Origin of the sequence: Bradyrhizobium sp. 142 (assembly GCF_023074015.1) — a bacterium.
Classification (GTDB): Bacteria; Pseudomonadota; Alphaproteobacteria; order Rhizobiales; family Xanthobacteraceae; genus Bradyrhizobium.
Map to the genome: position 1 here is coordinate 1 of NZ_JADPKQ010000030.1, position 54061 is coordinate 54061.

At 61.2% G+C, this 54061-nt stretch carries 49 protein-coding genes and 4 pseudogenes; 16 read left to right on the top strand and 37 right to left on the bottom strand.

From position 1 onward, the window contains the following. A pseudogene (locus IVA82_RS02570) lies at positions 1-252 on the top strand (hypothetical protein); the annotation flags it as partial. Between the two features lie 295 nt (positions 253-547). On the opposite strand, the pseudogene IVA82_RS02575 reads toward IVA82_RS02570, so the two are convergent. The 6 genes and pseudogenes from IVA82_RS02575 to IVA82_RS02600 form a co-directional block, all read right to left on the bottom strand. Further along, positions 548-1846: pseudogene (locus IVA82_RS02575) on the bottom strand (IS1182 family transposase). A 130-nt stretch (positions 1847-1976) separates the two neighbouring features. Beyond that, entirely contained in the window at positions 1977-2960 is a 984-nt protein-coding gene (locus IVA82_RS02580) for an ABC transporter substrate-binding protein (RefSeq protein WP_247383060.1), read from the bottom strand. Between the two features lie 757 nt (positions 2961-3717). Further along, positions 3718-4212 carry a quercetin 2,3-dioxygenase gene (locus IVA82_RS02585; protein ID WP_247383061.1) on the bottom strand — a complete coding sequence of 165 codons (495 nt, stop codon included), beginning with the start codon at positions 4210-4212 and terminating at the stop codon, positions 3718-3720. Positions 4213-4698: 486 nt separating this feature from the next. Then, positions 4699-5253, bottom strand: coding sequence for a hypothetical protein (locus IVA82_RS02590; protein WP_247383062.1), 555 nt, complete (start codon positions 5251-5253; stop codon positions 4699-4701). Beyond that, positions 5223-5846, bottom strand: coding sequence for a MarR family transcriptional regulator (locus tag IVA82_RS02595; RefSeq protein ID WP_247383063.1), 624 nt, complete (start codon positions 5844-5846; stop codon positions 5223-5225). Before IVA82_RS02595 ends, IVA82_RS02590 begins: the two co-directional genes overlap by 31 nt. 19 nt (positions 5847-5865) lie before the next feature. Continuing rightward, complete coding sequence (locus tag IVA82_RS02600; protein WP_247383064.1) at positions 5866-6723, bottom strand: fumarylacetoacetate hydrolase family protein; 858 nt, start codon at positions 6721-6723, stop codon at positions 5866-5868. 213 nt (positions 6724-6936) lie between these two features. Here IVA82_RS02600 and IVA82_RS02605 point away from each other — a divergent pair, with 213 nt between their 5' ends. Together IVA82_RS02605 and IVA82_RS02610 are read left to right on the top strand one after the other, a co-directional pair. Continuing rightward, a complete protein-coding gene (locus IVA82_RS02605) occupies positions 6937-8253 on the top strand; it encodes an MFS transporter (protein WP_247383065.1) in 1317 nt (438 codons plus the stop codon). A gap of 18 nt (positions 8254-8271) precedes the next feature. Next, on the top strand, positions 8272-8823 hold the full coding sequence (locus IVA82_RS02610) for a nuclear transport factor 2 family protein (RefSeq protein WP_247383066.1): 552 nt from the start codon (positions 8272-8274) through the stop codon (positions 8821-8823). A gap of 26 nt (positions 8824-8849) precedes the next feature. Here the strand turns inward: IVA82_RS02610 and IVA82_RS02615 are convergent, their stop codons facing one another. The 7 genes from IVA82_RS02615 to IVA82_RS02645 form a co-directional block, all read right to left on the bottom strand. Next, a complete protein-coding gene (locus IVA82_RS02615) occupies positions 8850-9305 on the bottom strand; it encodes a zinc ribbon domain-containing protein (protein WP_247383068.1) in 456 nt (151 codons plus the stop codon). Next, complete coding sequence (locus IVA82_RS02620) at positions 9302-10498, bottom strand: acetyl-CoA acetyltransferase (protein WP_247383069.1); 1197 nt, start codon at positions 10496-10498, stop codon at positions 9302-9304. The genes IVA82_RS02615 and IVA82_RS02620 overlap by 4 nt, the downstream gene beginning before the upstream one ends. After that, on the bottom strand, positions 10495-11787 hold the full coding sequence (locus IVA82_RS02625) for a CoA transferase (RefSeq protein ID WP_247383070.1): 1293 nt from the start codon (positions 11785-11787) through the stop codon (positions 10495-10497). The genes IVA82_RS02620 and IVA82_RS02625 overlap by 4 nt, the downstream gene beginning before the upstream one ends. A gap of 60 nt (positions 11788-11847) precedes the next feature. Continuing rightward, positions 11848-12987 (bottom strand): ABC transporter substrate-binding protein, encoded by a 1140-nt coding sequence (locus IVA82_RS02630; RefSeq protein WP_247383071.1) that lies wholly within the window; start codon positions 12985-12987, stop codon positions 11848-11850. 114 nt (positions 12988-13101) lie between these two features. Further along, positions 13102-14064, bottom strand: coding sequence for a PDR/VanB family oxidoreductase (locus tag IVA82_RS02635; RefSeq protein ID WP_247383072.1), 963 nt, complete (start codon positions 14062-14064; stop codon positions 13102-13104). 54 nt (positions 14065-14118) lie between these two features. Further along, on the bottom strand, positions 14119-15438 hold the full coding sequence (locus tag IVA82_RS02640) for a Rieske 2Fe-2S domain-containing protein (protein ID WP_247383073.1): 1320 nt from the start codon (positions 15436-15438) through the stop codon (positions 14119-14121). Positions 15439-15474: 36 nt separating this feature from the next. After that, a complete protein-coding gene (locus tag IVA82_RS02645) occupies positions 15475-15786 on the bottom strand; it encodes a hypothetical protein (protein ID WP_247383074.1) in 312 nt (103 codons plus the stop codon). A gap of 290 nt (positions 15787-16076) precedes the next feature. Between IVA82_RS02645 and IVA82_RS02650 the strand changes: the two genes are divergently transcribed. Then, positions 16077-16484, top strand: coding sequence for a MarR family transcriptional regulator (locus tag IVA82_RS02650; protein ID WP_247383075.1), 408 nt, complete (start codon positions 16077-16079; stop codon positions 16482-16484). Between the two features lie 84 nt (positions 16485-16568). On the opposite strand, the gene IVA82_RS02655 is transcribed toward IVA82_RS02650, so the two are convergent. The 7 genes and pseudogenes from IVA82_RS02655 to IVA82_RS02685 all read right to left on the bottom strand — a co-directional run bounded on the left by IVA82_RS02655 (position 16569) and on the right by IVA82_RS02685 (position 24176). Beyond that, the gene (locus IVA82_RS02655; RefSeq protein WP_247493154.1) at positions 16569-17804 is read right to left on the bottom strand and encodes a cytochrome P450; all 1236 of its coding nucleotides are present in this window, start codon (positions 17802-17804) and stop codon (positions 16569-16571) included. A 25-nt stretch (positions 17805-17829) separates the two neighbouring features. Further along, positions 17830-18495 carry a zinc-binding dehydrogenase gene (locus IVA82_RS48875; RefSeq protein WP_247383124.1) on the bottom strand — a complete coding sequence of 222 codons (666 nt, stop codon included), beginning with the start codon at positions 18493-18495 and terminating at the stop codon, positions 17830-17832. Positions 18496-18672: 177 nt separating this feature from the next. Then, positions 18673-18972: pseudogene (locus tag IVA82_RS48880) on the bottom strand (alcohol dehydrogenase catalytic domain-containing protein); the annotation flags it as partial. 5 nt (positions 18973-18977) lie between these two features. Continuing rightward, the gene (locus IVA82_RS02670) at positions 18978-20183 is read right to left on the bottom strand and encodes a CoA transferase (protein WP_247383079.1); all 1206 of its coding nucleotides are present in this window, start codon (positions 20181-20183) and stop codon (positions 18978-18980) included. A 10-nt stretch (positions 20184-20193) separates the two neighbouring features. Beyond that, the gene (locus IVA82_RS02675; RefSeq protein ID WP_247383080.1) at positions 20194-22434 is read right to left on the bottom strand and encodes an acyl-CoA dehydrogenase; all 2241 of its coding nucleotides are present in this window, start codon (positions 22432-22434) and stop codon (positions 20194-20196) included. Positions 22435-22441: 7 nt separating this feature from the next. Continuing rightward, on the bottom strand, positions 22442-23251 hold the full coding sequence (locus tag IVA82_RS02680; protein ID WP_247383082.1) for an enoyl-CoA hydratase-related protein: 810 nt from the start codon (positions 23249-23251) through the stop codon (positions 22442-22444). Between the two features lie 55 nt (positions 23252-23306). Beyond that, on the bottom strand, positions 23307-24176 hold the full coding sequence (locus IVA82_RS02685) for a GntR family transcriptional regulator (RefSeq protein WP_247383085.1): 870 nt from the start codon (positions 24174-24176) through the stop codon (positions 23307-23309). Positions 24177-24259: 83 nt separating this feature from the next. Between IVA82_RS02685 and IVA82_RS02690 the strand changes: the two genes are divergently transcribed. Together IVA82_RS02690 and IVA82_RS02695 are read left to right on the top strand one after the other, a co-directional pair. Beyond that, on the top strand, positions 24260-25399 hold the full coding sequence (locus IVA82_RS02690) for an acyl-CoA dehydrogenase family protein (protein ID WP_247383086.1): 1140 nt from the start codon (positions 24260-24262) through the stop codon (positions 25397-25399). Positions 25400-25456: 57 nt separating this feature from the next. Continuing rightward, positions 25457-26650 carry an ABC transporter substrate-binding protein gene (locus tag IVA82_RS02695; protein WP_247383125.1) on the top strand — a complete coding sequence of 398 codons (1194 nt, stop codon included), beginning with the start codon at positions 25457-25459 and terminating at the stop codon, positions 26648-26650. Here the strand turns inward: IVA82_RS02695 and IVA82_RS02700 are convergent. From IVA82_RS02700 to IVA82_RS02735, 8 genes are all read right to left on the bottom strand, one after another. Beyond that, positions 26647-27231, bottom strand: a complete 585-nt coding sequence (locus IVA82_RS02700; protein ID WP_247383088.1) for a histidine phosphatase family protein — start codon at positions 27229-27231, stop codon at positions 26647-26649. The genes IVA82_RS02695 and IVA82_RS02700 overlap by 4 nt on opposite strands. 57 nt (positions 27232-27288) lie before the next feature. Next, positions 27289-28443, bottom strand: a complete 1155-nt coding sequence (locus tag IVA82_RS02705; RefSeq protein WP_346658698.1) for a CaiB/BaiF CoA-transferase family protein — start codon at positions 28441-28443, stop codon at positions 27289-27291. A 71-nt stretch (positions 28444-28514) separates the two neighbouring features. Next, positions 28515-29180, bottom strand: a complete 666-nt coding sequence (locus IVA82_RS02710) for a nitroreductase (protein ID WP_247383090.1) — start codon at positions 29178-29180, stop codon at positions 28515-28517. 17 nt (positions 29181-29197) lie between these two features. Continuing rightward, the gene (locus tag IVA82_RS02715; protein WP_247383092.1) at positions 29198-30238 is read right to left on the bottom strand and encodes a phosphotransferase family protein; all 1041 of its coding nucleotides are present in this window, start codon (positions 30236-30238) and stop codon (positions 29198-29200) included. A gap of 5 nt (positions 30239-30243) precedes the next feature. Further along, entirely contained in the window at positions 30244-31488 is a 1245-nt protein-coding gene (locus tag IVA82_RS02720; RefSeq protein WP_247383093.1) for an acyl-CoA dehydrogenase family protein, read from the bottom strand. A 41-nt stretch (positions 31489-31529) separates the two neighbouring features. After that, positions 31530-32315 carry an SDR family NAD(P)-dependent oxidoreductase gene (locus tag IVA82_RS02725; RefSeq protein ID WP_247383095.1) on the bottom strand — a complete coding sequence of 262 codons (786 nt, stop codon included), beginning with the start codon at positions 32313-32315 and terminating at the stop codon, positions 31530-31532. Between the two features lie 10 nt (positions 32316-32325). Next, positions 32326-33087, bottom strand: a complete 762-nt coding sequence (locus IVA82_RS02730) for an SDR family oxidoreductase (protein WP_247383097.1) — start codon at positions 33085-33087, stop codon at positions 32326-32328. Continuing rightward, positions 33084-34742: an AMP-binding protein gene (locus tag IVA82_RS02735; RefSeq protein WP_247383098.1), complete on the bottom strand. Its 1659-nt coding sequence runs from the start codon at positions 34740-34742 to the stop codon at positions 33084-33086. Before IVA82_RS02735 ends, IVA82_RS02730 begins: the two co-directional genes overlap by 4 nt. A 180-nt stretch (positions 34743-34922) precedes the next feature. On the opposite strand from IVA82_RS02735, the gene IVA82_RS02740 reads away from it, so the two are divergent. Beyond that, on the top strand, positions 34923-35963 hold the full coding sequence (locus IVA82_RS02740) for a zinc-binding dehydrogenase (protein ID WP_247383100.1): 1041 nt from the start codon (positions 34923-34925) through the stop codon (positions 35961-35963). A 52-nt stretch (positions 35964-36015) separates the two neighbouring features. Here IVA82_RS02740 and IVA82_RS02745 read toward each other — a convergent pair whose 3' ends face one another. Genes IVA82_RS02745 through IVA82_RS02765 form a run of 5 tightly spaced genes read right to left on the bottom strand, consistent with a single transcriptional unit; the run spans position 36016 to position 40548 of the window. Further along, positions 36016-37233, bottom strand: coding sequence for an ABC transporter substrate-binding protein (locus tag IVA82_RS02745; protein ID WP_247383101.1), 1218 nt, complete (start codon positions 37231-37233; stop codon positions 36016-36018). 34 nt (positions 37234-37267) lie between these two features. After that, complete coding sequence (locus IVA82_RS02750) at positions 37268-37912, bottom strand: ATP-binding cassette domain-containing protein (RefSeq protein WP_247383102.1); 645 nt, start codon at positions 37910-37912, stop codon at positions 37268-37270. A 47-nt stretch (positions 37913-37959) separates the two neighbouring features. Next, positions 37960-38658 carry an ATP-binding cassette domain-containing protein gene (locus IVA82_RS02755; RefSeq protein WP_247383103.1) on the bottom strand — a complete coding sequence of 233 codons (699 nt, stop codon included), beginning with the start codon at positions 38656-38658 and terminating at the stop codon, positions 37960-37962. Position 38659: 1 nt separating this feature from the next. Next, positions 38660-39694, bottom strand: coding sequence for a branched-chain amino acid ABC transporter permease (locus IVA82_RS02760; RefSeq protein WP_247383104.1), 1035 nt, complete (start codon positions 39692-39694; stop codon positions 38660-38662). After that, positions 39691-40548, bottom strand: a complete 858-nt coding sequence (locus IVA82_RS02765) for a branched-chain amino acid ABC transporter permease (RefSeq protein ID WP_247383105.1) — start codon at positions 40546-40548, stop codon at positions 39691-39693. The genes IVA82_RS02760 and IVA82_RS02765 overlap by 4 nt, the downstream gene beginning before the upstream one ends. Before the next feature lie 591 nt (positions 40549-41139). Between IVA82_RS02765 and IVA82_RS02770 the strand changes: the two genes are divergently transcribed. Then, complete coding sequence (locus IVA82_RS02770) at positions 41140-41805, top strand: MaoC/PaaZ C-terminal domain-containing protein (protein WP_247383106.1); 666 nt, start codon at positions 41140-41142, stop codon at positions 41803-41805. A 22-nt stretch (positions 41806-41827) separates the two neighbouring features. Here the strand turns inward: IVA82_RS02770 and IVA82_RS02775 are convergent, their stop codons facing one another. Then, entirely contained in the window at positions 41828-43000 is a 1173-nt protein-coding gene (locus tag IVA82_RS02775; RefSeq protein ID WP_247383107.1) for a phosphotransferase, read from the bottom strand. Positions 43001-43261: 261 nt separating this feature from the next. On the opposite strand from IVA82_RS02775, the gene IVA82_RS02780 reads away from it, so the two are divergent. From IVA82_RS02780 to IVA82_RS02790, 3 genes are all read left to right on the top strand, one after another. Next, positions 43262-44458, top strand: coding sequence for an ABC transporter substrate-binding protein (locus tag IVA82_RS02780; protein ID WP_247383108.1), 1197 nt, complete (start codon positions 43262-43264; stop codon positions 44456-44458). Between the two features lie 76 nt (positions 44459-44534). Beyond that, positions 44535-45692 carry a thiolase domain-containing protein gene (locus IVA82_RS02785; protein ID WP_247383110.1) on the top strand — a complete coding sequence of 386 codons (1158 nt, stop codon included), beginning with the start codon at positions 44535-44537 and terminating at the stop codon, positions 45690-45692. After that, positions 45692-46081, top strand: coding sequence for an OB-fold domain-containing protein (locus tag IVA82_RS02790; protein WP_247383112.1), 390 nt, complete (start codon positions 45692-45694; stop codon positions 46079-46081). The genes IVA82_RS02785 and IVA82_RS02790 overlap by 1 nt, the downstream gene beginning before the upstream one ends. A gap of 39 nt (positions 46082-46120) precedes the next feature. Here the strand turns inward: IVA82_RS02790 and IVA82_RS02795 are convergent, their stop codons facing one another. Both IVA82_RS02795 and IVA82_RS02800 read right to left on the bottom strand, forming a co-directional pair. Beyond that, positions 46121-47311, bottom strand: a complete 1191-nt coding sequence (locus IVA82_RS02795) for a CoA transferase (protein WP_247383113.1) — start codon at positions 47309-47311, stop codon at positions 46121-46123. A 26-nt stretch (positions 47312-47337) separates the two neighbouring features. Next, entirely contained in the window at positions 47338-48636 is a 1299-nt protein-coding gene (locus IVA82_RS02800; RefSeq protein WP_247383115.1) for an enoyl-CoA hydratase-related protein, read from the bottom strand. Between the two features lie 125 nt (positions 48637-48761). Between IVA82_RS02800 and IVA82_RS02805 the strand changes: the two genes are divergently transcribed. The 5 genes from IVA82_RS02805 to IVA82_RS02825 all read left to right on the top strand — a co-directional run bounded on the left by IVA82_RS02805 (position 48762) and on the right by IVA82_RS02825 (position 53734). Further along, positions 48762-49943, top strand: a complete 1182-nt coding sequence (locus IVA82_RS02805) for an acyl-CoA dehydrogenase family protein (protein ID WP_247493155.1) — start codon at positions 48762-48764, stop codon at positions 49941-49943. Positions 49944-50011: 68 nt separating this feature from the next. Beyond that, positions 50012-50770 carry an SDR family oxidoreductase gene (locus IVA82_RS02810; protein WP_247383119.1) on the top strand — a complete coding sequence of 253 codons (759 nt, stop codon included), beginning with the start codon at positions 50012-50014 and terminating at the stop codon, positions 50768-50770. Positions 50771-50799: 29 nt separating this feature from the next. After that, a complete protein-coding gene (locus tag IVA82_RS02815) occupies positions 50800-51591 on the top strand; it encodes an enoyl-CoA hydratase-related protein (protein WP_247383121.1) in 792 nt (263 codons plus the stop codon). Between the two features lie 43 nt (positions 51592-51634). Next, complete coding sequence (locus tag IVA82_RS02820) at positions 51635-52564, top strand: 3-keto-5-aminohexanoate cleavage protein (RefSeq protein ID WP_247383122.1); 930 nt, start codon at positions 51635-51637, stop codon at positions 52562-52564. A 24-nt stretch (positions 52565-52588) separates the two neighbouring features. After that, a complete protein-coding gene (locus IVA82_RS02825; protein WP_247383123.1) occupies positions 52589-53734 on the top strand; it encodes an acyl-CoA dehydrogenase family protein in 1146 nt (381 codons plus the stop codon). Between the two features lie 186 nt (positions 53735-53920). Here the strand turns inward: IVA82_RS02825 and IVA82_RS02830 are convergent. Further along, positions 53921-54061: pseudogene (locus IVA82_RS02830) on the bottom strand (IS701 family transposase); the annotation flags it as partial.

Below are 54061 nucleotides of genomic sequence, written 5' to 3' on the forward strand. Positions count from 1 at the left end.
GCCACAAACCCCGTGATTATCGGCTGGTATCGGCACGAACACCCCAGCACGGCAGTAAGGATACCCGACGGATACGAGCCAGAACCGGCACTGCGCTGGGGTGTTTCAGTTGGGCTTCGCCGAGCGGACGATGCGCTGCTTGCAGCCGTGGATGCTGCGGTGTCACAAGTGGTCGAGCAGCGGATACCAGCGCAGATCTACGCGAAGTATGGCATTACCTATCTACCCCCTTCCGGCGCAGGTCTCCAGTAAGGATGCAAAGCCTGGTGCGACTGACACTACGACCACGGCTCTATGCACGGTGCAAGCAAGGCTAGCTGCCTTGATGTTAAGGCGTCTGCTCACGGACAGGAAGCCGCACTATGCTACTGAACAGTTCTTCCGCTTCTGGCCGATGTTGTTGCAGAAGTCGGCGGGCTCGGCGGTCTCAGTCGGAGCTGAGTTCTGAAAAATGGAGAGCTTGCGATGTCTCGCCGCCTGCCCGCAATGGGTGGGCGGCGACGCTAACGGCTGACGCAACCAACGCAACCAACGCAACGGACGCCACTTACGCGACGCATGGCCCGGCCATGTCGGGCGGGTGTAGCGCCAGCTTGGCGAGACGACGAAGGTTTTGAGCGATTGCAGCAAGCGTAAACTCGAATTGCGCACCGGCCGGACCACGCAGTCTCAGGCGGCTGAGCCGCAGAATGCGCTTAAGGTGGGCAAACAGCATCTCAACCTTCTTGCGATCCCGCCGGGTCTGCTCGTACGCACTCGTACGCAGCAGTCTTGGCGATCGCGCGGGCACATCGCGCGTCGCCTCGTGCTCGTGGCGCGTGACCTTCCGGCTCGGTGATTTTGGACAGCATTTCGATTTGAGCGGGCTTTCGCGCGGGAAGTCATCGGCTTCGGCAACGTCACCGTGATGTCGGCTTCCTCGCAGGCCTTGATCTATTCTCCATCGTAATAGCCGCGGTCTGCCACCACTTCGTCTCGACCGCCATCTCGTCGCGAGCCTGCCTGGACATGTTAGCGAGTTCGTGGCGATCGGTGCCCATGTTGGTCACTTCGTGAGCCACGAGAGATGATGCTGCGTATCAACTGCGATCTGCACGTTATAGCCAACGATCCCGGTGTCCTTGCCACTCGTCGCCATCGAACGCGCGTCGGGATCGGTCAGCGAAATCTGCTTGTCCTCGCTCTTCATCATCTCCACATTGATCGTGTTGAGCCGGACGACCTCCTCCTTGAGTTTCTCGATCTTGCCGTTCAACCGCTCGACCTTCGCCTCCGGCACCGCGTCGCCATGCCGGTCGGCGGTCTCAAGCTGAGAGAGATAGCGGGCGATGCTCTCATCGATACGCTCCAGACGCCTCTTCATCTTGGCCTCTGTGAAGTTCTTGTCCCGTGCATTGACGGCCTTGAATTTTGATCCGTCGATGGCGACGCTCGCGGCACTGAACAGCTCAAGCTTTCGGCACAACGCGACGAACTCGCGACAGACCTCACGAATGGCCTTGCCATTGTCCTTGCGGAAGTCAGCGATCGTCTTGAAATCCGGTGCCAGCTGGCCGGTCAACCAGATCATCTCGATATTGCGCTGGCATTCCCGCTCCAAGCGTCGGCTCGACGGAACCCGATTAAGGTAGCCGTAGATGTAAAGCTTGAGCATCGTACCCGGGTGATAGCTGGGTCGGCCCGTGTCGAATGGTTGGACGCCGATGAATCCGAGCTTGCCGAGATCGAGACTCTCGACGAACACGTCGACCGCTCGCACTGGATTATCCACGGTCACATAGTCATCGGGCGATGCCGGAAACAGCATGCTCTGCCCGCGATCCACCCCTTCAACAAAGCGCTTCATTGGACGTCCCCGCAAGTGCAGGGAATCCTACCGCGCGAATCACCGGAAACAGAACGTTTTCACACGGCCTGGGCCAAAGACGGAAATCACGCGATCATTCGATTCGCATGCACCGCAGCAACTAGCTTTCTTATTCGATCACCTCGTCGGCACGTGCGAGCAGTGCGGTCGGCGCTTCGAGGCCGAGCGCCTTGGCAGTCTTGAGGTTGATCACGAGATCAAGCCTCGTGGGTTGTTCGACAGGCAAGTCACCCGGATTTGCGCCGTTGAGGATCTTCTTCACAAAATAGGTTGCTCTCATGTTGAGCTGGCGTTGGGATGGGCCATAACCAGCCAGGCCCGCGAATTGGGCGTATTCCGGAATGGAGGCAAAGCTTGGAAGTTTCTGCGCGAGCGCAGAGGCGGCGATGCGGTCCATCTGATCCAGGGTTCCTGAATCCGCGACGACTAGGAGCGCGTCGGGGCGCCGCGCCGCAATGGAAGCGAAGGCATGATCCAACGCCGCGGGTGACCTCAGTTCGACGGGCACCACCGTGATCCCGCTGTCGCCCGCAATGGCTCGGAGCTTGTCGACATACACCGGGTTCGATGGATTGGCCGGATTGAACAATGCGGCCATCGCCTTGCAGTTCGGAACAAGCTCGCGCTGGATTTCGAGCATCTTGGGCGTGATGTCCTGGTTCAAGGTCGCCATACCCGTCGTCACGCCCCCTGGCCGCGAGAGGCTGGCGACCAGTCCGCTTCCGACGGGATCGTTAATGGCAATCATGACAACAGGCACTGGCGGTATCAGTTTCTGCGCCGCGCGAACCGAAGCGATGGTGGCGACAAGAATGATCCGCACACCGGCCTGGGCGAGTTCACGTGCCATCTCGGGAAACTGCTGATAGTTGCCGGCCGCAAAGCGCGTCTCGAGCAAATAGTCCGTGCCGTCCATCAATCCATTGTCACGCAACCCCTGCCTGATGGCATCGACTTGGGCGGCACTGTTAGCTGATGTCGCCGTCCCGCTGGCCAGAAATCCGATACGGATGGGTTCCTTCTGCGCACCTGCCGTCAGCGGCCACCCGGCCGCGACGCCGCCAACCAGACCGAGAAATTCCCGCCGCTTCATGCCAGTCCCCCAGAAAGCGACAGCTTATCGGCTCAAACCGCCAAGCGGTAGGGGCCGCCTCTCTCTCGTTAAATGCCGGCGGCCGATGTCGCAGATGGGTCATAAGGCGAAAATGCCGGACTTATTTGCGTAGATCTGCTTCACCCCGAGAAGCGGCATTTATGAGTACACGCCCTAGTCTAGCTAGGGACCGATGAAATTGAGGTCCACGCCGTATTGGCCGATTACATATTCCGACCTGGCTGTCCCCAGTGCCACATGCTCAGATAAGATCGCGTACCAGGGCGTCTTGTTGATCGCGAACTCGAATGCTTCGAACGACTGCGGCTGCAGTCTGAGTGCGTGATCGACGAAGTCTCGACGACGCCTCAGAGCCACCGAAGCGACAAGAGCGCGGCCGATTTGGCAATCGTCCCGCGGGGACAGCCGATGGCAAGACCAAGGATTCGAATGCCAATCGCTGGCCATTCGCGACGCAAGGACTCGCTAACACAGACGCAGGATTCAGGCTTGGTTGTACGGTGGTTGTATGAAAATCGAGAAAGACGGAAAAAACTTCGCTTGGCAAGCTCACAAGCAGTTGTTTTTGAAAGCAAAAGATCGATGGAGTGAAGGGAATCGAACCCTCGTATTCAGCTTGGAAGTCGGGAAATACTGCAGTGTTTTCAGCGGCCATTCTGACATTTTCGGCGTTTTGGCCCATTGAGATCGTTACAGAATTCCTCTTTGTCAGAATGGCGATAACCGTATCATCTAATTAGTCGTCGGCTGCGACGCGCTCGATACCGTACTTCGGCGCCGCCGCGGCCATGCGGGCGATTTCGGCCGCATCGACCGGCGGCGCGGGCCCGTCGTCGGTCGCGGGCTGACCGGACTCGCGGAAGAAATCCTCGATCCCGCTCGGCGTGAAGCCCAGGAGAATCCGGCTCGGGGTCGCTGCGGTGTTGCGGAAGTGGTGCGGCGTGCCGCGCGGGCCGAACGCGAGCCCGCCGGGCTCGACGGCGTGCACCTTGTCGCCGATGTGGATTTCGAAGGTCCCGTCGAGCACGTACCAGAACTCGTCCTCGCGGGTGTGGACGTGCGGCGGAGGTCCGCCGCCGGGGGCGGTCAGGCATTCCACCACCGTATAGCTTTTGCCGGTGCTTGCAGCGGTCGCCTTGAGCGTCAACGTATCGGCTACGAACCAGATCCGCTCGCCTTCGCCTCCGGGCATGGCAAAGCCCTTGGTGATGATTTTGTCAGTGTTGTTCATGGCGCGGATCCTGTCCCCTCATTTACATGCTTGATGCAATCAAGCTGCCCTGCGCGGGAACTGCGCCATCGAGCTCAAGGACAGGTTTCCAACCATTCAAGTCAAGATCTGCGACGCTGAGGCGAAGCAAGCCGAATTCGCCCGGTGAGATGATGATCGCGGCGATCCGCGCCGCAGACGCCTCGCGACAAGCAAGAAGGCACCCGCAAGAGCGTGGGGATAGCGACGTCCTCGCAGGAGCGGGACGGCACGCGGGACCGAGTGCAGCGACGAGACCGGTTAACGGCGGCACCCGGGACAGGGGCAGTGATAGCGATCGCCGAAGGCGAGCCCCTTTACCCCCGGCGAGGCGCTCAATACATCTTGTGCGAAGGATTGTGACCCGAAGGGCCGAGACAGATTGGCTCGGTAAGCGCAGCGCATAGAGCCTGGCCCGCTTCGCGGGCACGCCCTCTATCAAAGCGGCGCCCCCTCACCGGCTTTCCTTTAAGCCACTTCGCTACGGAAGTAACGAAATGCCCTCATCAACGGCTCATCTGACAGGCCGAATAGGATGCTGTCGATGTCCGCTTGATGAGAATAGTTCTGCCAAGTCGGCACAACGATAGTGTCGCCACGACTCCACTTGAAGGTCGTCGTGCCTACGACGGTCTGACCAGTCCCCTCCATCACGACAAAAATACGGTTGGCGGTTGAGCGCTGGGCCCTCCCCTTAAAACCCGCCCGCAATTTTTCGACCGTCAATCCCATCATGGAACAGACGAGCGTCTTCGTTGTCGCGAAATTGTTTCCCGGGAACGGATTTCGAAGAATAAGATTGCGGCGTTCCGCATGGGCCACGTCGATCAGGTCACCGGCCGCGGCGAGAGCATTTTTTACGTCTTGATAGCTCCAGTGATGAGGCCGATAGCTCGACCGCGGTTCTCTCCAGAACAATGGCTGATCGCGCGACACCCAGCCCGGGGTTACGTCTAAGCGCTCGGCCTCGACATACAGATCATCCAGCGTCTTCATTGAGTTTTTTTGCGCGACCTGACCCATGGTAACCCTCCCAAGATAGTTGCTTGATTTGCGTCCGGGCTCTGCTCTGTACTCGCGGCCATCGTGTCTGCCTCGGCTAGGATTTGAAGGCATTTCACGAATACCGGCCGCAGGTAGTCAGGCAACGGCGCAAGGAGCGCCTGCTGAGCAGCGGAGGCCTGCTCTACCGTTTTCAACAGAGCCCTCCGTCCCTGAGGTGTTAAAGCGATCTCGATCGCCCTTCTGTCCTCTTTGCGCGGCTGACGGCTAACCAGCTTCCGCTCAAGCATGCGCTGCAACATCTCACCGGATGTGCTCCGATCAAGATGAAGCTGGTTGCCAAGCTCGGTTTGCGACAGCGGCCCCGACTGGAATAGGGTCAACAGCACCCCGAACTGGCGAGGGGTCAGATCACTTTGCCCTGTGTGAGCCTCGTAAAGGGCCGCGGCTCGACTATCCAGCTGCCTGAGCAAATATCCCGGAGCACGATGCAGGACAAATTCGCTGGCTAACCGCATCGGCGCCTCGAACTCTGCGTCCGTGACATCGTCTTCAGGTCGGTCGCCTCCGTCTTGCTTTGACTTTGACGCTAATTTTTTGCTGTCGGTCGGCATTGGCGAACTCATTGGCTGATCAGCGATGGCCGGCTCCATCGCCATGTACGGGGACAGTCATCGCCCCGAGCCCGTCGCAACCTGCGGAAATCACGTCGCCCGGCTTAACAGAGCCGACGCCCTCGGGGGTTCCCGTCATAATGACATCGCCCGGATACAGCGTATAGGTGTGGGACGCCAACTCTATGAGGCGCGGAATTCCAACCGTTATCGCGGCGGTAGACGACCTCTGCTTGTACTCACCGTTTAACTTGAGCCAGAGCTCCAAATTCCCGGAATCGCGCACCTCGTCGGCAGTGGTGAGCCAGGGACCTAAGACACAATAGGTATCGGCCGATTTGCGGAAGCTGCGATCCTCTACACCACGCACGCTCATGTCGAGGCCAACGCAATAGCCTGCCACGTAATCGAATGCGCGCTCGGCGGAGACCTTGCGGCAGGTCTGGCCGACGATGATGCAGAGCTCAGCCTCGAAATCGTTGCGGCGATCGAGCCAATTCAACCTGACGCCGTCATGCGGTCCCGATATGGCGGAATTGGCCTTCAGGAACAGACCGAGCTTCTCCACTGGGCGCTCGACGCCCTCGAGCTGCTTGTTGTGCACGTTGTGATGGACAGCGGGATCCGCAGCATCGATCTCCACATGAAGTCGATAGTTTGCCGGCGCGGCCATGACCTTGCTGGGATTGGCCACGGGACTCAAGAGACGGATCTGATCGAGGCGATAGGTTTTAGCCTTGGCCTTCACCTCGCTGGCAGCTTTACGAACCGAATCGAGGCGGCGAACGAGCGCGTCGCCGAGCGGAAACGGCCATCGGTGCGACGGCAGGCATTCAAGAGCGCTCGACACGTCATAGACAACGTCGCCCTCGACCAAGCCCAACTGATCCGAGTCAAATCGGCAAAATCGCACGCGGTCCTCCCCGCCATCCATATTTGTACGTATACCTACACACATCGATTAACACGTCAACGCTTTCCCGCTGCTTTCAGCCTAAAGTTTGATTTGTCTGCCTATATAATATATGTATACACTCACATTATGGCTGAGCAGAAGACTCGCCAACGAAGAAATTCAAGAGGGAAACCCATGACGCTTGAGAGCAGGACCCTGAGCAAGATCACGTGGCGCATCGTGCCCTTCCTTGTTCTCTGCTACTTCCTTGCCTTTGTTGACCGCATCAATGTCAGCATCGCCGCTCTGACGATGAACCGCGATCTTGAACTTTCGCCCGCTGTCTTTGGCTTCGGCGCAGGGCTCTTCTTTGTTTCGTATTTCTTTCTGGAGGTCCCTTCCAACATCCTGATGCAGAAGGTTGGCGCACGCCGCTGGATTGCGCGCATCATGATCAGTTGGGGAATCGTTTCGGGGGCCACCGCATTCGTGCAAGGCACGAACAGCTTCTACGCAGTACGCCTGTTACTTGGTGCTGCGGAAGCCGGTTTCTTCCCGGCTATATTGTTCTATTTGAGCTGCTGGTTTCCTGAAGCAGCACGCGCCAAGGTCTTCGCATACTTCCTTGCGGCAGTCCCACTCGCGGGAATTGTTGGATTCCCCATCTCGGGCGTATTCTTGTCGCTCGACGGCCTCTGGGGACTCAAGGGCTGGCAGTGGCTCTTTCTGATTGAAGCGTTGCCCACGCTGATTGTCGCCATCATTGCCTACTACTACCTCACCGACCACCCCAGTGAAGCGACGTGGCTTTCGGACGAACAGCGCGAATGGCTGCTAAATCAGCTTAAGCAAGACGAACGTCAACGCCAAGGACGTGTGAGAGACGGCAACTGGATCAACCTCATTGATATCCGCGTGATCTGCTTCGCGACCATACACTTCTGCGGCAATCTCGCGATCTACGGGCTCGGCTTTTTCTTACCGCAGATCGTCAAAGCATCCGGATTCAACAATTTCGATGCGAGTCTCGTCTCCGCGCTACCTTATGTCCTCGGGGCTGTCGGCATGCTGGTTTGGGGACGGTACTCGGCAGCCGGACGCGCACGGATGGGTGTCTTTCTTCCCTTTGTGGTCGGAGCCATTGGTTTTGTCGGCGCCGCAACGACAGGCAATCCGAGCCTAATGATAGCTTCATTGTGCGTGGCGAGCTTTGGTGCCCTCGGTTATGCCCCCGGCTTTTGGACCCTACCCACCTCGCTCCTCTCGGGAACAGCCTCCGCGATTGCAATCGCCGCTATTAATTCCATCGGCAATTTTGCAGGCTTTCTTGGGCCCTACACCATCGGCTACCTGCGCGAGACGACGGGCAGCTTTGAAATGGGACTATTTGTCAGCGCGGCGGTGATGGCCCTCGCAGCGCTCCTAGTCCTCATAGCAACTCGCAGCAAGCACCCCGCAAAAACCTCCGTCTTACAGGACGTGGAGGTCGATGCGGTTTCAGCGCCTCGCTAGCCAAACCGGAGCCAAAGTATGAGCCCAGCTGAAATCGACCAACAGGCGTTGCGCAACCTCCTGGTTAAGGAGCGATTGCACGAACTCGAAATGGCCTATTGTCGCGGCGTCGACCGACGTGATCCCGACCTCTTGCGGTCGATCTTCTTCGAAGACGCGATAGAAGAGCACGGCGAGATGTATCGGGGCAGCGCGATGGCGTTTGTCGACTGGGTATTCAACGACTTCATTGGAAAGTATGAGCTGACGACTCACTACGTCTTGAACGAATGGTACAAGGTAGACGGCGATTTCGCCGAGGGGGAGACGCACCGCATCTCTCACCACCGAGTTCGGGACCCCGACCTGGTTGAGACAATCGCAGCGTGCCGGACATTCAATCGCTACGAATGCAGGAACGGCGTTTGGAAGATCTCGTATCGCGGCGTTGTCCGAGACTGGATCTATCAGCGCCCGTTCGACCCCGCCCTGTTTGAAGGGACCTATGCAATGACCCTAAGCAAACCGAGCGGGCATGATCGCTCCTACGAGGTTCTATCACTCTTTAAGCGCGGTCCAATTGGCACCTAGAACGTCACTTGCGAGGAATGCGTGATTCATTTCCGAAGCCGCCATTGCAGGAGTGAGTACGGCGGCTCGGAGTCGGGATGATGCTCAAATGAGCTTTCGACTGGCGCTCCGATCGAGACCGTCTGCATTGGATCGCCAAGCAAATTTCCGACCATGCGGATTCCGCCGGCGTGAGGAATCTCCACAAGCACGGCGAGATAGGCCCCCTGCTCCTTGAGTGACGCATGCGAGGGATGCCAAACGCGCTCCCAGCTGTAGATGAGTCCAAGTGGCTCGATTTCGACCCATTCGGGGTCAAAGGCGTGGCAGCTATGGCACAGCCACTCCGGTCCAAACTGCCACGTGCTGCAATGATTGCAGCGCTGCACCAACAGACGGCTCCGGCGTAACCCTTCCCAATAGGGAGCGGATAGGCCGTCGGGCTCGGTTATTGGGGTGGGTAAACCTGCAGGAAGATAGGTCCCGATTGGCTTGCCGCTCATAGGGTTGCTTCCGAGCCGAGAAGGAGATTGCTGACAGGAGAGACCATCGGTCCACCGATGACCATTGCAACGTCGTTCCTCCGCACCTGGCTGGTGGACACACCGCGCACCTGACGCACGGCTTCCAGCACCAGCTCGAAACCGTGCATGTAGCACTCGGCCAGATTACCGCCGCTGGTGTTCAGGGGCAGCCGCCCGGACGTAGCCGTCAGATTCTCGATCGTCAGAAAGTCGTTAGCTTCCTCCGGTCTGAAGAAGCCATGCTCCGCCAGCGCCATCACGACGCCGCCGGTAAAGTTCTCGTAGCACTGGACCACCCCGACATCGGATGGGCCCACTCCCGCCATCCGGTACAGATCGGGTGCGACCGTGTCGAAGCTCGCACCGGCATAGTTTGGCACGTTGTGGGGAATGGCGCCCGCCCGGAATCCGGAACCGACGGCCGCCCCGAGCAGGTAAACCGGCTTGTTTCGGAACTCCCCTGCGCGCTCCGCCGGCACCAGCACCAACGCAGCGGCGCCATCATTCTCCATGCAACAGTCGTAGAGATGAAACGGCTCGGCAATCCAGCGTGACGCATCGTATTTCGCCGCATCCAGCGGCTTGCCATGCATGACCGCACGCGGGTTCGACTGGGCATGGTGGTAAGACGCAAGCGCGACGGCGCGCAGAGCTTCCTGCCTTACGCCGTGCTCATGCATGTAACGGCGCACGCGCATGGCAAAGCGTTGCGGTGGTGCCAGCACGCCGTAGGGCATCAGATACGCTTTCTCACCCGAGATCGTATTGATGCCCGTGGTCTGCCCAAATCGGCCATATTGTCCTTGAGCAAGCGCACGAAACACCACCACGCAGTCCGCAAGCCCGGCAACGATGGACGCGGCGGCATTCGCCACAGCTGCGCAACAGCCGCCGCCACCCCCGCCCCATTGCATGGTCGCAGCTCGTAGCCTTCGCGAGCCGAGGGCAGCCGCCAGTCGAGTTGCATCGTTGCGATCGTCGCTATAGGAGGCGAAACCATCGACGTCGCGCGGGTCAATGCCAGCATCGTTGCAGGCAGCCAGGATCGCTTTTAGCGCGAGCTTGAATTCCGGGTCCGGCGAGGCGCCATGGCGAAAATAGTCCGTTTCGCCGATCCCGACGATGGCGACACGGCCCTTGAGCGTGCGTTCGACACCGGCCCGCGCCGTCATGCCTTGGTGTCCTGCCGTGCCACTCTCGCTGAGTCGGCACCGAATGCGCCTGCTTCGGCAAGCTGTGTTAGGCGCGCCGTGTCATATCCGAGCCGGTCGCGCAGTACGCTCTCGGTATGCTGCCCGACCGCGGGCGCAGCAACCGGATTGACAACCGGCGTTCGCGAAAAGTGGATCGGGAGGTTGACGTTAGGGACCCAGCCGAGCTTGTCGTGAGGAATCCGGGTAACCAGCCCGCGCTCCCTCGCCTCGGGCGATCGGATCGCCTCTCCGACGGTCCGGACCTGGCCGCAGGGAACGCCGGCTTCCCGCATCCGCGACTGCCAATACGACCATGGCTGTCGCGCGAAGGCTTCACCGAGGACAGCAAAGAGCTCGTCGCGCCGCCGAATGCGATCGGTTCCTGTCGTATAGATCTCGGCCGACGCGAGATCGGCGCGATCGACGACCTGCGACATCAACCGCTGAAAGATCTTGTCATTGCCGCAGTTGATGTAGAAGGCACAATCCTGCGCCTGGAACACGCCGGATGGGCAGGTGTCAGGGCTCGTGTTTCCGTGGCGCTGCGGATTCGCGCCGCTGAAGAGGTGCTGCATGGTCGCGTATCCGGTCATCAGCACCGCATTGTCGAACAGCGAGACCTCGACGGCCTGACCAAAGCCGCTCCGTTCGCGGGACACGAGCGCACCGAGAATCGCGTTGCAGGCCATCATCGCCGTGCTGATGTCCATGACAGGCGAGAGCGCGCGGACGCCCTCGCGATCTGCGTAACCATTCATGGAGACAAAGCCGCTCTCGACCTGCGCGATAGGATCGAAGCCGAGCCGATCGGAAAAACTCCCTTCGCGTCCATAAGCCGAGACGGAGCAGTAGATGATCTCCGGCTTGATCTTGCGACAGGACTCGTAGTCGAGCCCGAACCGCTCCATGACCCCGGTCGAAAAATTCTCGACGACGACATCGGCCGTCGCCAACAACTCCCGCGCGATCTCGATGCCATGCTCCGACTTCAAGTCAAGGGCGACGCTCTCCTTGTTGCGGTTGGTCCAGAAGAATGGCGCGCCATGTTTCAGCTCAGGATGCACCGGCGGATAGCGGCGAAGGTCGTCGCCCCGGCCGGGCGCCTCGATCTTGATGACCTCGGCGCCCATGTCCGCCAGGATCATGGTCGCAAACGGCCCCGCGATGAAGTGCGAGAAATCGACTACTCTTATTCCTTCGAGCGCCTTAGGCGCATCAGCGGGCCGCGGCCTATGTTCGGGGAATTCTGCCTCGATGTTGTCCAACATTTTTGGGTCCATTTGCTTTGAGAGCGTTCGATTGAGAAGCGAGTTGAGCCGAAGCAAGCGTCAGTTGCCCTTTGCTTGCTCGACCATCACGCATCCGCCCTGCTCGATCGGCCGGAACGCCTCGGCTCCGGTGAGGACGCCGATATTTTCCAGCAGGTCCCATTTGCCTTTCGATGCCTTGGGATCCTTGGCTTTCAGAATGTACATATTGTGGATCGCACGGCCCTCCGGACGGACCACCACCGGGCCATATAGCAAGTCGTCAATCGGCTTTTCCTTCAATTTACGGATGATTGCCTGCGCATCGTTGGTCCCAGCCTCTTGGGCCGCGTTGAGATAGGCCAAGACGGACGAGTAGACGCCGGCATGAAATGCGGTGGGCGAGTGTCCATGCCGGCGCTCGCTAAACTTTGCCGACCAAGTCCGACTGGCATCATTGAGGTCCCAATAAAACGGCTGGGTGATGATCATGCCCTGCGCTGTTGCGAGTCCGCTCGATTCGATGTCGTTGGTGGTCGCCAACAGAGCCGCAAACTGCCGCCCCTTCTCCTTCAGACCGAACTCAGCCGATTGCTTGATGAGGTTGACCGTGTCGCCCCCCGCAGTTGCAAATGCGATCACGTCCGCGCCGGACGCGTCGGCCTGCAGGATGAAGGACGCATAGTCCGGGCTGTTGATCGGAACATTCACCGACCCTAGCACGCTACCACCGCCAGCCGTAATGACCGACGTGCCATCGCGCACCATGGACTTTCCGAGCGCGTTGTCGGTGGCGATGAAGTACCATTTCTTGCCGCCGTGACCGACAAGATATTCGCCGATCGTGTGAGAGCTCGCCCAGGTATCGAACGTCCATTGAATCGTATTCGGCGAACAATATTTTCCGGTCAGATCCGACGACGCAGCGCTCGAAGCGATCAGGGCCGCCTTGCTGCCGCGCACCACCTCGTTGACAGCGAGACCGACCGCCGAATTCGGTACGTCGGCAACCGCATCGACCTTCTCCTGATCGATCCAGCGACGCGCAATGGCCGCCCCGACATCCGCCTTGTTCTGATGGTCCGCTGAAATGATCTCGATTTTGAAGTCGGGATGCTGCTGCATGAAGTCCTCAGCCGCCATCTTGGCGGCGGTGACGGAGCCCTCGCCCGCATTGTCCGAATATGGACCTGAAGCGTCGTTGAGAACGCCGATTTTCATCGTTCGTGTCGTGTCTGCCAAAGCGGAAGAAGACACGACGATAGCGACAAGAGATGCTCCAAGAGCAGACGCCAGGTATTTCATATGTTTCCACCCATTGATGTTATTGATTGTTCAGATGTCCAGGACCAGCGTGCGGGATTTTGCACCCGAGCAACAGATCATGATGGTCTCATTGCCGGCCCGCTCCTCCTTGCTCAGGAACTGGTCGCGATGATCAGGTGTGCCCTCAATGACGCGTGTCTCACAGGTCCCGCACACGCCCTCGGTACAGGCGTAGTTGGCGGCTATTCCCGCATCCAAGAGCGCTTCCAGAATGGTCTTGCCAGCCTCGACTGCGATCGAGCGGTTGCTTCGCGCGAGCCTGACCTCGAAACCGCCATCGGTCGCCGGCACCTCAGCGGCCTGGAAGTATTCGACATGCACATGATCGGTGGGCCGATCGGCAGTCGCGGCCTCGAATGCCTTGAGCATCGGCACGGGCCCGCAGCAATAGAGATGCGCCTGCACCGGCGCCCGGTTGACAACAGCCGAAAGATCGAACACGCGCCCCGATCGATCGTCATCAAAGTCGAGATGCAGCTTCAGCCGCCCGCTTGATCCGAGCGTACCGAGCTCGTCGAGGAAGGCCGCGGCAGGTCGTGTCCGCGCTGCATAGAACAGCTCGGCGGAGCGGCCAAGCGCTTCAAGGCGACGGATCATCGACAGCAGCGGCGTAATCCCGATCCCACCGGCAATCAGGACTGAGTGGCCGGCCTCCTCACAAAGCGCGAAGTTGTTTCGCGGAACGGACGCTCTGATGAGTTGGCCGACCTTCAGACTATCGTGGACAAAGCTTGAGCCGCCGCGGCCAGCCGTGTCCTTGTTGACGGCGACAACGTAGCGATGCCGCTCCCGCTGGTCATTGATCAGCGAATAGCTGCGGATCATGCTGTTTGACAAATGCAGGTCGACGTGACCGCCAGCCGTAAAGGGGACGAGGTCATCCCCTGTTGGGGACACCAGCTCGTAGGAATTGATGCCCTCCGCTTCGTAGCATATGCGTCTGATCCTGAGCTCTACGACATTCTCAGCCATCGCGCGTCTCCCGCGATGGATGAAGACTAAATCGCGGTCGGCGGTTCGACATGTTCACAGCTCGTATCCGAAATCAGCGCCAAGTTTAGCCTGCATGAAGGGGACTCCTGCATCGACCCAGGACTCTTCCGGCGGCAATCGCAGTGACACTGCTCGCACCATGAAAACGTCGGGGTCCGCTACGCCCTTGGGTTTCGTTCCGTGGTCGCGGTACGCACCCAGCGCCTCGAGAATGAACCGCCGCGTCATCGCGATGCCGGTGTCGCTCGAACAGAGATTTTCCCTGGTCCGATCGAAGATTGGCGATACGCCACTTTGGCAGGCGCCGTCCTGGACCCAAAGTCCCGGCAGGCCGGAGAACCAGGTCGTTTGCTGGGCCTGATAGTCGAATTGGAAGCCGTTCTGCGGATTGTAGTTTGTCCAATAGTCCGCATACGGAACCGTCACCAGCTGCTGGGTCAGCGCGTTACGGCTGGCATGTCCACTCTCGCGACCGTTGTGCCCCTCCGCGAAGATCTGCCGCGTCTTCGGCAACAGCGGCTCCGACGGATGATAGGAGAACATGATGCAGAGCGTGTTCGCGTCGTCGATCGGCACCCAAGCGTGTCCGCTGAGATCCGGGAACGGTGATAGAGGTGGGACGAGGGTGTAGAACGGCAGCATGAACTGGTTGACACGCCAGTACAGCGTGTTTGCATCGTAGTTGCGTCGCGCGGCAATGCTCATGCCGAAATCTTGTTTGACGCATTCGAAGGTCGGTCGCAGGTCGCGCTTCTGGATCCACGCGCTCGTCGTTCCCTGTGAATCTAACCGGCCGTGAAGCAGCGGGGCATGGGCGGAGTCGATCTCGCCTTCGACTGCCTGAAGCCAATTGCACTCCTGGACGCGGACAGAGATGTGCACCTGCTCCTGCGGAACCATATTCCATTCGACGTTGGGTAACGGCGGTAGCTCGGTCTGGTCCGGGCCCATATAGGTCCAGGCCATCCCGTTGCGCTCCTTGCAGGGATACGCCTTGATCCGCACGCGCTCTTTCAGCCGGCTTCGGACAGGCTCTGCCGGCATGTCCGTCACCGCGCCCGTCACGTCGAATTTCCAGCCGTGATAGACGCAGCGAAGCCCGCAATCCTCGTTTCGTCCGAAGATCAGCGGCGCGCCACGATGCGGACAGGCCTGATCGACGAGCCCAACCCGGCCCTCGGAATCCCTGAATGCAACCAGATCCTCTCCCAGTAACCGGATACGCTTGGGTTGCCCGTCCTTGGCGAGATCTGCCGACGGCATGAACGGAATCCAATAGAGGCGGAAGAGTTCTCCGAGCGGAGTGCCCTTTCCGACCCTTACTAGGCGTTCGTTGTCTTCGTGCGACAGCATGAGCTTTCCTCCATTGAATTGCTTATGGCTCCGCGCCTATTTCGACGCGCCGCTCAAGAGCGCGACGATGCGATCCGGCAAGCCCACATCACGTGCAGTCCATAGTGGATCGGCCGCTGCGAGCGGCTGGCGAGGCACCGGCGGGGCAGTGCGTGCCTCAACGAGATCCACGATCATTTCGATCCTGCGCCGCTCAAGGTCCTTCAAGGTCTCCTCGATGACGACGCCTCCAGCGGTGCAACCCGGCAGCTCTGGATAGGCAAGCCGCACGAGCCACTTGCCGGGCTCGGTCTCGATCGCCTCGGCCTCAAGCAGGTACGGAATCGACAAGAAATCGCGCAGATCCAAGCAAACCTCCCTGCGACGTCGTTTCCCCGGCGCCATCTATTACGTGTACGTACTATATTTCAAGATGCTTTGCAATAGTCCAAAACGTTGGACCGGGCGACCAAGGGCGCCCGGTCCAACGACCGGCACAGGGTTGAGAGCCTTCGACCAAGCTGCTAACGGCTATTGGGTGTTTCGAGACAACGATTGAGGTCAAACGCGGCATGGCGGCCGACAAGGGAACGAAGGCAAGCGCTGCGGATATTGCGCGTAATTGGCGGCTGGAAGGAGGAATCGGATTTCTCCTTCGCTTGCTCGAAGCCCGCTACGACGTGCTCTATCAGGACCTGACCGGGCAGAGCGACGTCACAGCACGTCAGTTCGGCGTGCTGATTGCGCTCTACCAGGACGGCCCGCTCACCCCAACCGCACTCGCGGAGCGCATCAGCAGCGATCGGAATACGCTGAGCGATATGCTCAAGAGAATGACCGCGCGGAAGCTGATCTCGAAGCGGAGCAATTCGGAAGACGGGCGATCGATCCAGGTTCAGATCACGGCGAAGGGCGAAGAGGCCCTTCTGGGCGTCGTGCCCGCCGCGGCCGAACTTCAGAACACTTTGCTGGCGCCCCTCAGCAAGGAGGACCGCGCCCATTTCCTTAGATGCATGCTGGCAATTGCGAAGGCTGCTTCGGTCGCCGCTTCGCCTGCAGACGATTGATACCCGTTTGTCCCTGCCGCCGATTGGGCGTGAAGGGATATTCGGCCGGCAAAGCTACGGCTCCGAACGGCAGACTCGGGCCTCCTACCGTCCCGTATAGCTCACGGGCAAGCGTTTCAATCCACCCAGAAAGGACGTTTCGGTCCAGGCCGGCTTGCCCGCAAGCTCGATCCTATCGATCCGGCTGAGGAGTTCCCGGAAGAACGCTACGATTTCCGCCTTGGCGAGGTGCCGGCCGATACACGCGTGAATACCGAAGCCATAGCCGAGATGCCGATTGGGCGAACGATCGGGAATGAAAGCAAAGGGCCTATCGAAAGCTTCCTCATCGCGATTGCCGGACGGGTAGCTGATCAGGATGCTGTCCCCTGCCCTGATTTTCTTACCACGAATGTCGTAGTCCACAGCGGCCGTACGGAAGAAGTGTTTGACCGGAGACACCCAGCGCACCATTTCTTCCGCGGCGTCCGGCAAAAGGTCAGGCTCGCGCCGCAGGCGTGCCATGGCATCTGCATTTTCGATCAAGGCCAGCAAGCCACCAGCGATCGTCGCGCTCGTCGTATCGTGGCCCGCGCTCGCAAGCGCGACATAATACGAATAGGCTTCAAAATCCTCGATCGGCCGCCCGTCGATTTCTGACGTCGCGATGACCGTTGCCACATCGTCCTTTGGGTTCTGCCGCCTCTCCTTCGCGACATCCTTGAAGTATTCGACATAGGCTATCGTCGCATCGATTAGATCCGACCCCTTCTGCATGTCGGGATCCCCGCCGCCGAAATAGGCTTGCGTGATCTTCAGCAGGCGCGCTTCGTCATCCCGCGGCAATCCGAGGATCGTCATCAGGACCCTCAACGGATAGTAGATTGCGATTTCGCTATAGAAGTCGCACCGGTCGCCCATGGCAAAAAGCCGGTCGACGCTGTCCTTTGCCAACTCGGCCATGCGCTCCGAAAGTGTTCGAATGTGACGCGGCTGAAACCAGGCGTGCGTCAACTTCTGGTACTTCGCATGATCCGGGTTATCCATTTGCGGCAGAGCTCGGAACAGCATGGGCTTGCCGTTCATCGCTTCTCTCACCTTGCTCTCGAACTCGATGCTGAGAAGCTTCGTTCTGGGCGCGTTGATGAAACGATCGGATTGACGCTCGATCTCGATGATATCGGCATATTTGGAGATGATCCAAAACGGCCGGTATCCGTCGGGCTGCGTCCAGTGGACTGGATCGTCTCGCCGCAACTGGGCGAAGAGACGGTGTTGAAGGTCGACATTCCCATATGACTTGTGATCGGCAAGCGCATTGTCCAATGCGATATCGAGCATCGCGTTCCTCCCCAATTCTTATGTCTTAGGCGGCACTCCCAAACTCCCGCATAGTCAGGACAGGCTTGACCACGCGGCCGTGCTCGAGGTCGTCAACGGCTTCGTTGATCTTCCCGAGAGGATAAATCTTGACGATTTTGTCCAGCGGCAACCGACCTTCGCGGAAGAACTCAACCATTCGCGGAATGAACAGTTGAGGGTTTGCGTCTCCCTCGACAATGCCGCGAACAGTGATCCCCCGACCGACAACGACGCTTGCTTCGGCGGCGTAGAGGGTCCCGCGAGGCGGCGCCGCGACCTGCGCGCTGACACCCCGTGCGCGAAGGCAATTGATCGAGTTCGCCACTGCCGCCGGCACCCCCGCTGTATCCAGGGAGAAGTTCGCACCGCCTCGCGTGAGATCGACGATTTTCGCGACCGGATCCTCGCCGCGACCGGACACCACATGCGTCGCCCCCAGCTGCTGTGCGACGCGTAGCCGCTCCGGGACGACGTCGACGGCAATAATCGTCGAGCAACCGACAATCCGCGCCGCGATGATTGCGGAGAGGCCGACGGCGCCGACGCCAAACACTGCGATCGACGTGCCGGCCTGTGGCCGAAGCACGTTCATCACGGAGCCCATGCCAGTCTGGATTCCGCATCCGAGAGGGGCGAGGAGTTCCAGTGGCAGATCGTCATCGACCTTCACGATGTTCCTGACGCTCGCGATGGCATGGGTTGCGAAGGCAGATTGAGCGAAGAAGTGCCCGCCGAGCTCCTTTCCATTGCGCGACAACGCCGATCCGCCGGCTCTGTGTCCGAACAGATTGATGGGGCGAAAATGGTCACAGTACCCGAGCGCACCGTCTCGGCAATTCCCGCATTCTCCGCAAGAACCGAAGCTCATCAGCACATGGTCACCTGGCCGAACATGCGCGGTTCCGGGGCCGACCTCTTCGACGATTCCCGCCCCCTCGTGCCCCAAGACCTTCGGCAGCGGAATTGGAATATGCTGAAGCTTGACCGCCAGGTCGGTATGGCAGATGCCGCAGGCATGAACCCTGACCCGAACCTCGCCGGCGCGCGGGGCCTCGAGAGTACAGCTCGCGATCTCAAATGGATCCTTCGGACCATTTGCGATTGCAGCCACGACACTCGTCGTGCCAATGGATTCTGGCGCGGACATGCCGGTTAGCCACCCTTCCCGACCGGACTTCCGAACGCGCCTGCTTCAGCCAGGCGCACAATCGCCTCTCCCGACAAACCCAGCACCCGCGACAACACGTCATCACGATGCGCTCCGATCGCGGGAATATCACGCTGCATCGACGTCGGCGCACCCGACATCTTCCAGGGCGCGTTGACCCCCATGAACTCCCCGGCTCCGTCCGCAATCGTGGCGAAAGAGCCGCGCTCCAGGAGGTGCGCATCGGACAAGGTGGCGGCGGGATCGCGATACTCGGCGCTTGGAACGCCCGCCCTATCGAGCGCAGCCATGCATTCACGCACCGTGTGACGCTCGGTCCATTTTTCGATGACCTGCGTCATCGCGGTCCAGTTCGCCCCGCGTCCCGGTACGGTCTTGAATCGCGGGTCATTGGCGAGTTCGCTCTGCCCTGTAACCTCGCAAAGTGCTGCAAAATTCCGTGGCGTGATCGGCGCAATCAGGATGTCGCCATCGAGAGCCCGCACCGGGCCGTAGGTGGGGCGCGGCGATTTGATCGGAAATTGGGCTTCCTGCAACTCGTAGACAAGCAAGTTGAGCATGCAGTCCATCAAAGCGACGTCGATCCGCTGCCCGATTCCCGTCCGCGCGCGTTGAACCAATGCCGTTTGAATCGCCGAATAACCGAAGATGCCGCCGAGCACGTCCGCAACGAAAATGGCGCCAGATGCCGGTCGATCCCGATCGCCGGCATAGCGCATCAACGACCGGTCGAAGCCGCTCTCGGCGTGAACGATCATGGCATAGGCTGCACGCTCAGCCGCGGGGCCGGACTGCCCGTAGCCGGATATGGAGCAATAGACCAGGCGTGGATTGATCGCCCGCAGTGCATCGTAGCCAAGCCCAAGACGCTCCATCACGCCGGGCCGGAAATTCTCAACCAGAATGTCCGTTTCCTTGACCAGCTGGTGTATCAGCTTGATCGCATCAGCGCTTTTCAGGTCGAGGGCAAGGCTGCGTTTGCCGGCATTGAGCTGACCGAAATAGGCGCTATGGCCGTCACGGAGCGGTATCCTGAGCCGCATGTCATCGCCGTCCGGCGGCTCGATCTTGATTACTTCGGCACCGACATCGGCAAGCAGCCGCGCGCAATAAGGACCCGCCAGCATGATCGAGAAATCGAGCACGCGTATGCCATCGAGTGGCAGGCTCACGGCTTGCTGCTGTTGCATACGTTCGCTCCTATCTGGGAAGTCCAAGCGCGCGTTGCGCAATAAGACTGCGCTGGATCTCGTTGGTGCCGATACTGATGACCCACATCAGCGAATGACGTAGATTCTGCTCGAAGCGGCCATTGTCGATCGCACCTGACATTTGCTCGGAGAGGGTGGCGCGCATCCCGAGAATGTCGAGCGCGGCTTCGCCGAAACGCTCCATCAGTTCCCCCGAAAATACCTTGCTGATCGCGCCGTATTCCGGAGGCGTCACGCCATCGGCAGCAAGCTCTGCGCAATGCATCATCAGACTTCGGCCAACTTCGATTTCGGCCGCGAGTGTCGCCATCCGGTCGCGGATGATGGGATCATCGCTGAGCGCCCTCCCCGCATCGTCCCTGGCCATGACATGCCCGCGCAACTGCTCGAAGGCATGCGCGACCTTAAGAACAATGCCACCGCCAACCAGCCCTCGCTCGAAGGCCAGCGCACCTGTCAGCACCTTCCAACCACCATTGACTTCCCCGACGATATTTTCCGCCGGAATCCGCACGTTGTCGTAAAAAATGTTGGCAAAGGAACCATCGTACATCGTCGTCGAAGGGCGGATTGTGACGCCGGCAGCATTCATCGGCACGATGAACATGCTGATGCCAGCATGTTGCGGTTTGGCATCTCTATCGGTCCGTGCGGCGAGGAACATGTATTTGCCCCACCACGTCGTAGTCCAGATCTTCTGGCCGTTGATCACCCATTGATCGCCGTCGCGCACAGCACTGGTCCGCAGCGCCGCAAGATCCGAACCCGCCTGCGGTTCGCTATACCCCATGCCGTGCATGGCCTCGCCACGCAGGATTTCAGGCAGATACATCTTTTGCTGCTCGGGTGTTCCGAACATCATCAACGCATTGGCTTGGATCGCCGCGCCAATCCGCGGCGCCTCGCCCCGCTCCATCGTTTCCATAAGGGCGATCTGCTCCAGCGGAGAGCGCGCCTGGCCGCCGAACCTCTCCGGCCAGCCAAGGCCGATCCAGCCGGTTTCGCCAATGTTCCGCGCAAACTCGGCGTCGAATTCCCGTTTGGAGAACGGCCTGCCGTCGAATGCCGCCTTCCTCTCTCCCGACCAGTTATTCTGAAGCCACGCCCGGACCTGGTCGCGCAAGGCGTTGCCGGCCGGACCGAGATCATATTCGGGCAACCCCGCGCTGCCGGGCTCCAGCAGGAATGATGCGATAGAACGCTTCGCTTGCGCGGCTCCGCCCAGCGCAATCGTATCCACGTGCACCCGCTTGAAGTGCAAAGGTGCCTCGTGTTCGTCAGCATAGCCGATCGCCCCGAACGCGTGGTGAGTCTCGAGCGAGGCTCGCCGCAGCCCATCGCTGCCGAAGGCGACAGCACATTCGGCGAAGTAGCGCCAATCCCGATCACCGAGATCGTGTAGCTTGGCTGCGTGGTCTACGATTAACCGCACGCCTTCTAAGGCGACGAGTCCGTTCGCGAGCTTGTGCTGGATCGCCTGGAACTTCCCAATCGGCTGCCCGAACTGGTGACGGTCCTTGGCGTAATCTGTCACCAATTCGAATGCTCGCCGGGCCGCACCGTGTGCTCTCGCTATCAACGTCAGCTTTGCTTTGAGCAGGAGCTCGTCCAAGGCGCCTTCCTCCAGCGGGACGAGCACGGCCGGCACTGAACTCAGCCTTACCTCATAGAGGCCCCAGGCACCCATGGCGCGGGTCGGCATCATCCCGACGCCTGCAGCTTCGAGAGCCACAACACCAAGAGTGGAGCGGTCGATCGCGACGAGCAGATGGGTACAACTATCTGCAGCCTCGACGAAACGAAGCAATCCGACCGCGTGGCCATCACTGATGCGGATTGAGCCCGTCGCCTGCTCTGGATCGATTGCCCCGAACGAAAATGCGACACGAGCCGATCCCTCGTGCATCCCTCGCAGAAGATCGACCGCTACCGGCGACCGTGCGGCCGCCAGCGCGAAGTTGACGAGCGCCGCAGACCACATCGGCGCAGGGCAAGCGGCGCGCCCAAGTTCACTGAGGACGACCGCAATTTCGCGAAGCCCCCCCTCGTCCCGATTGCAGCCTAGTGCTGCAATGCCTTGCCCAACCAATTTCGTCCATATCGTCGCGATATCCTGCGGCACCGATCCGTCCTTCAGACAATCGGCCTTCCAATGCTCACCGAGAAACCCTCGCAGGGATTCCCGGAGCATCTGAGCAAGATCGTCGCCTGGAAGCGCCGCTGCGTCCATGAGCGGATTAGCCCTGGCCGAACTTGGGCTTGCGCTTCTCCTTGAACGACGTCGTTGCTTCCTTGTGGTCAGCAGTTTCAAATGTGACCTGCTCGAGCGCCATCGAGGCTTCGAGCATGATGTTGACCCTGTCCTTGACGATCTGATTGATCGAGAGCTTGGTCCAGCGGATAGCCCAGGTCGGGCCATTCGCGAGCTCGATCGCGATCTCACGCGCTTTCGCCAAGACTTCCGCGCGCGGCGCGATGTGATTGACGAGCCCGATGCGCTCGGCTTCCTTCCCCTTTAGAAGGGTACCCCTGATAAGATACTCCTTGGCTTTGTTGATACCGATCAGCAGCGGCCAGATCACAGTGCCACCGTCGCCGGCCACCAGGCCGACACGCGAGACATGGGTGTCCCCGATGCGTGCATCTTCGGCCATCACAGTAATGTCGCAGAGCAACGCGTGGGTGGCAGCAAGCCCGATGGCGTCGCCGTTGATGGCCGCGATGATCGGCTTGTCGAGCTCAAGCTGACGGGTGACGCCGCGACGGCTGATCATGGGATCATGGACCTCGCCCTCCTCCAGCACGTCACCGCCCGGTCGTTCGGACATCGCCTTGACGTCACCGCCGACGCTGAAAAATTCTCCCGCGCCGGTCAGCACGACGACGTTGACTGCGTGATCGTCAGCGAGGTCGTCCCAGATCGTGCGAAGCTCGCGGATCAGCTTTTGATTGATCGCGTTGCGCGCTTGCGGCCGGTTCAAGGTCACCGTGGCAACCTTGTCGGCGACCTCGACGGTCAGGCATTCATATCTGGCGTAACTGGACACATCTTCCTCCGTTAATCTTGTTGTTGATTGACCTCGACCGCCTGCGGCAGTCTCCTCAGCGCCTGGTTATGCCCGGCTGCATCTCCGCCAGCGCGACCTGGAGCGACATCGCTCCCGGATCCTGCTCCAGCATCCGCTGCACCGCCTCCAGATGACTCCGCATCAAGCGGATGGCGGACGCGACATTTCGTTCGCGTAGAGTGGCTACAAATTGCCGGCGTCGCTCGGCCAGCCGCGGCATAGCAACCCCGCTCGATGCAACCTTCGCATAAACGAAGCGCATATGAATTTCGGTGACGGAGTCCACGATCATCGCAATCACTTTGTTTCCGGTCGCAGCCGCCAGAATCTTGTAGAACTCCCGCGAGCACTCGACCCGATCCAACAGGCGCCCCTCGGCGGTCGCAACATCGGTGCGTTCGATATTGGCATCGAGCGCTGCAAAATCCGCTTGCCGCGCGTTCACGCATGCCAAGCGTACGACGAGATCCAAAACGTTGATCCGCGCCTCTGACAATTCCCGCACAGAGATCGTGCCGAGGCTCAGCATATCCTGCATCACGACGTTCATGCGGCTGGTGTCGCCGGTCTGAACGAAAGCGCCGCCTTTGACCCCCTTCTGAAGTCGAAGCACCCCTGCCATCTCCAGGCTACGGAGCGCCTCTCTCAGGACGTTGCGACTTACGCCAAGCTGTTGCGCGAGATCACGCTCAGCCGGCAGCTTGTCGCCGGGTTTGAGCACGCCCAAAGCCAACTGCTCGCGAATGCGCTCGCAGATTTCTTCGAAGGCGCGACGGGTGTGGATGGGCCGAAACGTCGGCGGCGCTGGCGCGCCTGAGGCACGGAGATCGGATCCCCGCTCCCGCCGCTTGGGCGAAGGACGGCGAAGACTGGCGGGTGTATGGGGGCTTGACTTGGGCGACATGCGGTGAATTATTAAATGGATCACCCATTCAATGGAAGCCCCTTTTTGGGCCTCCCAACAAAAATGTGCAGAGAGGCCGTCCCATGAGCTTCACCGAGGAGCAGATCGCGTTTCGCGACAACATCCGGAAGATGGCCACCAAGCACGTGGCGCCAATTGCAGCCGAGATCGATGAGACCGATCGCTTTCCGCTCGAAATCGTCAAGCTGTTCGGTGAAATGGGCCTGATGCAGCTTTGGGTCCCCGAGCAGTATGGCGGACCAAACGGCAATTTGACGCTGGCCTGCATCGCGCGCGAAGAGATTTCGAGGTTCTCCCCTGCCTGCGCTTCGATCGCGGCACTGAACACGATGTTCATCATGCCTCTGCTTCATTTTGGCTCAGAGGAGCAGCGAAAGAAATTCCTGCCCATCATCGCTAAGGGCGGCGTCGTCACCGCGATCGCGATCTCCGAGCCGCAGGCGGGCTCCGACGTCACCGCTATCAACACGCGCGCAAAGAAGGACGGCGATTGCTACGTCCTGAATGGACGCAAGCAATGGTGCAGTTACGGCGTTGCCGCGGACTATATCGTGGTGATGGCGCGGACCAGCGACAGCCCCGGCGCGGACGGAATCAGTGCCTTCATTGTCGAGCCGAAGAACATGCCGGGCATCACGTTCGGCCGGCATGAACGCAAGATGGGCTTTCGCGGCGCGCCGAACACGCCGATCTTTTTCGACAATGTTCGAGTGCCCGTCGAAAACCTTGTCGGAGAGGAAGGTAAGGGTTTTCGCGCATCGATGCGCGCCCTCGACCTCAACCGTCCGACGATCGGCGCGCAATCCGTCGGACTGGCGCAGGGCGCACTCGATGTCTGCATTGGCTACGCGAAGGAACGCAAACAGTTCAAAAAGTCGATCTCCGAGTTTCAGGGCGTTCAATTCATGCTGGCCGACATGGCCATGCAGATCGAGGCCGCTCGCGCGCTCGTCTATGAATGCGCGCGGGCCGGCGACGCCGGGGACTGGAAGCGCCTTAATGTGCTGGCCAGCATGGCCAAGTGCATCGGCAGCGACATGGCCATGAAGGTGACGACCGATGCCGTACAGATCTTCGGGGGGTACGGCTACACCATGGACTACCCGGTCGAACGCATGATGCGTGACGCCAAGCTGACCCAGATCTTCGAGGGAACTAACCAGATCCAGCGCATGGTGATCGCGCGCGAGCTTCTACGATAACAACGACAACAATAATCAACATTGGGAGGACAGGTCTTGAGGAGCGGCTTCAGCAGAATTGTATGCATCATTGCGGCATCGGCGGCGCTTATTTCGACGCCGGCCTGGGCGCAGAAGGCCTATGGGCCTGGAGCGAGCGACACCGAGATCAAGCTCGGACAATCGACGCCGCTCAGCGGCCCGGCATCGGCTTTTGGCGCCGGCGCCGGCCGCGCTGTCGTCGGTTATTTCGACATGATCAACGAACAGGGCGGCATCAACGGGCGCAAGATCAGCTTCACGCAGCTCGACAACGCCTATAGCGCGCCGAAGGCGGTGGAACAGTCACGCAAGCTGATCGAGGACGTCGGCATCCTCGCCGAGGTTGGCACCATCGGCACGGTACCCAACGTCGCGATCCAGAAATACCTGAATTCGAAGCAAGTTCCGCAGCTCTTTATCACCGCTGGCGGCCGCCGCTTCAACGATCCGAAAACCTTCCCCTGGACGGTGCCGCTTTATCCCGATTTCGAAACCGAAGGCCGCGTTATTGCGAAGTATATCCTCGATACCAAGCCCGATGCGAAGATCGGGATCCTGTTTCAGAACGACGATTTCGGGCGCGATTATGTCAAGGGCTTGCGCGCCGGCCTTGGAGCCAAGGCGTCTCAGATCGTCGCCGAAGTCTCCTATGAGCTTGCGGACCCTACGATCGATTCCCAGATCGTCCAACTCAAGGCGGCAGGCGTCGATACTTTCATTGAGCAGTCGGCGGCCAAAGCCGCTGCACAATCGATCCGCAAGGTGCGCGAGCTCAATTGGAGCCCGCTCCATGTCATCGGTGGCTCGACCGCATCGGTCGAGACCGTCCTGAAGCCGGCCGGCCTTGAGGCCTCCAAGGGTTTGGTCACGACGCAATTCCTCAAGCAGCCGGGCGATCCGGCCTGGGCGGACGACGAGGAGATGAAGGCCTATAAGGGGTTCCTCAAGAAGTATGCCCCGTCAGCCAATCCCGACGACTACTCCGTCCTAGTCGCCTACATGAATGTGAACGCCCTGACAGCTGTGTTGAAGAAGTGCGGGGACGACCTGACCCGGGAGAACCTGATCCGCCAGGCGACCTCGCTTCACGGCACGAGAATGCCGCTGATGCTACCCGGCGTCTCGATCAGCACTGCGCCCGGGGACTATACTCCGTTCAAGATCCTTCGTATCGCCAAGTTCGACGGGACGAGCTGGGCGCTGTCCGGCGATCCCATCTCGGCGGACTAGCGCCTCGCTCCGGACTGCATTCGCTGGTCGGCCACGCATTCGACGATCATCTCGTCGATGGAAGTGCCAGAGATGCTTGTCATCGAGCAATGGCCAATCACGAGCGTCCTACGATCCTTCAGTCCGAGTGCGTGCTGAAGGATCACCTTGATGGGCGTGCCATGGCTGAAAACAGCGATGGTACTCGTTCCGGACGCCAACAACTCCGCGAATGCTTCGAGGACGTTCGAGCGGAATCTCTCCTCGCTCAGCCCAAAATAAGCGATTGGTGATGAGAGGAATTCATGCCACCTCTCCGGTGACTCGCGTTTGATCGTCTCAGGGGACCGATAGCGATCGGTACCTCGGTCCACTTCGGCAAGACCATCCAGAACATCAATTGGTAAGCGAAGCCGATCCGCCAACGGCTGCGCCGTCTCGTAGGCGCGCCGCTGTGGGCTTGAAACAATGCGATCGATGCCTTCGGCAGCAAGTCGTGTGGCTAGCGTGGCCGCTTGCTGGCGGCCTTCTATCGTGAGAGGCGGATCGGCGGGCTCGACGGGGTGATCCTCGTGCGGAGCCCCATGCCTGACAATGAACAACCTCGTCTCTCCTCTGCGCCTGCCAGTCACTGTATTGCACTCCCCGCAAAGGTTGGGCTATTTGGCTTGGGCCATTGCTCCGCTGCGCTCGAGCTCACCGATCTCGTGCTCGGCAAGTCCCCAATTCGCGAGAGCACTACGGCTGTCACGGCCCGGTGTCGGGGTTGACCGGCGGAGTTCGGAAGGTGTGCGAGAGAAACGCGGCGCCGGGCTGGGGTGGCGCACGCCATCGAAGGTCGCATAACCGTTTCGCGCTTTCATCTGCCGATGCGACGGCGCCTCGTCGATCGTCAACACCGGCGCGAGGCAGGCATCGCGGCCTGACGCAGCAGCAACCCACTCATCGCGCGTCCGCTGAGCGAAGATGTCGGCAAAGCGCTCGCGCATGCGTGGCCAAGCCGACCGATCGTTCTGATCAGGCAATTTCTCGGTGCTGAGACCCATGACGCTCAACAAGTTCGCGTAGAATTGGGGCTCTATCGCTCCGACAGCCACGAATTTGGCGTCACGCGTCGCGTAGGTTCGATAAAATGGCGCTCCCCCGTCGACGATGTTGTTGGTCCGCTCCGAAGTCCAACTCCCCTGTTGGCGGAACGCCTGAAACGCCGACATCAAGTGGGTCACGCCATCAATCATGGCGACATCAACGGTCTGCCCCTGCCCCGATCTGCCCGCCTCCATCGCAGCCGAGAGCAGCCCCACGACGAGATATAGCGCGCCACCGCCAAGGTCGGCGACGAGGTTGAGAGGAGGCGGCGGCGGCCGGTCGGTCTCGCCGAGGCAGTGCAGCGCCCCGGTCAGCGCCAGGTAGTTGATGTCGTGTCCGGCCTCCTGCGCCAGCGGCCCCTCCTGGCCCCAGCCCGTCATGCGGGCATAGACCAGTCGAGGATTGGCCGCGTGGCATACCTCCGGGCCCAGCCCTAGCCGCTCCATGACCGTCGGACGGAACCCCTCAATCAGCGCGTCTGCCTGCGCCACCAGTTTCAGTGCCGTTGCAATCGCCTCCGGCTTCTTGAGATCGAGTGCCACCGAACGCTTGTTGCGGTTATAGAAGTCAAATCGTGCGGGCAGGTCCGGTTCAACGCCCGGCTTCGGGATGCGATCGACGCGCAGTACGTCGGCGCCGAGGTCGCCGAGCAACGCGCCAGCAAATGGCGCCGGACCGATCCCGCCCATTTCCACGACGCGAAAGCCTTGCAGGGGACCGGTCACGATGAACTCTCCTCTTCTTGGATATCGGGCGCGGCGTCGGCGATAGACAAGAATTCGCTGCTCGATCGCCCTTACCGGTGAAAGCGCACAACATCGTCGATCTTGGCCCGATCGACACGTGCCGCATTGGCTTTGACTTCGTGGTCCTCATAGCCAAACGAAATGCCGAACAGCAGCTTGTAATTGCTGGGCACATCGAGCTGCTCTCGAACGATGTCTGGAAACAACCCGAGCGCGCCCTGCGCGCACGAGGCGATCCCACGCGAGGTCAGCGCCAACATGAGCGTTTGCGCATACATGCCGATGTCGGCCGCTTCGCGCGTATCGAAAGGCTCAGGCATGAAGATCAATACAGCATGCGGCGCATCGAAGAACGCATGGTTGCGGATATAGGCGAGCTTCCGTCCGACCGTGTCGCTGCGCGCCACTCCCATGGCCCCATAGAGCGCCTGCGCGGCCCCGACCTGGCGTTCTCGATGGATTCCGGTGAACTTGCCGTCGGCCGGCCAGTCTGGCTTGATCGGATCGTCGCGCATCCCCGCCGCGACAAGCGCGTCACGCAGTCGCTGGAGCTTCTCTCCCGACACGACGTGCGGGGTCCACGGCTGAACGTTGCAGTTGGACGGCGCGCACTGGGCGAGCGCGAATATCTCGTGCAGCGTCGCCTCGGGAACCTCGCGCGGAAGGAACCCGCGCACGGACCGCCGGAGGTGAATCGCTTCGTCGAGATTCATCATAGGTCGCTCCACGAGGCTCATGGCTCGCTCTCGATCAATGCCATACCGCGCGTCGCATAGGCACGGGCGAGCCGTCGGCCCACGTTTGCCGCGTCCGGCAACACATTGTTGCCAAGATCGCCACGCGCCGCGACACCGGCGCTTCCGACAGCGCCCCGGAACATCGCAAAGACCTGATGGAAAACTGTCAAGCGCTCGGTCGCTCCTGCGCACTGATAGTAGCGATCGAGATAGTCCCGCTCACGCGGAATTCCCATCTTGTCGAGCGGCAGGCCGAGTAGCCCCCCGTTCTCGTCCGGCGCCATGCGCCAGGCCTGGCTGTTGAACGCGAGGTCGACGAGCGGATGGCCAAGTGTCGACAATTCCCAGTCGAGCACACCGATCACCCGCGGCTCGGTCGGATGAAATACCACGTTCGCCATGCGGAAATCGCCATGGCAAAGGGCAAGTGTCTCGCTCGCCGGCACGCGTTCCGCCAGCCAGCGCACCATTCTGTCGAGGGCGGGGTTATCGTCATCACCCCGGCGGTACTCACCCCACAATCTGGACCAGCGATTGAGCTGGCGGGCGAAATAATTGCCTGGCTTGCCGTAATCGCCCAGTCCGATTTTCCCGTAATCTAACCTATGAATTGCGGCTAGCATGGCGCACATTGAGCGATAGCAAGCGGCGCGCTCTTCGCTGGAAAAACTCGGCAAGGCGTAGTCGTAGACGACCCGGCCCTCCAGCCATTCCATGAGATAGAATGGCGTGCCGAGAACCTCCCGATCCTCACAATAGCGGAAGGGCCTGGGCGTCGGCACGTCGCTAGCCTCAAGGGCCGTGAGCACCCGAAATTCGCGATCGATCGCGTGAGCAGACGGCATCAGCACGCTGTTCGGCTGCTTGCGCAGCACGGCGCGCCAATTGCCCCGCGTCACAAAGTAAGTGGGATTGGACATGCCGCCGCTGGTGCGCGTAACCTGCACTTCCGCAGTCCCGCCCAGCCAATCCCTCAGATATGCGTTGAGCCGACGAAGGTCGAAATCCAGGCCGTCGTCACTCGCCTGCGTATTCATCGCGCTCAGCTCGCGCTCTTGCCGCTGAAGCCGAACAGATATTGTGCGACGCGCCGCATCTGCACCTCTTCGGTCCCTTCGGTGATACGGTAACGGCGGTGATGGCGGTAGATGTGCTCGAACGGCAATGCACGGCTGTAGCCCATGCCGCCATGCACCTGCATCGCACGATCGGCGGCCTCGCAGCACAGCCGGTTAGCGCGGAAATTGCAGATCGACACCATGTCGCTGATCTCGAGCGGGTTCTGTCGATCCATTTGCCAGGCGGTCCGGAAGATAAAATTGCGCAGCATCTGGTATTCCGCCCAGAGCTCGACCAAGGGAAACTGAACAGCCTGCTTCTTCGCCAACGGCTCGCCGAAAGCGACGCGCGATTTTGCATATTTCACAGCTTCCTGGATGCAAAAGCGCGCAGCCCCGGCGCTGGCCGCTGCCTGCCGGACGCGGTTCTCGTGCACGAAACGCTGCGCGACGACGAGGCCCTCGCCTTCCTTGTGCAGGATGGCGCTGTCCGGCACGCTGACATTCGACAGCTCCGTCTCCGCGTGATCGCTGGGCATGTTAAAGGTCCAGTGATTGTAGAGCACTTTGTGGCCGGGCGTGTCGGTCGGCACGATGAAGGCCGTTATGCCCTTGGCCTCGCCCGGCTTGCCCGAAGTGCGGGCGAACACAAGATTTGCGTGCGCGCGGGCGACCTGACTGTTCCAGCGCTTGCGGCCGTTGATGACCCAATGATTGCCGTCGCGCACACCGGTGGTCTCGAGCCAAGTAGCGTCGCTGCCATGCCCTGGCTCGGTCAGACCGAAAGAAAGGTGCTTCCTGCCGGTGATGATGCCGTCAATATAGGTCTTCTGCTCATCCGTTCCGTAGTCGGCGAGTGCGGGGATTATCGGAAAATTGCCAACGATGGAGGATTCATCCTGGAGGTCGTTATGCAGGCCCAGGCCCCGGGCGGCCAGGTGCTCGCGGATCGCCGCGATCGCAAGGTTCGATGCGCCCTGGCCGCCACAGGATTTCGGTAGGCCGTAGCGAAGATGCCCGGCCTTGTCGGCAAGCCGCTCCATTTCGCTGATCAGGGCCCGCCATTCATCGCGGGGGCGGCCGTCATTGTCCCAGTCGGTGCGGGCGTTCTCACGACGATGATCGAAGAACTGCTTGTGGTCGCGCTCGAGCGGTTTGATTTCCGCTTCGATGAAGGCATCAAGTTCTGCGAGCTTGTCGGTGACATCCTTCGGCAGTTCGAAATCCACGGCGCCTCTCCTGTTCTGTTCTTATTGGGCAGCTGGCGGTGCTAAAGCGCAATCCGGCCGTAGGGATGGGTGCTGCTGACGCCGCCATCGACCGACAGCAGTTGACCGTCCACGTAAGAGGAATCGTCGCTGGCCAGGAATGCCGCGGCAGCCGCAATCTCCTCGGGACGGCCCGGACGTTTCAGCGGCGTCACATGTCCGAGCTTGGATTCGACGCCACGCGCGCGGGCGTCCTCGAACACCTTGCGGGTCAATTGCGTCTCGACGAGCCCAGGCAGCACCGCATTGACGCGCACGCCGGTCCCGGCGAAGGCATTGGCCGCCGTCTGCGCCAGATTGTTCACGGCCGCCTTGCTTGCGCTGTAGGAGATCGCACCGGCGTTGGCGCGCAGTGATGCGGCCGATGAGGTCAGAATGATGGAGCCGTAACCCTGCGCCGTCATGTGACGGCCGGCATATTTGATGGCGAGAAAGCAGCTGATCGTGTTGATGCGGTAGACTTCCGACCACTCTTCCACCGTCTGTTCCAGGAGCGGCGTGTTGGTCCCGGTGACGCCGATATTGGCGAAGAAGATCTCCATTCCCCCGAACTCCGAGACGCAGCGAGATACGATCGCCGCCACGTTCTCCTCGATCGAGGCGTCCGTGATCAGGGCGGATGCCACCCCACCCTCGTCCCGGATGGCGACAGCGGTCTCCTCGGCATTGCCCGCCCGGCCGACCACGAGGACAGCTGCGCCCTCGCGCGCGAAACGAATGGCGCTGGCGCGGCCGATGCCGCTTCCGCCGCCGGTGACGACCGCACGCTTGCCCTCGAGCCGCTTCATGCGTCTTCTCCTATCTGGCGGGAATCGTCCAACCGCCGTCGGCCGTGATGATCGCGCCCTGGATGTAACTCGCGTCATCGCTCGCAAGGAACGCCGCAAGCGCGGCGATCTCTTCCGGGGCGCCGAAGCGACCGGCCGGCATCTCGGCCTGCCGCGCCGCAATGGTCACCTCATCGAACTGCGCGATGGAAGCAGGTGTTCCGATCATGCCTGGCGCGATCACATTGACGCGAATCTTCTTTGCGCTCAGCTCGATGGCGGACGCGCGCGAGAGACCGACGACGCCAGCCTTCAGCGCGGAATAGGCAATCGAGTCCTTGGCCGGATGAAACGCCGACACCGAGCTGAGATTCACGATCGAGCCGCCGCCGCGCCGCTCCATTTGCGGAGCCACGGCCTGCGTCGCCCAGATCAAGCCGTGCACGCCGACTGCGAACATGCGCTCGACCGTGTCGACCTCGATCTGCTGTAATGGTTCAAACCGCGCCCACACGGCATTGTTGACGAGTACGGCCACGGGTGCATTGAATTCGCGTTCGACGCGTTCAAAGAGTGCGTGCACGTCGTCCCGCCGGCCGATATCGACCTCGTATCCTCTCGCCTCGAACCCCATGTCCTTCAACTGGCTGACGGCGGGCTCCAGCCGTCGCGCGCTGACATCGACACAGGCAAGACGTCCGCCCTCCCGGCCAAAGCGCTCCGCGATCGAAAGACCGATCCCGCGCGCCGCGCCGGTGACGACGCAGACCCGATCCTTGAGACGGGGGGTCATGCGCTCGCCTTGTGTGGCGGTTCGGCAAATGCCTTGGCGATCTCGCGCAATTGATACTTTTGGACCTTGCCAGCCGGGGTCTTCGGCAGGTCGGTGACGATCTCAACGCGCTCCGGCCAGTATTGCTTGGCGACCTTGTGCTCGGCCAGGTGAGCCTGCACGCCCGCCAGATCGAGCTTCTCGCCTGGACGCAGCATGATGAAGGCACAGGCCCGCTCTCCCAACCTCGGGTCCGGATAGCCGACGATTGCGACGGAAAGCACGGCCGGATGCTTGAACAGCAGATTCTCGATGTCGAACACGGGAACGTTCTCGCCGCCGCGGATGATGATGTCCTTGATGCGGCCGTCGATCCGGATGTAGCCCTCGTCGTCCATGTAGGCCATGTCGCCAGTGTCAAACCATCCGTCGGCGTCAAACGGCTCCATGTCCTCGCGCTTGTAGTAGCCAAGAAACATCTGTGCGCCGCGGACCTTGAGCAGGCCCTTCTCCCCGACGGGTGCCGGAGATCCGTCCATGCGCACCACCTTGACCGCCACGCCCTCCACCGGACGCCCGTCGGTCTTCGACGATTTCTCCAGCGCCCGCTCCGGCTCGGTCAGTGTGCTCGACAGCGATTCCGTCATACCCCACAGCGAGCAAACCTTGAGGTCCAACTCGCGATAGGCGCGATCAATCAATGCTGGCGGAATCGGCGCGCCCGCGCAGAGGAACTTGCGCAGTTGGGTCGGCTTGGGCACGCCGGCTGCGACGGCCTCGCACATGTCGGCAAGGAACGTCGCTGCACCGGCGGAATAGGTCACGCCTTCCCTGGCCATGATCGATACGCCCCGCTTGGGCTCCCAGATGTCCTGAAAGATCACAGTCGCGCCGATCTTCAGACCGAGCAGCATGCCGGCCGCAAAGCCGGTCATGTGGCCGAGCGGCGAGCAAACCAGCATCGTGTCGCTTGCGTCGAGGCCAAATCGTCCGGCAAGCCCGATGCAGCAGCCCATCAGCGTATTCAGGCAGTGCATGACGCCCTTGGGCGAGCCCGTGGTGCCCGAAGTGAACATCAGGACGGCCATTCGATCGGCGGGAAGCGCGCCGAGATCACCAACCGGTGGCGGGCCGAGACGCTCATTACCGGACAGCAGGGCCTGATCGAAGCTTGCAGGCCCTTCGCCGTCGACGGCGATGACGTGCTTGAGCCTCGGCAGCCCCGGCTGGAGCGAGCGGGCCATGACCTCGTGATCAAATCCGCGAAACAATTTCGGAACGACCAGCAGCTTCGTCTCGGCGAAGCCCAGCATGTAGGTGAGTTCATGTTCCCGGAAAATCGGCATCAGCGGATTGACGACCGCCCCAACGCGAAAGGCCGCAAGCGCAATGACCGCAAATTCCCACCAATTCGGCAACTGGACCGACACGACGTCCCCCTGGCCAATGCCAAGACGGCGCAGTGCGGCGGCCGCACGCGAAATCAGATCCCCGAGTTCCTCATAGGTCAGACGCTTCGATTCGATTCGGTCGGCGCGATCCGCTATCAGCGCCAGCTTTTTGGGCGTTGCGGCAATCGTCTGCTGCAGAAACTCGTCGAAGCTCTTGTCGACCCAGAATCCGCTCGCACGCATCGCTCGCGCATGCGCCACGGGATCGAACCGATTCTCGCTCATGACGTCGCCTCCATGACGATTGATCGCTGGCCTTGACGGCGCTTTAGTGCGCTAGTGTATTATATTGAAGATGGACTGCAACACCTAAATGGATGGAGCAGCCCAGGTTTCGAGGATCGGCTTGTTCTCGATTTCGTGTGCTAGTGCATTAGTTATTCCGAGCCAACAAGGGAGGTCGCAATGAAGGCGGCGGTTCTGGAACGGCGTGGGATCGATGGCGTGACCTGGCGGGATTTTCCGGATCCCGTGCCGGCTCTGGGAGAGTCTGTGCTCAGAGTTGCGGCCTCCTCTGTCAATCGCGTCGATCTCTACATGCGCGACAACGGCAACGGGATCACCCATGCGTTGCCGCAGGTGATGGGGGTCGAAGCCGCCGGCGAGATCATCGAGGCCGCCCCCGGTACCGGACTGAAACCAGGCATGAAGGCCGTTCTCTTCTCCGAGGCCTATTGCGGCAGATGCCGTTACTGCCAGGCAGGCGACCAGCCGCTCTGCGAGAACGTGAAGATCATGGGCGAGCATCGGCATGGTGGCTTTGCCGACTACATTGCCATGCCCAGCACCTGCTTCTTTCGCCTCCCCGCGGATGCCGACCTTGTGGCGGCAGGTGCCCTGATGACGGGCCATCTGACGGCCTGGCGGATGCTGTTCGGCAAACGGGCGCTGCAACCCGGCGAAAGCGTCTTGATCGTCGGCATTGGCGGAGGCGTGGCAGTTGCCTGTCTCCAGCTGGCGAAAATCGTGGGCGCCCGCGTCTTCGTCACCTCTTCCAGCGACGAGAAAATCGCCAGGGCGAAGGCGTTAGGCGCAGACGGCGGCGTCAATTACCGGCGCGATCGGGTTTCCGCCGCCGTCCAGGAGATGAGTGGCGGCGGCGTCGACATGGTGATCGACAGCGTCGGCGAAGCGAGCTGGGGCGAATCCTTGCGCTCGTTGCGCCGTGGCGGGCGCCTCATCACATGTGGCGCGACGACCGGCTCCAATCCGCCGGCCGATCTGCAACGCGTGTTCATTCGCCAGCTCGAAATCTACGGCTCGACCGGCGGCAGCGTCAGCGAATTCCGCCAATTGCTCGATGTATTCAATCGCGGCCTGACCAGACCCGTGATCGATTCATCGTTTGCAATGGCAGATGTCGGCTCGGCCCTCGCGCGCCTCGCCTCCGGCGCACAGTTCGGCAAAGTGTCGCTCGTGGCCGAGCCCCATCGCACCGAGCCTTGATGCCACTGGAGCGTTCGGCGCCGCGCCCGGATCGGCAACCGCGCCAAGACGGTCACATCTTGCAGGCGGGATCCACCGGAGGAATGATGTCCTGCCCTGGCTCGAGCTTCTTGATCTGGTAACCGGGCTTTCCATCCGGCCCGATTGCGATCTGACTGATCGCCATCCGTCGCGCGATCTGATGATCGCCCGCCCGGACTTCCACATCGCCGAGAACCGTTTCAATCTTGAGGCCTGACAGCGCGGCGCGCACGGCGTTGATATCGGTCGAATTGGCCTTCCGCAGCGCGGCAGCCATGAGCTCGATCGCCGCGTATTGGTCGGCACTGGTGTAAGGCGGCAGTTCGCCGTTGTATTTTTCCTTGTAGGCTTTCACGAAGGCTTCGGCTTGAGCGCCGGGAAAACCGGCCACGAAGCCGATGTTCTGATAGACGCCCAGCACCGTCTCGCCTTGCGCGGGCAGCGTCTGCGGGATCACGAAGGAATTGCCCAGCACCATCTTGTACTTCTTGAATAGGCCGAATTGCTGCTGCTGCTTGGCAAGATTGATGGCGTCACTGCCAAAGATCGTCACGAATAGACCGTCGGCCGGATCCGCGCCAAGCTCCGAAATCTTGGCGCCGAAATCCGGCGTACCGGATGGGGAAAACAGGGTCTTGCCGATGGTCCCGCCTTGCGAGGTCACCAAGGCCTTGAACTTATCCGCGGAGTCGCGCCCGGCTGCGTAGTCGACAGCAAGGATGTCCCATTTCTTGATGCCCTGATCCTTCAGGAACTCCCTGAAGGCGCCCATGATCATCGAGTCATTTGCATTGACCCGGAAGAAGTTTGGCGAACAGTTCTTTCCGGTCAGACCGTCAGCGTTGGCCATCACCTCCAGCATCAGGACCTTCAACGCGGAAAGCTTCGCTTGCAGAGCCGGCGTCACCGCCGACGTGTCCATGCCGGTGATGAACATTGCGCCATCCTTCTGGACCGCGCGGGTGGCGCCGTCGACCGCCGTGTCCGGCGTGCCCGGATAGGAAATGAAGGTCGCCTCCAGCTTCTTGCCCGCCGCCCCGCCGGCGGCGTTGATCTGTTCGATCGCAAGGTTGACCGCCTTGACCTGGGTGTCCTTCAGCCCGGCGAGCGGTCCACTGTCGATCAACAGAACACCAATCTTGACGGTGTCCTCCGCCAAAGCCGCCGTCGCAACTGCAATAGACACTGCGGCGCCGATCGTCACCGCACACAACGCGCCTAATGCTGGACCGATGGACGATATCTTCATTTCTCTCTCCCCTCCGCTTTTTTCAGATGCTCGGCTATACGGCCATCAACGCCTGGTTCTCCGGCTCACCGATGGAGCCGATGGCGCCTGCCCCGACGACTTCTCCCTTCGCCAGGATCACGAATCGATCCGTCGCACGCTTCACGAGGCTGAGGTGCTGCTCGACCACGAGCACGCCGGTACCGGCACCGCGAATGCGGTTGAGCGTCTCGACAAGCCCATCGATCAGCACCGGCGAAAGACCTTCCGACGGCTCATCGAGAAGAATGAGACTGGGATTGGCCATCAGGGCACGGCCGATCGCCAACATCTGCTGCTGACCGCCGCTCAGCATGGTACCGAGCCGGTCGGCGCGCTCGTCCAGCACCGGGAAAAGATCGAAGATGGTCTTCAGACTCCAGTGCCCTGCCCTGCCGGTCGCTCTGCCGAGCAGCAGATTCTCTTTGACCGTGAGGTTCGGGAGGATGCGCCGTCCCTGCGGCGCAATGGATAGACCCAGCTTGGCTGCCACGTAGCCGGGCAAGCCATCGATCCGACGGTCATGCACCCAGATGGCGCCCGAGATGATGTCGGTCTCGCGAAAGACCGACAGCAGTAATGTCGACTTGCCGGCGCCGTTGCGGCCGACCAAAGCAACCGATTCCCCTTCTTCCACCGTGAGGTCGATGCCGCGCAGCACGGTCGATGCGCCATAGCCGGCAAACAGGGATTCAATCCGCAATGCGCTCATGCCGCGGTCCCCAGATACGCCGCGATCACCCGATGATCGGCCCGGATGGCTTCGGGCGCGCCAGTCGCGAGATGCCGCCCGAGATCGAGCACGGTGACCATGCCGCAACAGGCGAACACTGCGTCGACATCGTGCTCGACCACGATGGCCGAGATCCTGCGCTCGCGCACGAGGTCGCGCACGTGCTCGAACAGGCGCAGCGTCTCCGTGGCAGACAGGCCGGCACCCGGCTCGTCCATCAACAAAAGCCGTGGCCGCCCGATCAAGGCCAATGCCACATCGACTCGCCGCTGCACGCCATAGGCAATGCGCCCCGCCTTCTGGCCGAGATAGCCGCCGAGGTCCATGACCTCGATCACGTCGTCGAGCCTGTCGTCCCCGAGATGCTGCGCAACCAGCTGAAGCTGTTCGTGGACGGTAAGGTCCTGGAAGATACTGGTGCGCTGGAACGATCGCGCCATGCCCTGACGGCGGCGCCAGCTGATCGAACGTCGCGTGATATCCTCGCCGCAGTAGCGAACGCTTCCAGCGGTCGGACGCCGGCGGCCGCAGATCGCATCGAGCAGCGTGGACTTCCCGGCACCATTGGGCCCAATGACGCCGTGAAGCACACCATCGCCGCGAACCTCAAGATCGACGTCGGTCAGCGCCCGCACCGAGCCATAACTCACCGACAGTTTCTCTATCTTGAGCATGTCAGCGAACCTCCCGCCGCCAGCCGAGCAGCCGGAACGAGCTCGACAGCCCGCCGACGACACCGCGCGGAAACACGACGATGAACACGACGATGGCGATACCGGTCAGGAGTTGCGTCAGCCCACGTGCCCCAAATTCGTCCTGCGCAAAGGAGAAGATCAGCCCGCCCAGGATCGGCCCAAGTGCTCCCGAAATACCGCCCATCAGGGCGGCGACCAACGCATTGGTGCTCACCGAAAGCCCGAGACTCTCGGGCGAGACGAAGCCGGCATTAAGCACGTGCAGGAGACCTGCTATCGCGGCCACGATGTTGACGAGCACGTATCCGATCAGCCGCGGCACGAAGGTGTTGAAACCGGAGAAGCGCATGCGCTCGTCGTTTTCCCTTACCGCACGGAGGATCGCGCCGAGACGGGAGCGAGCGATGGCCCAGAGCGCCACTCCGACAAGGACGGCCACGATCCAAGCCATTGTCCAGAACCGCGCCGGATCGGCGAAGTCCGTCACGTCGATGCCCAGGATCGAGCCCTTCATGCGAACAACCAGCCCGTCGGCACCCCCGGTATAGTCGCGCAACCCCTCAAGCAGGACGGCATGGCTGAGCATCTCGCCGGCTGCGAGCGTCAGCATCATGAAAGCGAGCGGATTGGTCCGCACGATCAATGCACCCAGGACGGTCGCGTAAGCGATGATGATCAGGAACGCGGTGCACAACGCTACCGTCGGTGTCAGATCCCACTCGCTCATGCCGATCGCAAACAGATATCCGCCGCCGCCATAGATGCTGGCTGCGCCGAGCGCGACCAGCCCTGCCTGGCTCATCAGGAAGGCGACGCTGAGCGCCAGCATGCCCAGCAGCAAACCTTCACTGCCGAGGCGAAGCACGAAGTCGCTGGCGAGGTATGTCGGGACAAGAGCACCGGCCCCAAGCCCGATAGCGCCAGCGACAATCGCGAACGACATGCGCGAGACATGGCTGCCGGGCATCCCGGTCGCAGTCCCGTGCAGGTCACCGGTCATCGCGTCATTGCTCAACTCAGAACCCTCCCGCGTCCGATGCCGCCGGGCGCGACGAGCAGCACGACCATCAGCAGGATGTAGGGAACGAGCGCCGCAAGGTTGGGCAGAAAGACCGATCCCGCCACCTGAACGAAACCGAACAGCAACGCCGCAACGATCGCGCCCCCGATGCTGCCGGTACCGCCGATCACGACGATGATCAGGCAGTTCACGATCATCGCGACGTCCATCCCCGGATCGATCGACAGATAAGGCCCGGCCAACACGCCGGCGATCCCCGCGAATGCGGTGCTGAGGCTGGTGACGAGCAGGCTCAGACGATCGGCGTTGATGCCCATCATGCGCGCGACCGACGGATCCTGGCTTACGGCGCGGACGTACAGTCCCGATGGCGTATACCGGAGCCAAAGCGCCAGCAGCGCGCACGAGCCGAGCCCCATCACGATCAGAAAGAGCCGATAGACAGGATAGGACAGATTCAGGACCGCGATCGACCCGGACAGGATTTTCGGCGCATCCACGCTGCGCGCCTCGCCGCCATAGATGTAGATGATGACCTGCCCGAGGATGATGCCCAACCCCAGAGTGACCAGCGCCACCTCGATGTGCGACCTTCTCTGCAGCGGCCGCAGCGCCAGATACTCGAATGCGATGCCGAGAAGCGCGAGCAGGACCGGCACGACAAGCAGCGCCAGCCAGAACCCGCCGACGAGGGCAATGGTGTAGCCGAGATAGGCGCCAAACATATAGATCGCGCCGTGGCCGAAATTGATGACGTCGCGCAGGCCGTAGATCAGAGCGAGTCCGCTCGACAGCATGATCAGCAGCGAGGCGAGTGCCAGCGAATTCGCGATCAGCAGCGCGATCACGATAGCGCTCCCCTGTCACGTTGCATCGCACGACGGCACGCAGCCATCCGGTGCACCGCCAATCCGCGCGCCTGACCTCGCAAACGGCCCTCCCGCCATTGCCCGACGTCCGCCGCCGACATTCAAATCGGGCGCAACGCCGGCCTTCAGCATTTCCCCGTCCTGCCGGACGATTTCGGGTTCGATGCCCGATTAGTACACTGGCTTATCATATACTGATGTTTGTCGCAAACCTTAATCGAACTGGCTCGCTGCGGCATCGTGCGCTTCCCGGCATCCCGCCTCCATGATCGCCTTGACGAAACTCGTACGCACCGCAACGATATTTCAGGACTTCGGCCAGCGCGGCCGCTTACGCGCCCTACCGAGCAATTTCGGGAGCACCTGCCATGAATCTGGATCACGTCATCTCGCGACACTTCGCGCCGAACCATCAATCCTACGATTGGCGCGATTGCGCCCTGTATGCGCTCGGGCTCGGCATTGGCGACGATCCGCTGGACGAGGACGAGCTGGCTTACGTCTACGAGGGCCGCGATCAGCGAGCCGTGCCCAGCATGTGCGTGACGCTCGGCTGGCCGCCGCTCTGGATTGCTGAGCCGCAGACCGGGATCGCCTGGGACCAAGGCACTGCACGGGGAGCAACGATTCACGCTGCATCGCCCCCTCGCCGTCAGCGGATCTGTCCGCGCCGAGCATCGGATCAGCGCCATCGACGACAAGGGGCCAGGACGAGAAGCCCTGCTCTATTTTGATACCGAGCTGCTCGACGCGGTGAGCGGCGAACGATTGGCCAGCCTGCGCGCGACGGAGTTCCTGCGTGGCGACGGTGGCTGCGGCAGCTACGGCACGTCACCTGGCGACATCACAGGGATCTGCGCCGATGCAAGGCCGAGCGCCGAGATCACGTACCGCACGCCGCAGCAGGCGGCCCTGCTGTATCGACTTGTCAGCAGGGATTACATGCCGATCCACGCCGATCCCATCATGGCCCGCGAAGCCGGGTTTAACCGACCGATCTCGCACGGCTTGAACACGATGGGTCTGGCCTGTCGCGCGGTCCTGAAGCGCTACGCGCCGGGGTATCCGGAGCGGATAGGCGCAATGGCGGTGCGGTTTGTCTCGCCCGCCTTCCCCGGCGACACCATTCGGATCGAGCTGTTCGAGGACGGCGAGACCGTTCGCTTCAGGGCGTGGGCGGTCGAGCGGCAAATGATGGTGCTCGATCGCGGCGAATGCCGGCTTGCGCCAACCTGAGGCGTCGAGCTTAAGGAGCATATCAGCTGCGAAGCGAATCCAGGTCGGCCATCGCGATCGAGATCCGCTCAATCATCGCTAGTGTCGTCTCCTCCGATTGCATGTTCGGCAATAGCGGGGAGTGACACAGGGTGATGGTCCACATCAACAGCGCGTGCACCATCTGCTGCCGATAATGCAGGAAACTCCGATCAAAGTCCGGCCTGGTACCGGTCAATGTGGCAAACCGGTCGAGATAGCGAAGTAGCAGATCCTTCTCCCACTTGCGGCGATCGTCGGGCGTCAGCGCCGCCGTGACGGCATAGGCAAAGTCTCGCGACCAATGGCCGCGCGCAAGGCATTGCCAGTCGCACAGACCCATTTTCCCAGCTCCTGTGCGGTACCAGTTGCCGATATGCACGTCGGAATGAATCAATCCCTGCGGCTCGCTGTCGTGCACGGCCAGAGCCTGCACCGCAGCTGGCCAGACTGCATCGCGTTGCGCCAGGATACTTTCAGGAATGACGTGAGACGCAGCGTCGAACGCCTTTCGCGTATAGTATTCCAGGCTCATCTTTTCCGCACCGATCGTGAACCAGCGCGGATAGCTCGCGACAAAGCGGTATTGCGTGGCGAGCTCAGCATCGCCGTGGAAACGCGCGTGCAGTGAGGCGAGAACGTCAACCATGTCCTCGGCCGTCTCGCGCGAGACGTAGGTCCGGTAGTTGCAAAATGTCGCCGATTTTGTTGCAACCATGTCTTCAAGGAGAAGGATCGAGGCAAACGTCTGGCGGTCCGACGCGGCGTGATAGCCGATCGGCGCTTCGATCTCGAGCTGCGGCCGCAGCTGCATGTAGAATCGGCCTTCGACCCGTGCGGTGCCGTTGAACCCGCCGATCATGCGCGTGACGACGCTGGGCAACGACTTGGTGAACATCGACCTTGGCAGACCCGCGCGCTGGCCGGCCTCGTTGTAACTGACAAGCAGTTGATGGCGTTCGTGCGTTCCCGCGCTGGCCGGCTTGACGACGACTCCCGTCACGACGGCTTCAGGGACCTTCTGGCAGAGCACGGCCGTCAGCCACTCGGGCGTGATGGCGTCAGGCGAGCATGGAACATCCTCGAGCCGGCGCGCCTTCGGCCGAACCAGCCGCTCAAAGGCAACGCGTCCGCCGATCTTCAGCGCAGCCAGCGCCGTTGCGCCCGAAGCAGCCATGGTTCCTCCCTTCGCCGGCGGCAACCAGTCTCGAGCGTGGCGCAGCCGATAATTAGTACACTTATGTACTATCTATAGCACAATCGAACTCGGGTTCAAGACGGGCGTTGGTTTTCATGCGCCGCAATTCTGCGACGCCGCGGCGTAGGGGCCGGCGTTTTTCGGCGCCTGTCTATTTTCGTTTCATACAATATGATATACAAGTGTACTTGTTGCGCAGCCGCGTGCGGCTGCACCAAAAAGAACGATATGGGAGAAAACATGAGGATCGCGATACTGGCCGGCGTTTCGGCCCTTGTCCTCGGCAGCGCTGCCTTCGGCGCTCGTGCCGGTGAAAAACAGTATGGCCCGGGTGTCACCGACACAGAAATCAAGATCGGCCAGACCATCCCCTACAGCGGGCCCGCCTCCGCTTTTTCCAGCTATGGCCGCGTCATGACCGGCTATTTTCAGATGCTGAACGAGAAGGGTGGCATCAACGGCAGGAAGGTGAACCTGATCTCGCAGGACAATGCGTTCAGCCCGCCAAAAGCGATCGAACAGACCCGCAAACTGGTCGACGACGACGGTGTTCTTGCCGAAGTAGGAACAGTCGGCACCGTCCCCAACATCGCCGTCCAAAAATACCTCAACCAGAACAAGGTGCCGCAGGTCTTCATTTCAGCCGGCGGCCGGCGCTTCAACGACCCGCACAATTTTCCCTGGACCGTCCCGTTCTATCCGGCGTTCGAGATGGAGGGCGCCACATTCGGCAAGTTCATCGTTAAGAAGATACCGAACGCAAAGATCGCGGTGCTCTATCAGAACGACGACTACGGCAAGGACTACCTCACCGGCTTCAAGGCCGGCTTGCGCCCTGACAGCACGGCGAAGATCGTGGCAGAGGCGTCCTATGAGCTGAGCTATCCGACCGTCGATTCCGAAGTCCTCAAGCTCAAGGCCGCCGGCGCCGATACGATCATCTATTTCGCGACGCCGAAGTTTGCGGCGCAGGCGATCAAGAAAGCCAATGAGTTGAACTGGAAGCCGGCTCAGTTCCTGGCGAGCCCCGTCAACTCGATCCAGGGCGTTCTCACGCCCGCCGGACTCGAAAACGTCCAGGGCGCCTACACAACCCAGTTCACCAAGCAAGCTGGCGATCCGACCTGGGCCGACGACCCGGACGTGAAGGACTACGTCGCCTTCATGAAGAAATGGGCACCGAACGACAGCCCGAACGATTTCATCGCGCTGTCCGGATACATCAATGCGCAAGCCATCGCGAAGGGCCTCGAGCGGTGCGGCGACAATCTGACACGTGAGAACCTGCTGGCCCAGGCGACGAGCTTCAACAAGGAGCGCGTCGGCATGCTGCTTCCGGGAATTGAGCTCACCAATTCGAAGGAGAACTACGCGCCCTACCGCACCCTGCGCATGGCGATCTTCGAAAAGACGTCCTGGAAGCTGCTCGAAGAGTAGCGTCGGGATCAATTCCAGGCCTACCGGGCATCGCCCGGCGGGTCCAACCGAGCAGCAAACGCCAGCGGAGAGCGAGTTGACCATCAGGGGTAAGGCCTACATTGCCGGGATTTACGAGCACCCGACCCGGCATGCGCCGGACAAATCCACCGCCCAGCTCCATGCCGAGGTCACCAAGGGCGCGATCGAGGACGCCGGGCTGAGCAAGGACGACATCGACGGTTATTTCTTGTCCGGCGACGCGCCGGGCGGCGCCTGGCCGATGGTCGATTATCTCGGTCTCAACACCAAAAAACTCCGCCATATCGACAGCACCGATACCGGCGGCTCCTCCTACATCATCCAGCTCGGCCATGCGGCCGAAGCCATTGCCGCGGGCAAATGCTCGGTTGCCCTGATCACGCTCGCGGGCAAGCCGCGCACCAGCCACACCCCACCACGCGCCCCTGGCGCCGAGGCCGATTTCGAGACGGCCTATGGCGCGACCACCCACAATGCCTATGGCATGTGCGCGATGCGTCACATGCACGACTATGGCACCACCTCCGAGCAGCTCGCCTGGATCAAGGTCGCAGCCTCGCATCATGCGCAGTACAATCCGCATGCAATGCTCAAGGACGTCGTCACCGTCGAAGACGTGTTGAACTCGCCGATGATCTCCGATCCCTTGCACCGGCTCGATTGCTGCGTCGTCACCGATGGTGGAGGCGCATTGATCGTGACCTCTCCGGAAATTGCCCGAAGCCTGAAGAAGCCGCTGGTCCGGTTGATCGGTCACGGCGAAGCGATGAAAGGTCCGAACGGTGGCAAGGATCTCGATCTGACCTATTCCGCCGGCATCTGGTCGGGCCCGCGCGCGTTCGAGGAAGCCGGCGTGACGCCAAAGGACATCAAATATGCCTCGATCTACGACAGCTTCACGATCACCGTGCTGATTCAGCTCGAAGACCTCGGCTTCTGCAAGAAGGGCGAGGGCGGCAAGTTCGTCGCCGACGGCAATCTGATCTCGGGCGTCGGCAAGCTGCCGTTCAACACCGATGGCGGCGGCCTCTGCAGCAACCATCCGGTCAACCGCGGCGGCATGACCAAGATCATCGAGGCCGTCAGGCAGCTACGCGGCGAGGCGCATCCGAAGGTGCAGGTTCCGAATTGCGATCTCGCCATCGCCCACGGCACCGGCGGCCTTTTGGGCGTTCGCCACGCCGCCTCGACGGCCATTCTGGAGCGCGTGTGATGGTAGATGCAAAAAAATATCCCGCCCCGGTGACCAATCCGGAGACCACGGCATTCTGGGATGCGGCGAAGCAGGGCAAGTTCATGATCAAGCGCTGCACCGCTTGCGGCGAAGCCCATTACTTCCCGCGCGTGATCTGTCCGTTCTGCTATTCGGACAAGACGGTGTGGGAGGAGAGTTCGGGCGAGGCGACGATCTACACCTACAGCCTGATGCGTAAATCACCGACCGGCCCTTACGCGATCGGCTACGTCACGCTGAAGGATGGGCCGTCGCTCCAGACCAACTTTGTCGATTGCGATCTGGAGAAGCTCAAGATTGGCCAGAAGGTGAAGGTGGTGTTCAAGCCGACCGACGGCGCACCACTGCCGTTCTTCACACCCGTCTGACACCAAGGAGTGCCGCAGCGGTTACCGGCGCCCGGATCATCAACTGATGATCTCATCACGGCGCAATTCGGCAATGCTCGCGTCTGAAAGGCCCATTTCCTTCAGGACATCATCGGTATGTTGCCCGAGGGTAGGCGGCGGCAGCCCGGGAGCGCGCTCCTCTCCGACGAATGTCACGGGATGGCCGACGCAATTCAGGCGGCCAGCCGCGGGATGATCGTACTGCATGATCAGCTTGTCCGCTTTCGTATGCGGATGATCCAGGAGTTGGGCAAGCGTATTGATCGGCGAACAGGGAATGCCGACCTCATTCAGCGTCTCATTCCAGTACGCAACGGTGTTGGTGGTGATCACCGATTGCACATGCTGAAGGGTCTCGGCGCGATGCTTGACCCGTTCCGCATTGGTCCGGAACTTCGGGTCATCCACGATCGCATTCAGGCCAGCGACGCCGCAGAATTTGCGCCACAGATTGTCGTTGGCGACCCCGATCATGATCGGTCCGTCCGAAGCCTCAAACGCCTGATATGGGCATAACGATTCATGGCTGGAACCACACTTGGCGGGTTGCGTCCCCCGCTCCCAGTAGGTTTGGAGATTATAGCCCAGGATCCCAAGCGCAGTATCGAACAGCGACACCTGGATCGCAGCGCCCTTGCCCGACTTCTCGCGCGCAAACAGGCTGGCGAGTATGCCGCTGAAAGCATGCACGCCTGTCATCTGATCGATCGGAGAAATCGGGCTGCGGATATAGCCGCCGCCCTCGTCGCCGGTCATCGACATGATGCCGCCGAAGGCCTGGAGGATCACATCGTAACCAGGAGAGTTCTTGAGAGGTCCGGTCCGGCCGAACCCCGAGATGCTGCAATGGACCAGCCGGTCGTTGAGCGCACAAAGGCTCACCGCATCGATGCCCAGCCGCTCGGCAACGCCGGTGCCGAAGCTTTCGATGGCGACATCGGCGGACTTCGCGAGCTCGTGCACGAGCAACCGCCCCTTGTCCGACTTCATGTTGATCGCGATGCTTCGCTTGTTGCGATTGGCACTCAGAAACACCGTGCCGAGGCCAGGCGCGGGAAAGGGCGGCCAGCCGCGCGTCTCATCTCCCTGCCCCACCGCTTCGACCTTGATGATCTCGGCCCCGAGATCGCCGAGATATTGCGCGCAGAGCGGACCTGCGAGCACCTTCGAAAGATCGAGAACCTTGATACCCTCAAGAGGTTTTGACACGATTTCTCTCCTTACCGAAGGCGCGACTAGTTCAGTCCGGCGGCGAACAATCCGCCGAGATAGGCGGGAAAGCCCGCCTGCGTGACCAGGACATAGTCGGCGGCCCGCCGCTCCGCCTCGTCAAGCTGTGTGCGCCAGCCTGCGGCTGCGGCTTCGGCGTCAGCCAGCCGCGCGCGCAAGAGATCCTTGCCCCAAGTTCTCGGCTCGTCGTCATGCCAATAGGCGGCATCGGTGATGCGGCCGTCGAAGTCGGCCCGGCGCGGCTGCTCGACGCGAAAGCCCGCACGCGCGAAAGCATCGGAGAGTTCCTTGCCGCGCTCGGAATGAGCGCCAAGCACTTTCGATATCTCGGCGACCGCTTCTGTGATCTGGGGATTCACGCCCTTCTTCTTCAGCCGTTCGTAGTCGAGCCTCCCAAGAAACAGCGTCCGGATCATGTTGCGAGGCTCCCGCCGCTGGATCAGCTTTGCAAAGATCTGCATCTCGGTCCGGATCGCGCTATCGAAGTCCTGCGAAAGGCCTTGCTCGACGCAGTCGAGAATGGCCGATGGTGCCGGATAGTGGCCGAGCGTCTCTGCCAACATTTTGCTCCGGCTCGCACCAATGATTGCCGCGACGCGCGACGTGTCAGCCGCATGCCAGTCCGGCCGGTCCCACGGCTGTATGGCCGCCGGTTGCGACAAGACCCAGCGCTCGGCGGCGGCCACCTCTTCGCCCTGTCCCACCAATTCATCCGCAAGCCCGGCCGCAATGGCCGCCTGCCCTCCGATGCGTGCGCCGTCGAGCAGCACCGGCAGCGCAGCCTCAATCCCGATCAAGCGCGGCAACCGCTGGGTTCCGCCACCGCCCGGCAGCAAGCCGACCAGCGACTCCGGAAGGCCGAAGGTCGCCTGCGGGCGGTCGGCGATCACCCGATGATGCGCGGCAAGAGCGAACTCGCAACCACCGCCCAGGGCAAGGCCAGCAACCGCCACCGCAACGGGCTTGCCGGCAGTCTCGAGCCGGCGCAAGCCGTGGCTGAGCCGGAAGAAATGATCGAAAGCGAGACGATCGCGTTCGGCCGCAGGCGCCGCCATGATCATGTCATAGGCGGTCTCGAGCTCAGCGAGATCCGCGCCGGCGCAGAACGCCGTGGGCTTGCCGGAGCTGATCACGACGCCTATCACATCGCTTTGCTTGAGCCAGTCTGCGAACAGGCCAATTTCATCGATCGCGGCGTTCGAGAACACGTTCATCGAGCGGTCGGGCATGTCGAAGATCAGGTGCATGACGCCGTTCGTCGACATCTCGATTCGAAATTGCTTCAGCTGCGCTCCGATCGCCATCGCTCCCTCCTCCCACAACAGTTCATTGGTGTACGATCACACTTGCCTTCGCCGGTTTTCAGGTTGTATACCCAAGCCGAATACTGTACACTAGCAAACTAAATCAGACGGGACGCTTTTTGACAATGATCGAGCGCACGATCTTTCGCGAAGAACATGAGATTTTCCGGCAGACGGTGCGTCGCTTCGTCGACCGCGAGATCGTGCCCTGCCACGCCCAATGGGAAGAGGACGGTATTGTTCCGCGGGATCTCTGGCTGAAGGCCGGCGCCGCCGGCCTCTTGTGCTGCACCGTGCCCGAGGAATATGGCGGCATGGGCCTCGACTACCTCTTCGACGTGGTCGTGTTCGAGGAGCTCTGGCGCGCCGGCGCGAGCGGCCCCGGTTTTCTCATCCATACCGACCTCGTCGCGACCTATCTGCTGTCGTTCGGCAGCGAGGCGCAAAAGCGCAAATGGCTGCCCAAGATGGTCTCGGGCGAAGCCATCGGTTCGCTCGGCATGACGGAACCCCATGCCGGCAGTGATCTCAAGGCGATCCGCACCCGCGCGTCGCGCGACGGCGATGACTTCGTGATCAACGGCCAGAAGGTCTTCATTTCCAATGGCCAGCTTTGCGACTTCATCGTGCTGGCGACCAAGACCGACAGCCAGGCTGGCGCCAAGGGCGTGACCTTGTTCATCGTCGAAAGCAGCCGGGATGGCTTCAAGCGGGGCCGGAATCTGGAAAAGCTCGGCATGAGGGCGCAAGATACGTCCGAGCTATTCTTCGACAATGTCCGCATTCCCGCCAGCAACATGCTGGGCGCGGAAGGCAGGGGCTTTGCGCAGATGATGACCAAACTGTCGCAGGAGCGCTTGGCGCAGGCCATTCGCTCGGCAACCGTTACCGAGACCGTGATCGACTGGACGCTGCAATATACCTCTGAACGGAGCGCGTTCGGCCAGAAACTCGCCGACTTCCAGAACACCCAGTTCAAGCTCGCCGAGCTCAAGACCAAAGCGACCGTCGCCCGCGTCTTCACCGACAAGTGCATTGCGCTGTTTATGGAGGGCAAGCTCGACCCCGTCGACGCGGCGATGGCCAAGATGTTTACATCCGAGCTGCACTGCGAAGCGGTCGACGAATGCCTCCAGCTGTTCGGCGGATGGGGCTATATGTGGGAATATCCGATCGCCAGGGCCTATGCCGACGCACGGGTGGTGAAAATCGCCGGCGGATCGATCGAGATCATGAAGACGATCATCGCGCGGCAGATGTATTCTCAACGCGGGTATGACATTCAGAAGAACGGGGCGGCCTCGTAGGCCTTCCCATCTCCTTCGATGGCATCGAAGGTCGCCGGCAAAAATATAAACGACGAGGGAGATCAGCGTTGAAGGGCCTATCTGGAAAAGTTGCCGTCGTGACCGGCGGCGGACAGGGCATCGGACGAGGATTGACGCTGCGGCTCGCTGAAGAAGGCTGCAAGATCGCGATCTTCGACATCAATCCGCAAGGCGGCGAAGAAACCGCAAAGCTCGCGCCGCAGGCGGTCATCAAGACCTACGCGGTCGACGTGGGAGAAGCCGCTTCCGTCGAGGCGGCGGTTGGCAAGGTCGAAGCCGAGCTCGGTCCGATCTGGCTCCTGGTCAACAATGCCGGCTGGGACCGTCCGATGCCGTTCCTGAAGACCGACAAGGAGCTTTGGGACAAGATCATCCGGATCAATCTCTATGGACCGCTCAACACCCACAAGGCGATTGCGCCCTTGATGGCCGAGCGGGGCGGCGGCCGCATCGTCAATATCGCCTCCGACGCCGCGCGCGTCGGCACCAGCGACGAGGCCGTCTATTCCGCCTGCAAGGGCGGATTGATCTCCTTTACCAAGTCGCTGGCCCGCGAACTGGCACGCAAGAACGTCCTTCTCAACGCCGTCTGCCCCGGCCCGACCAACACGCCGATGATGGCGTCGGCCCTTGGCGAAGGCGAGCACGCCGTGAAATGGAAGGACGCCATGGTCCGGGGCATTCCGCTGAAGCGGATGGGCGAGCCGGACGACTACGGCGGGATCGTCGCGATGCTTGCTTCCGACGACGGCAAATTCATCACCGGGCAAACCATCTCCGTCTCCGGCGGAATGAACATGATCTAAATCGCGCCAAGAAACGCCAAGGAAACGCCATGACCGACCCCAAGCAATTCACCGACGTCATCTATGAAGTCCGCGACCGCGCCGCGTGGATCATCATCAACCGGCCCAAGGTCTATAACGCCTTCCGCGGCCAGACGCTCGAGGAGCTCATCCAGGCCTTCCACCTTGCCGCCAACGACCGGCAGGTCGCGAGCATCGTCTTGACCGGTGCTGGCGAGAAGGCGTTCTGCACCGGCGGCGATCAATCCGCGCATGAGGGCCAATATGACGGCCGTGGCGTGGTTGGGCTGCCGATCGACGAAATCCAGGGGTTGATCCGTGACGTGCCGAAACCAGTGATCGCCCGGGTCAACGGCTTTGCGATCGGTGGCGGCAACGTGCTCGCGACACTTTGCGATCTCACCATCGCTGCGGATCATGCCCAATTCGGTCAAGTCGGCCCCAAAGTCGGCTCGGTCGATGCCGGCTGGGGAACGGCTTTCCTGGCCCGTCACGTCGGCGACAAGAAGGCCCGCGAGATCTGGTTCCTCAACGAGCGCTATACGGCCGAGCAGGCGCGCGAGATGGGCCTCGTCAACAAAGTCGTGCCTATGGCGCAGCTTGACGCGGCCGTGAAGGACTGGACCGACAAGCTCGCGCAGCGATCGCCAACCGCGATCGCGCTCGCCAAGCGCTCCTTTAACGCCGATTCCGACAACATCCGCGGTATCAGCAATTTCGCGCTGCACGCCGTCAAGATGTTCTACGACACGGCGGAATCGAAGGAAGGCGTTGCGGCCTTCAACGAGAAGCGCGACCCGGACTTCCACAAATTCACATGATGGCCCATGCGCCGATAGCGATCGCAAGCTGAGAGATCACGCCATGGCGCCCCACAAGGTCATCATCTCCTGCGCGGTCACGGGATCGATCCACACGCCCTCGATGTCACCGCATTTGCCGGTGACATCAGCCGAGATCGCCGAATCCGCGCTCGGCGCTGCGGCGGCGGGCGCGGCGATCGTGCATCTGCACGCCCGCAATCCCGCCGACGGCAGGCCGGATCAATCGCCGGAAGCCTTCGAGCCGTTCCTGCGCGTCATCAAGCAGAGCTCCAACGTCGTTGTTAACCTGACGACCGGCGGTTCACCTTATATGACCGTCGAAGAGCGCGTGCGACCGGCAGCGACCTGGAAGCCGGAGGTCGCAAGCCTCAACATGGGCTCGATGAACTTCGGCCTATTCCCCATGCTGAAACGCTACAAATCGTTCAAGCATGACTGGGAGCCGCAGATGCTGGAAGGCTCTCACGACCTCGTCTTCCACAACTCGTTCAAGGATATCCGCTACGCGCTGGAGACGCTGAACGGCTCCGGCGCGCGCTACGAGTTCGAATGCTACGACACCAGCCATCTCTATAACCTGCATTATTTCTGGATGGAGGGCCTGGTGAAGGCGCCGCTGTTCATCCAGACCTGCTTCGGGTTGCTCGGCGGCATCGGCTCCCATCCGGACGATGTCATGCACATGAAGCGGACCGCCGATCGGCTGTTCGGCGACAACTACCGCTGGTCAGTACTCGGCGCCGGCCGCGCCCAGATGCAGGTCGCGGCAATGGCGGCGGCGATGGGCGGCAACGTTCGCGTCGGTCTGGAGGACAGTCTGTGGATCGGCGCGGGACGCCTCGCTGAAACCAACGCGGCGCAGGTGACACAGGTCCGCAAGATCATCGAAGGCCTCGGGCTCGAGATCGCAAGTCCGGACGAAGCACGCGAGATCCTCCAGCTCAAGGGCGGCGACAAGGTCGCCTTCTAGGGCTCAACCGACGGCTAGACAGACATGTTGCCAAATCGCCCGGTCTACGACGAAGAACACGCACTCCTCCGCGAAAGCGTCCGCCGCTTCGCCGCGGCGAAGATCGCGCCGCACTTCCAGGAGTGGGAAAAGGCCGGGATCATCGATCGCGTACTGTGGCCGGCGGCGGGTGATGCCGGCCTGCTCTGCCCGCAAGTGCCCGAACAGTATGGCGGCACCGGCGGCGACTTCCGCCACAACGCCGTCGTCATCGAGGAGCTGGCCTATTCCGGCTTCGCAGGTCCGGCAACCGACTTCTCCGTCCATAACGACGTCTGCTGCGGCTATCTCCTGAGTTACGGTACCGAGGAGCAGAAGGCAAAGTGGCTGCCGCGCATGGTCTCGGGCGAGATCGTCTGCGCGATCGCAATGACCGAACCCGGCACCGGCAGCGATCTGCAAGGCATTCGCACGCGGGCGGTTCGGGACGGCGACGCCTACGTCATATCCGGCCAGAAGACCTTCATCTCGAACGGCCAGATGTGCGACCTCGTCATCGTGATCACCCGCACCAATCCGGATGGCGGCTCACGCGGTATGAGCCTGGTCCTGGTTGAAACCGACCGCCCTGGTTTTCGGCACGGCCGCAACCTCGACAAGCTCGGCCATCTCTCCTCCGACACCTCGGAGCTTTTCTTCGACCAGGTCCGCGTTCCCGTGAGCAATCTGCTGGGCTCCGAAGGTGGCGCGATGGGCGCGCTGATGAGCGAGTTGCCGCAGGAGCGCTTGACGATCGCGCTTCACTCGATCGCGTCGGCACAAAAGGCGTTCGACATTACCAAGGCCTACGTGCTTGAGCGCAAGGCGTTTGGACAGGCGATCGGAACCTATCAGAACACGCGCTTCAAGTTGGCTGATCTCAAGTCGGACCTCCAGGTCGGCTGGGCCTATGTCGACCAGTGCCTGAGCCAGCACCTCCGTGGTGAGCTCAGCACCTATGCCGCATCGACGGCAAAGCTCTGGGTCACCGAGATGCACGGGCGTCTTGTCGACCAGTGCCTGCAATTCTTCGGGGGCTACGGCTTCATGCGCGAGTACGAGATCTGCCGGCTGTTTGCGGATGCGCGCGTGCTGCGCATCTATGGCGGCACGTCAGAGATCATGCGCGAACTGATCTCGCGCAACCTTTGACGCACGCCACAGCCTAGCATTACAGTTGTCTTTTTGATTTGACATGAGCGCGTTGAGCGGCAGCCTGATGAGCTCTGCGCCAGAAAGACCATGCGATGATGCGTGCGGGTTGAATACGCTTTCGAGCAAGTCTGATGGCAATGCGGCGGATTTCCTGGATTGACCAACGGATCAGTGGCGGCGTGGTTATGCTTTGGCTTTTGCCGGGGGGCGAGGTTTCGTTTTTTTGGCGGTGGCGGATTAGCGCGATGTTGGATCGCGGCCATCATGGCGAAGGCGAGCATCACCAAGGACACATGACGGTGCCAGCCATGCCAGGATCTGCTC

Excerpts from the sequence above, each read along its gene's own strand:
- IVA82_RS02580 (WP_247383060.1), bottom strand. The coding sequence starts at position 2,960 with ATGAAGCGGCGGGAATTTCTCGGTCTGGTTGGCGGCGTCGCGGCCGGG.
- IVA82_RS02585 (WP_247383061.1), bottom strand. The coding sequence starts at position 4,212 with ATGAACAACACTGACAAAATCATCACCAAGGGCTTTGCCATGCCCGGA.
- IVA82_RS02590 (WP_247383062.1), bottom strand. The coding sequence starts at position 5,253 with ATGGGTCAGGTCGCGCAAAAAAACTCAATGAAGACGCTGGATGATCTG.
- IVA82_RS02595 (WP_247383063.1), bottom strand. The coding sequence starts at position 5,846 with ATGCCGACCGACAGCAAAAAATTAGCGTCAAAGTCAAAGCAAGACGGA.
- IVA82_RS02605 (WP_247383065.1), top strand. The coding sequence starts at position 6,937 with ATGACGCTTGAGAGCAGGACCCTGAGCAAGATCACGTGGCGCATCGTG.
- IVA82_RS02610 (WP_247383066.1), top strand. The coding sequence starts at position 8,272 with ATGAGCCCAGCTGAAATCGACCAACAGGCGTTGCGCAACCTCCTGGTT.
- IVA82_RS02615 (WP_247383068.1), bottom strand. The coding sequence starts at position 9,305 with ATGAGCGGCAAGCCAATCGGGACCTATCTTCCTGCAGGTTTACCCACC.
- IVA82_RS02620 (WP_247383069.1), bottom strand. The coding sequence starts at position 10,498 with ATGACGGCGCGGGCCGGTGTCGAACGCACGCTCAAGGGCCGTGTCGCC.
- IVA82_RS02625 (WP_247383070.1), bottom strand. The coding sequence starts at position 11,787 with ATGTTGGACAACATCGAGGCAGAATTCCCCGAACATAGGCCGCGGCCC.
- IVA82_RS02630 (WP_247383071.1), bottom strand. The coding sequence starts at position 12,987 with ATGAAAATCGGCGTTCTCAACGACGCTTCAGGTCCATATTCGGACAAT.
- IVA82_RS02635 (WP_247383072.1), bottom strand. The coding sequence starts at position 14,064 with ATGGCTGAGAATGTCGTAGAGCTCAGGATCAGACGCATATGCTACGAA.
- IVA82_RS02640 (WP_247383073.1), bottom strand. The coding sequence starts at position 15,438 with ATGCTGTCGCACGAAGACAACGAACGCCTAGTAAGGGTCGGAAAGGGC.
- IVA82_RS02655 (WP_247493154.1), bottom strand. The coding sequence starts at position 17,804 with ATGCTCGATATCGCATTGGACAATGCGCTTGCCGATCACAAGTCATAT.
- IVA82_RS02670 (WP_247383079.1), bottom strand. The coding sequence starts at position 20,183 with ATGCAACAGCAGCAAGCCGTGAGCCTGCCACTCGATGGCATACGCGTG.
- IVA82_RS02675 (WP_247383080.1), bottom strand. The coding sequence starts at position 22,434 with ATGGACGCAGCGGCGCTTCCAGGCGACGATCTTGCTCAGATGCTCCGG.
- IVA82_RS02685 (WP_247383085.1), bottom strand. The coding sequence starts at position 24,176 with ATGTCGCCCAAGTCAAGCCCCCATACACCCGCCAGTCTTCGCCGTCCT.
- IVA82_RS02690 (WP_247383086.1), top strand. The coding sequence starts at position 24,260 with ATGAGCTTCACCGAGGAGCAGATCGCGTTTCGCGACAACATCCGGAAG.
- IVA82_RS02710 (WP_247383090.1), bottom strand. The coding sequence starts at position 29,180 with ATGATGAATCTCGACGAAGCGATTCACCTCCGGCGGTCCGTGCGCGGG.
- IVA82_RS02715 (WP_247383092.1), bottom strand. The coding sequence starts at position 30,238 with ATGAATACGCAGGCGAGTGACGACGGCCTGGATTTCGACCTTCGTCGG.
- IVA82_RS02725 (WP_247383095.1), bottom strand. The coding sequence starts at position 32,315 with ATGAAGCGGCTCGAGGGCAAGCGTGCGGTCGTCACCGGCGGCGGAAGC.
- IVA82_RS02730 (WP_247383097.1), bottom strand. The coding sequence starts at position 33,087 with ATGACCCCCCGTCTCAAGGATCGGGTCTGCGTCGTCACCGGCGCGGCG.
- IVA82_RS02735 (WP_247383098.1), bottom strand. The coding sequence starts at position 34,742 with ATGAGCGAGAATCGGTTCGATCCCGTGGCGCATGCGCGAGCGATGCGT.
- IVA82_RS02740 (WP_247383100.1), top strand. The coding sequence starts at position 34,923 with ATGAAGGCGGCGGTTCTGGAACGGCGTGGGATCGATGGCGTGACCTGG.
- IVA82_RS02745 (WP_247383101.1), bottom strand. The coding sequence starts at position 37,233 with ATGAAGATATCGTCCATCGGTCCAGCATTAGGCGCGTTGTGTGCGGTG.
- IVA82_RS02755 (WP_247383103.1), bottom strand. The coding sequence starts at position 38,658 with ATGCTCAAGATAGAGAAACTGTCGGTGAGTTATGGCTCGGTGCGGGCG.
- IVA82_RS02775 (WP_247383107.1), bottom strand. The coding sequence starts at position 43,000 with ATGGCTGCTTCGGGCGCAACGGCGCTGGCTGCGCTGAAGATCGGCGGA.
- IVA82_RS02780 (WP_247383108.1), top strand. The coding sequence starts at position 43,262 with ATGAGGATCGCGATACTGGCCGGCGTTTCGGCCCTTGTCCTCGGCAGC.
- IVA82_RS02790 (WP_247383112.1), top strand. The coding sequence starts at position 45,692 with ATGGTAGATGCAAAAAAATATCCCGCCCCGGTGACCAATCCGGAGACC.
- IVA82_RS02800 (WP_247383115.1), bottom strand. The coding sequence starts at position 48,636 with ATGGCGATCGGAGCGCAGCTGAAGCAATTTCGAATCGAGATGTCGACG.
- IVA82_RS02805 (WP_247493155.1), top strand. The coding sequence starts at position 48,762 with ATGATCGAGCGCACGATCTTTCGCGAAGAACATGAGATTTTCCGGCAG.
- IVA82_RS02815 (WP_247383121.1), top strand. The coding sequence starts at position 50,800 with ATGACCGACCCCAAGCAATTCACCGACGTCATCTATGAAGTCCGCGAC.
- IVA82_RS02820 (WP_247383122.1), top strand. The coding sequence starts at position 51,635 with ATGGCGCCCCACAAGGTCATCATCTCCTGCGCGGTCACGGGATCGATC.
- IVA82_RS02825 (WP_247383123.1), top strand. The coding sequence starts at position 52,589 with ATGTTGCCAAATCGCCCGGTCTACGACGAAGAACACGCACTCCTCCGC.